General features: G+C 65.2%; 43 protein-coding genes (1 of these 43 running past the window's edge). 12 read left to right on the top strand and 31 right to left on the bottom strand.

Going from position 1 to position 57,671, the window contains the following annotated elements:
* The 7 genes from QX121_RS13865 to QX121_RS13835 form a co-directional block, all read right to left on the bottom strand.
* On the bottom strand, positions 1–87 hold the 5' portion of the coding sequence (locus tag QX121_RS13865) for a hypothetical protein (protein WP_315812218.1). It extends 183 nt beyond the left edge of the window; 87 of the gene's 270 nt are visible here — the first part of the coding sequence; the start codon lies at positions 85–87; its stop codon lies off the left edge, out of view.
* A complete protein-coding gene (locus QX121_RS13860) occupies positions 84–1,214 on the bottom strand; it encodes a PepSY-associated TM helix domain-containing protein (protein WP_315812338.1) in 1,131 nt (376 codons plus the stop codon). The genes QX121_RS13865 and QX121_RS13860 overlap by 4 nt, the downstream gene beginning before the upstream one ends.
* A 273-nt stretch (positions 1,215–1,487) precedes the next feature.
* Positions 1,488–2,939, bottom strand: a complete 1,452-nt coding sequence (locus tag QX121_RS13855) for an aldehyde dehydrogenase (RefSeq protein WP_315812217.1) — start codon at positions 2,937–2,939, stop codon at positions 1,488–1,490.
* Between the two features lie 9 nt (positions 2,940–2,948).
* Positions 2,949–3,698, bottom strand: a complete 750-nt coding sequence (locus tag QX121_RS13850; RefSeq protein WP_315812216.1) for an ABC transporter ATP-binding protein — start codon at positions 3,696–3,698, stop codon at positions 2,949–2,951.
* Positions 3,691–5,361, bottom strand: coding sequence for a branched-chain amino acid ABC transporter ATP-binding protein/permease (locus QX121_RS13845; protein WP_315812215.1), 1,671 nt, complete (start codon positions 5,359–5,361; stop codon positions 3,691–3,693). The genes QX121_RS13850 and QX121_RS13845 overlap by 8 nt, the downstream gene beginning before the upstream one ends.
* A complete protein-coding gene (locus QX121_RS13840) occupies positions 5,358–6,233 on the bottom strand; it encodes a branched-chain amino acid ABC transporter permease (protein ID WP_315812214.1) in 876 nt (291 codons plus the stop codon). The genes QX121_RS13845 and QX121_RS13840 overlap by 4 nt, the downstream gene beginning before the upstream one ends.
* Before the next feature lie 78 nt (positions 6,234–6,311).
* Complete coding sequence (locus QX121_RS13835) at positions 6,312–7,529, bottom strand: amino acid ABC transporter substrate-binding protein (RefSeq protein WP_315812213.1); 1,218 nt, start codon at positions 7,527–7,529, stop codon at positions 6,312–6,314.
* 162 nt (positions 7,530–7,691) lie between these two features.
* Between QX121_RS13835 and QX121_RS13830 the strand changes: the two genes are divergently transcribed.
* Together QX121_RS13830 and QX121_RS13825 are read left to right on the top strand one after the other, a co-directional pair.
* Positions 7,692–8,642, top strand: a complete 951-nt coding sequence (locus QX121_RS13830) for a helix-turn-helix domain-containing protein (RefSeq protein ID WP_315812212.1) — start codon at positions 7,692–7,694, stop codon at positions 8,640–8,642.
* 1,069 nt (positions 8,643–9,711) lie between these two features.
* Positions 9,712–12,777 (top strand): ATP-binding protein, encoded by a 3,066-nt coding sequence (locus QX121_RS13825; RefSeq protein ID WP_315812211.1) that lies wholly within the window; start codon positions 9,712–9,714, stop codon positions 12,775–12,777.
* Positions 12,778–12,785: 8 nt separating this feature from the next.
* Here the strand turns inward: QX121_RS13825 and QX121_RS13820 are convergent, their stop codons facing one another.
* From QX121_RS13820 to QX121_RS13810, 3 genes are all read right to left on the bottom strand, one after another.
* Positions 12,786–15,905 carry an NAD(P)-binding protein gene (locus QX121_RS13820; RefSeq protein ID WP_315812210.1) on the bottom strand — a complete coding sequence of 1,040 codons (3,120 nt, stop codon included), beginning with the start codon at positions 15,903–15,905 and terminating at the stop codon, positions 12,786–12,788.
* A 365-nt stretch (positions 15,906–16,270) separates the two neighbouring features.
* On the bottom strand, positions 16,271–17,650 hold the full coding sequence (locus tag QX121_RS13815) for an ATP-binding protein (RefSeq protein WP_315812209.1): 1,380 nt from the start codon (positions 17,648–17,650) through the stop codon (positions 16,271–16,273).
* Positions 17,650–18,372 (bottom strand): response regulator transcription factor, encoded by a 723-nt coding sequence (locus QX121_RS13810; RefSeq protein ID WP_315812208.1) that lies wholly within the window; start codon positions 18,370–18,372, stop codon positions 17,650–17,652. The genes QX121_RS13815 and QX121_RS13810 overlap by 1 nt, the downstream gene beginning before the upstream one ends.
* 414 nt (positions 18,373–18,786) lie before the next feature.
* Here QX121_RS13810 and QX121_RS13805 point away from each other — a divergent pair, with 414 nt between their 5' ends.
* A complete protein-coding gene (locus QX121_RS13805) occupies positions 18,787–21,078 on the top strand; it encodes a polysaccharide biosynthesis tyrosine autokinase (protein WP_315739500.1) in 2,292 nt (763 codons plus the stop codon).
* Positions 21,079–21,130: 52 nt separating this feature from the next.
* On the opposite strand, the gene QX121_RS13800 is transcribed toward QX121_RS13805, so the two are convergent.
* The 3 genes from QX121_RS13800 to QX121_RS13790 all read right to left on the bottom strand — a co-directional run bounded on the left by QX121_RS13800 (position 21,131) and on the right by QX121_RS13790 (position 23,823).
* Positions 21,131–21,391: a hypothetical protein gene (locus tag QX121_RS13800; RefSeq protein ID WP_315739498.1), complete on the bottom strand. Its 261-nt coding sequence runs from the start codon at positions 21,389–21,391 to the stop codon at positions 21,131–21,133.
* Positions 21,392–21,510: 119 nt separating this feature from the next.
* Positions 21,511–22,545, bottom strand: a complete 1,035-nt coding sequence (opgC, locus tag QX121_RS13795) for an OpgC domain-containing protein (protein ID WP_315812207.1) — start codon at positions 22,543–22,545, stop codon at positions 21,511–21,513.
* Between the two features lie 168 nt (positions 22,546–22,713).
* On the bottom strand, positions 22,714–23,823 hold the full coding sequence (locus QX121_RS13790) for a WecB/TagA/CpsF family glycosyltransferase (protein ID WP_315739495.1): 1,110 nt from the start codon (positions 23,821–23,823) through the stop codon (positions 22,714–22,716).
* 397 nt (positions 23,824–24,220) lie between these two features.
* On the opposite strand from QX121_RS13790, the gene QX121_RS13785 reads away from it, so the two are divergent.
* Positions 24,221–25,615 carry an O-antigen ligase family protein gene (locus QX121_RS13785; RefSeq protein ID WP_315812206.1) on the top strand — a complete coding sequence of 465 codons (1,395 nt, stop codon included), beginning with the start codon at positions 24,221–24,223 and terminating at the stop codon, positions 25,613–25,615.
* A 29-nt stretch (positions 25,616–25,644) separates the two neighbouring features.
* On the opposite strand, the gene QX121_RS13780 is transcribed toward QX121_RS13785, so the two are convergent.
* Positions 25,645–27,696: a glycosyl hydrolase family 28-related protein gene (locus QX121_RS13780; protein WP_315812205.1), complete on the bottom strand. Its 2,052-nt coding sequence runs from the start codon at positions 27,694–27,696 to the stop codon at positions 25,645–25,647.
* A 182-nt stretch (positions 27,697–27,878) separates the two neighbouring features.
* Between QX121_RS13780 and QX121_RS13775 the strand changes: the two genes are divergently transcribed.
* The 3 genes from QX121_RS13775 (at position 27,879) to QX121_RS13765 (ending at position 31,223) form a co-directional block, all read left to right on the top strand.
* On the top strand, positions 27,879–28,829 hold the full coding sequence (locus tag QX121_RS13775) for a glycosyltransferase (protein WP_315777008.1): 951 nt from the start codon (positions 27,879–27,881) through the stop codon (positions 28,827–28,829).
* Positions 28,830–29,008: 179 nt separating this feature from the next.
* On the top strand, positions 29,009–30,178 hold the full coding sequence (locus QX121_RS13770; RefSeq protein ID WP_315812204.1) for an acyltransferase: 1,170 nt from the start codon (positions 29,009–29,011) through the stop codon (positions 30,176–30,178).
* Positions 30,179–30,446: 268 nt separating this feature from the next.
* Positions 30,447–31,223: an SDR family NAD(P)-dependent oxidoreductase gene (locus tag QX121_RS13765; RefSeq protein WP_315797556.1), complete on the top strand. Its 777-nt coding sequence runs from the start codon at positions 30,447–30,449 to the stop codon at positions 31,221–31,223.
* A 38-nt stretch (positions 31,224–31,261) separates the two neighbouring features.
* Here QX121_RS13765 and asnB read toward each other — a convergent pair whose 3' ends face one another.
* From asnB to QX121_RS13710, 11 genes are all read right to left on the bottom strand, one after another.
* Positions 31,262–33,202 (bottom strand): asparagine synthase (glutamine-hydrolyzing), encoded by a 1,941-nt coding sequence (gene asnB / locus QX121_RS13760; protein ID WP_315812203.1) that lies wholly within the window; start codon positions 33,200–33,202, stop codon positions 31,262–31,264.
* A gap of 49 nt (positions 33,203–33,251) precedes the next feature.
* Positions 33,252–34,283, bottom strand: a complete 1,032-nt coding sequence (locus QX121_RS13755; protein ID WP_315812202.1) for an NAD(P)-dependent oxidoreductase — start codon at positions 34,281–34,283, stop codon at positions 33,252–33,254.
* Complete coding sequence (locus QX121_RS13750) at positions 34,280–35,338, bottom strand: Gfo/Idh/MocA family oxidoreductase (protein WP_315739485.1); 1,059 nt, start codon at positions 35,336–35,338, stop codon at positions 34,280–34,282. The genes QX121_RS13755 and QX121_RS13750 overlap by 4 nt, the downstream gene beginning before the upstream one ends.
* Positions 35,338–36,639 (bottom strand): glycosyltransferase family 4 protein, encoded by a 1,302-nt coding sequence (locus QX121_RS13745; protein WP_315812201.1) that lies wholly within the window; start codon positions 36,637–36,639, stop codon positions 35,338–35,340. The genes QX121_RS13750 and QX121_RS13745 overlap by 1 nt, the downstream gene beginning before the upstream one ends.
* Positions 36,640–36,778: 139 nt before the next feature.
* Positions 36,779–38,278 (bottom strand): lipopolysaccharide biosynthesis protein, encoded by a 1,500-nt coding sequence (locus QX121_RS13740; protein WP_315739483.1) that lies wholly within the window; start codon positions 38,276–38,278, stop codon positions 36,779–36,781.
* 186 nt (positions 38,279–38,464) lie between these two features.
* Positions 38,465–39,622 (bottom strand): glycosyltransferase, encoded by a 1,158-nt coding sequence (locus QX121_RS13735; protein WP_315739482.1) that lies wholly within the window; start codon positions 39,620–39,622, stop codon positions 38,465–38,467.
* A complete protein-coding gene (locus QX121_RS13730; protein ID WP_315739481.1) occupies positions 39,619–40,986 on the bottom strand; it encodes a DUF4910 domain-containing protein in 1,368 nt (455 codons plus the stop codon). Before QX121_RS13730 ends, QX121_RS13735 begins: the two co-directional genes overlap by 4 nt.
* A gap of 24 nt (positions 40,987–41,010) precedes the next feature.
* Positions 41,011–41,979, bottom strand: coding sequence for a phytanoyl-CoA dioxygenase family protein (locus QX121_RS13725; RefSeq protein ID WP_315739479.1), 969 nt, complete (start codon positions 41,977–41,979; stop codon positions 41,011–41,013).
* Between the two features lie 103 nt (positions 41,980–42,082).
* Complete coding sequence (locus QX121_RS13720; RefSeq protein WP_315739478.1) at positions 42,083–42,625, bottom strand: dTDP-4-dehydrorhamnose 3,5-epimerase; 543 nt, start codon at positions 42,623–42,625, stop codon at positions 42,083–42,085.
* Between the two features lie 41 nt (positions 42,626–42,666).
* Positions 42,667–43,929, bottom strand: coding sequence for a class I SAM-dependent methyltransferase (locus QX121_RS13715; protein WP_315812200.1), 1,263 nt, complete (start codon positions 43,927–43,929; stop codon positions 42,667–42,669).
* 52 nt (positions 43,930–43,981) lie between these two features.
* Positions 43,982–45,019: an SDR family oxidoreductase gene (locus tag QX121_RS13710; RefSeq protein ID WP_315739475.1), complete on the bottom strand. Its 1,038-nt coding sequence runs from the start codon at positions 45,017–45,019 to the stop codon at positions 43,982–43,984.
* Positions 45,020–45,399: 380 nt separating this feature from the next.
* Here QX121_RS13710 and QX121_RS13705 point away from each other — a divergent pair, with 380 nt between their 5' ends.
* Positions 45,400–46,500 (top strand): hypothetical protein, encoded by a 1,101-nt coding sequence (locus tag QX121_RS13705; protein ID WP_315812199.1) that lies wholly within the window; start codon positions 45,400–45,402, stop codon positions 46,498–46,500.
* A 122-nt stretch (positions 46,501–46,622) separates the two neighbouring features.
* Here QX121_RS13705 and QX121_RS13700 read toward each other — a convergent pair whose 3' ends face one another.
* Together QX121_RS13700 and QX121_RS13695 are read right to left on the bottom strand one after the other, a co-directional pair.
* Positions 46,623–47,276, bottom strand: a complete 654-nt coding sequence (locus QX121_RS13700; protein WP_315739471.1) for a PIG-L deacetylase family protein — start codon at positions 47,274–47,276, stop codon at positions 46,623–46,625.
* The gene (locus tag QX121_RS13695) at positions 47,273–48,070 is read right to left on the bottom strand and encodes a glucose-1-phosphate cytidylyltransferase (RefSeq protein ID WP_315739470.1); all 798 of its coding nucleotides are present in this window, start codon (positions 48,068–48,070) and stop codon (positions 47,273–47,275) included. Before QX121_RS13695 ends, QX121_RS13700 begins: the two co-directional genes overlap by 4 nt.
* A 483-nt stretch (positions 48,071–48,553) precedes the next feature.
* On the opposite strand from QX121_RS13695, the gene QX121_RS13690 reads away from it, so the two are divergent.
* Entirely contained in the window at positions 48,554–50,026 is a 1,473-nt protein-coding gene (locus QX121_RS13690) for an undecaprenyl-phosphate glucose phosphotransferase (protein WP_315758304.1), read from the top strand.
* Positions 50,027–50,247: 221 nt separating this feature from the next.
* On the opposite strand, the gene QX121_RS13685 is transcribed toward QX121_RS13690, so the two are convergent.
* From QX121_RS13685 to QX121_RS13675, 3 genes are all read right to left on the bottom strand, one after another.
* On the bottom strand, positions 50,248–50,631 hold the full coding sequence (locus QX121_RS13685; protein ID WP_315739468.1) for an H-NS histone family protein: 384 nt from the start codon (positions 50,629–50,631) through the stop codon (positions 50,248–50,250).
* A 923-nt stretch (positions 50,632–51,554) separates the two neighbouring features.
* On the bottom strand, positions 51,555–52,013 hold the full coding sequence (locus tag QX121_RS13680; protein WP_315797546.1) for a hypothetical protein: 459 nt from the start codon (positions 52,011–52,013) through the stop codon (positions 51,555–51,557).
* Positions 52,014–52,418: 405 nt separating this feature from the next.
* The gene (locus QX121_RS13675; RefSeq protein ID WP_409997705.1) at positions 52,419–52,688 is read right to left on the bottom strand and encodes a hypothetical protein; all 270 of its coding nucleotides are present in this window, start codon (positions 52,686–52,688) and stop codon (positions 52,419–52,421) included.
* Between the two features lie 404 nt (positions 52,689–53,092).
* Between QX121_RS13675 and QX121_RS13670 the strand changes: the two genes are divergently transcribed.
* The 3 genes from QX121_RS13670 (at position 53,093) to QX121_RS13660 (ending at position 56,877) form a co-directional block, all read left to right on the top strand.
* Positions 53,093–54,460 (top strand): polysaccharide biosynthesis/export family protein, encoded by a 1,368-nt coding sequence (locus QX121_RS13670; RefSeq protein WP_315739716.1) that lies wholly within the window; start codon positions 53,093–53,095, stop codon positions 54,458–54,460.
* Between the two features lie 242 nt (positions 54,461–54,702).
* Positions 54,703–55,005: a hypothetical protein gene (locus QX121_RS13665; RefSeq protein WP_315812198.1), complete on the top strand. Its 303-nt coding sequence runs from the start codon at positions 54,703–54,705 to the stop codon at positions 55,003–55,005.
* A 117-nt stretch (positions 55,006–55,122) separates the two neighbouring features.
* The gene (locus QX121_RS13660) at positions 55,123–56,877 is read left to right on the top strand and encodes a sterol desaturase family protein (protein WP_315812197.1); all 1,755 of its coding nucleotides are present in this window, start codon (positions 55,123–55,125) and stop codon (positions 56,875–56,877) included.
* Positions 56,878–56,941: 64 nt separating this feature from the next.
* Here the strand turns inward: QX121_RS13660 and QX121_RS13655 are convergent, their stop codons facing one another.
* Positions 56,942–57,361: a DOPA 4,5-dioxygenase family protein gene (locus tag QX121_RS13655; RefSeq protein ID WP_315812196.1), complete on the bottom strand. Its 420-nt coding sequence runs from the start codon at positions 57,359–57,361 to the stop codon at positions 56,942–56,944.
* Positions 57,362–57,671: the final 310 nt, after the last annotated feature.

Below are 57,671 nucleotides of genomic sequence, written 5' to 3'. Positions count from 1 at the left end.
GATCAGCAGCGGCGCACGAAACACCTGCCAGGTCGAGAGTTGCGCGACGCGGGCAGATGGCGTCGCCGATGCGGCCGAGGAGCTCATGGCGACACCACCGCAGGCGCTGCCGACCTAACGACGCCGGACACCTTCCTGCGGAAGCCCCAGCGCTTGGCGGCCCACAGATAGAGTCCGCTGCACAGCACGATGATCGTGATGACATCGAGAACGGCCCAGATGATCTTCAGCGGCAGTCCGCCGTAATCACCGAAGTGCAGCGGCCGCGACACCTGCAGCGCGGTGAGATACCAGGCGAGCTCGGGCGCGACCATCTTGCTGCTGTCCTGGGCATCGACCAGGACCGGCTTGAACATGCGCGCAGTGAACGGCGTGCGGCCCTTGGTCCAGATCATCAGATGCTGCGGGCTGCCGAACCGCGTCGTCGTCGGCAGTGTGATGGACGTCACCAGCCGGTCCGGAAACGCGGTGCGGACGGCGCCAACGGCGGCCTCGATCGATTTTGCTTCCGCCAGCGGCTTGCCCCGATAGGGCGCGAGCAGCGCCGGCATGGTCTTCGCGCGCCAGAGATCGAACAGCGGCACGGCAAGCGTGTTGATGGTGCCGGTCAAGCCGACCGCGAGCGCCCAGCTCACCGTGACGATGCCGAGCAGATTGTGCAGGTCGAGCCATTTCAGCCGAGCCGAGCGATCCCGCACGGTGCCGAACTGCAGTCGCCGCATGAACGGCCAGTAGACGACGACGCCCGAGACGATGGAGGCCGCGAACACCAGTCCCATCAGTCCGAGAAAGAGCTCGCCCGGCAGGCCGGTGAACATGTCGCGGTGGATGCGCAGGATCACGTCCATGACGTCCTGATGCGGCGCCTCCTCGCCGAGAACGACGCCGGTCCGCGCATCCACGGTGAGGCGATGAAACTGCCCGGGCACCGGAATGGCGGTCGGCGACATCGCGACCACGATCAGCGGCTCCGCCTGCTTCAGGCTCACGAACAGCGCATGCTGCTCCGGCAATTGCTGCTTGGCCGCCGCGATCAGGCGGTCGAGCGGCAGCAGCGGCGTGTCGGCCGGCATCGCCGGCGCGGCGATCTCGTCCTCGAAGAGATGATCGATCTCGTCATGGAAGATCAGCGGAAGCCCGGTCAGGCACAGCATCAGCAGAAAGATCATGCTGATCAGCGACGTCCACGTGTGAACCTGAACCCACAGCCGCATGCGCTCGAACCCACCCTTCTTCATCGACGTTGCACGTGATGATCCGAACGTCCGGCAAGAGAAGGGCCGCAGCAAACTGAATCGATCTAAAACCGTTGGAATTTCTTTAAAGTAGCGCGCCTGTCTGCCGCAACCAGCGGAGCTACAACGTGAATTTCGATCGCGCCTCGCACCATCGACACATATCGAAAAGCTGCCGCGCATGGCCGCGCGGAACGCAACCGGCTCTGGCTGCATCCGACGATGCGCCAGGGCCGGGCCGCAAACGCCGTCTCAGAATGGATAGTGCCGTTCGCCGGTCTGCACCGTGATCCAGCGCAGCTCGGTGAACTCGTCGATCGCGGCCTTGCCGCCGAAGCGGCCATAGCCGGAGGCCTTGACGCCGCCGAACGGCATCTGCGGCTCGTCATGCACCGTCGGCGCGTTGACGTGGCAGATGCCGGACTCGATGCGCTTGGCGACGCCGATCGCGCGGGCGATGTCGCGGCCGAACACCGCCGACGACAGACCATATTCGGTGTCGTTGGCGACGCGCACGGCCTCGTCGACGCCGCTGACGCGCACGATCGTCACCACCGGGCCAAAGCTCTCCTCGCCATAGATGCGCATCGCCGGCGTGACGTGATCGACGATGGTCGCGGGCATGATCGTGCCGCTGCCGCGGCCGCCGGCGGCCAACACGGCGCCCTTGGCCACCGCGTCCTCGATCAGGCCGCCGACACGGTCGCAGGCGGCGGCGCTGACCAGCGAGCCCAGCACCACATCGCCCTTGCGCGGATCGCCGTAAGGCAGGCTGTTGGCCTTGGCGGCGAACTTTGCGACGAATTCATCCGCCACCTTGTCGTCGACCACGATGCGCTCGGTCGACATGCAGATCTGGCCCTGGTTCATGAAGGCGCCGAACGCGGCGGCATTCACCGCGGCGTCGAGATCGGCATCGTCGAGAATGACCAGCGGCGCCTTGCCGCCGAGCTCGAGCAGCGCGCGCTTCAGATGCCTGGCACAGGCGATGGCGATGAGACGGCCGACGCGGGTCGAGCCGGTGAAGTTGACGCGCCGGATCGCGGGATGGGCGATCAGCGCCTCGACCACCGCCTGCGCATCCTCGGGCGCATTGGTGACGACGTTGACGACGCCGTCGCCGAGACCGCCTTCGGCCAGACACGCGCCGATCAGCCGGTGCACGCCCGGGCTCATCTCCGAGGCCTTCAGCACCACGGTGTTGCCGCAGGCGAGCGGCATCGCCACCGAGCGGACACCGAGGATGACCGGCGCATTCCACGGGGCGATGCCGAGCACGACGCCGACCGGCTGGCGATGCGCCAGCGCAATGTTGTCGGGCACGTCGGTCGGGATCACCTCGCCCGCGATCTGCGTCGTCATCGCCGCGGCCTCGCGCAGCATGCCCTCGGCGAGATGCACGTTGAAGCCGGCCCAGCCCGCCGTGGCGCCGGTCTCGGCCATCATCAGCGCGATGAACTCCGGGGCGTTGCGCGCCAGCGCATCCGCAGCCGCATTGAGCCGCTTGCGGCGCTCGCCCGGGCCGAGCCGGGACCACGCCGGAAATGCCGCCGCGGCGGCATCGGCGGCGCGCAGCGCGTCATCGATCGACGCCGCCGCAACGATGGTTGCGATCTCGCCGCTGATCGGATTGAGCCGCTGGAAGGTGCGCTGGTTGGTGGCGGACTGGTCCTTGCCGCCAATCAGGAGATTGATCGCGTTCATGGGGCGCTCCTAGGTCGATCGGGTTGTTACGGTTGCGGAAGCCGGCGCGCGCGACTGGCCGAGATAGGCGCGCTGGATGTCGGGATTGTTCTTCATCTCGGACGCCGGCCCCCGGCCGGCGTTGCGCCCCTGCTCGATCAGGTAGACGCGGTCGGCGATGTCGAGGCTGGCGCGCGCGTTCTGCTCGACCATCAGGATGCCGACGCCATCGCCGCGGATCGTCCTCAGCGCGCGGAACACCTCGCGGCTCAAGAGCGGCGACAGGCCGAGCGACGGCTCGTCGAGCAGCAGCAAATCGGGCCGCGACATCAGTGCGCGGCCGATCGCGACCATCTGCTGCTCGCCGCCACTCATGGTGCGCACCGCCTGCCCCATGCGCTCGGTGAGGCGCGGAAACAACGCGAGCACGTGCGCGAGCCGCGCGGCCTCGCCGTCGCGGGCGCGCGAAGGATAAGCGCCGAGCTGGAGGTTCTCGGCGACGGTGAGATCGCCGAACACGCCGCGGCCTTCCGGGACCAGCGCGATGCCGCGCTCGACGATCAGATGCGGCGCGAGCGAGCCGATGTCCGTCCCGCCGAGCCGGATCACGGCTCCGGGCGACGGCTGGATCAGTCCCGCGATCGCCTTCAGCAGCGTCGACTTGCCGGCGCCATTGGCGCCGAGGATGGCGACGATCTCGCCGCGCGCGACCTCGAGCGCGACATCGGTGAGCGCCTGGTGCTTGCCATAGGCGTGCGACAGCCGCTTGATCTCAAGCATCGGGCTCTCCGAGATAGGCTGTGATCACCGCGGGATCGGCGAGCACCTCGTCCGGCGTGCCGCGCGCGATCACGACGCCCGCGCTCATAACCACGCAGCGGTCGCACAGCGCGCGGATCGCATCCATCACATGCTCGACCATCACGATGGTGATGCCGCGGTCGCGCAGCGAGGCGATCAGCTCGATGCCGGTCTCCAGCTCGGTCGGATTGAGCCCAGCCAGCCATTCGTCGAGCAGCACAAGACGCGGATGCAGCGCCAGCGCGCGGGCCAACTCCAGCCGCTTCTGGTCGATGTAAGTGAGGTCGCCCGCCGGCATCTCCGCCATGCCATCGAGGCCGACCAGGGCGAGCAGCTCATGGATCGATTCTGCGGCCGCACCGGTCTGGCGCGTGCGGAACAACGCCGCCGCCGCGACATTCTCGGCGACCGTCAGGTCCGGCATCACCCGCACCAACTGGAAGGTGCGGGCGACGCCAAGCCGCGCAATCCGGTGTGCCGCAAGACCGCTGATGACGATGCCACCGAAGCGAATCGTGCCGGCCGAGGGCACGAGCGCGCCCGAGAGCATGTTGAGCAGCGTCGTCTTGCCGGAGCCGTTGGGACCGATCACGCCGAGGATCTCGCCCGCGCGGACGTCAAGGCCCACGCTGTCGACGGCGCGCAGGCCGCCGAAGGATTTGCCGACGGCCTCCGCAACGAGCAGCGGCCGACCGTCCTGCTCGGGCTTCGCGGGCACGACCCGGCGCTCCCGCCGCCAGGTGCTGTCGACGAGGCCGATCACACCGCGCGGCAGCGCCATCACGATGCCGATGAAGATGAGGCCGAGCACGATGCTGAAATGATTGGGCAGCGCCGCGGTCAGCACCTCGAACAGCAGCACCAGCGGGATGACGCCGAGCACCGGGCCGATCAGCGATCCTGCGCCGCCGAGCAGCGCCATGATCACGACCTGGAACGAGATCATCGGGTTGAACGCGATCGCCGGATCGATATAGGTCCAGCGCGGTGCCATGATTGCGCCGGTCACCGACATGAACACCGCGCTGAGGATGAAGACTCCGAGCTTCACCGCGGTCGCATCGATGCCGGAATGGCGCGCGGCGGTCTCGTCGGCGCCGATCGCGCGCAGCGCGAGGCCATAGCGCGAGCGCGTCAGCAGAAAGCCGGCGAGGAAGACCAGCGCCGTCAGCGCGCAGAGCTGCCAGTACAGCATCTCCTGGGTGATGTCGCTGAACAGATAGCGGCCAACGGATTTGTGGATGTTGACCTCGTACCAGATCACGAGCTGGCGGATCAGCTCGGCGAGGCCGAACGAGAAGATGATGAAGTAGATGCCGGACAGCCGCAGCGTCGACAGGCCGGTGATGGCCGCGACGACAGCGCCGACACCCCCAGCGGTCATCAGTTGCAGCGGCCAGCTCAGCGTCTCGCCCGTCACCGCCGCCGTATAGGCGCCGATGCCGAAGAACGCAGCCGTCGCCAGCGAGACGTAGCGGGTCGGTCCGGAGAACATTGCCCAGGCGGTTGCCAGCACGGTGAAATAGAGAATGCTGATGCCGAGCGCGAGATAGTAGCCGTTGGCGTAGAGCGGCAGCGCAACTGCCGCGGCAACGCCGACGAGCCCGATGCACCAGGCGAGAATCTTGCCGGGGCTGATCACGACGCCGCCTTTCCGAACAGCCCGGTCGGCCGGATCAGCAGCACGGCGAGAAACATCGCAAACGTCGCCGCCAAGGTCAGCCCGGGATCGACCAGCCGCGCCACCGCGGTCTCGACGACGCCGAGCAGTAGCCCTGCGGCCAGCGCGCCCATGACGTTGCCGACGCCGCCCATGATCACCACCACCAGCGCCTTCATCGTGAACACGACGCCCATCGAGGCATTGAAGGTGAGGAACATGCTGACCAGCACGCCGCCGGCCGCAACCAGTCCACCGCCGAACGCAAACGCCAAGCCTGCGAGCCAAGCGACATCGATGCCGACCAGCCGCGCGGCATTGGCATCGACCGCGACGGCACGCACGGCTGTGCCGATCCTTGTCCGCGTCAGCGCGAGATAGACGCCGGTGCCGATCAGCGCGGCGAAGCCGAGCGCGACCAGCCGGTTCACCGCGAGCGTCGAGCCGAGCACCGTCACGGGAATGGAGAGATAGCTATAGCTGTAATACTGCCCGCCGAAGGCCACCAGCATGACGCCCTGGATCACGAACAGCACGCCGAAGGTGACGAGGATGCTGTCAACCTCTTGCGCGCCGGCGTCCTTGCCGCGGCGGATCAGGCGCTGCAGCAACAGCCTGTAGAGCAGCCAGTTCAGCAGTCCCGCGGCGGGCATCGCGAGCAGCAGCGCCAACAGCGGGCTCAGTTGCAGGCCAGAATAGAGCGACAGCGTACCGAAGGCGGCCGCCACCAGCGACTCGCCATAGGACAGGTTCATGATGCGCGCCACGCCATATTGCAGCGTGAGCCCGAGCGCGATCAGTGCATACATGCCCCCCAGCACGAGGCCGGGCAGCAGGATGTCGAACATCAGCATGTGACGGGCGCCTCTTGCGCGAGGCCCGCGGACGCGCGCCGGATCGCGCGCGCCCTCGAGCTCACGACATCGTTTCGGCTATTTCCATTCAGGCTTCGGCACGACCGCCGCGCGTGCACCAGGCAGCGAGGCCGGCGCCAGCGCATAGAACTCGCCGTTCTGCCACTGACCGACGCTCCAGACCTCCTGCAGCAGGCCGTCCTTCAGCTTCACCTTGCCGATGATGGTGTCGAAGGTCCCTTCGCGGATCTCCTTGGCGACAGCGGCGCGATCGACCTTGCCGACCTTCTCCACGGCCTGCTGCAGAACCTGCAGGCTCGCATAGGTAATCGGGCTCGCCCAGCGGTCCGGCTCCTGCCCGGTCGCCGCCTTGTGACGGGCGAGATAGTCCTTCAGCGGTACGGCGTCGGCGTTCCAGCCGCCGATGCCCATGACGCCGTCGCTGCCCGCGCCGAACTTGGCCTTGAACAGGGGAAACGCTGTGCCGACGCCGACGTAGAAGATCTTCGGATTGTACTTGAGCAGCTGCGCCTGCTCGGTCAGCCCGATCGTATCCGGCGGATAGCTGAAGGCGATGAAGGCGTCCGCGTTTGTCGCGATCGCATCCTTGAGCAGCGGCTGCAGATCCTGCGACCCCATCGGATAGGTCTTGTCATAGGCCACCGTCAGCCCGGCCTTCTTGAAGGCCTCGCGCCCCGCCGCAGCGAGCTCGATACCGAACTGGTCGGCGACGCTGACCATCGCGACGGTGCCGCCGATCTTGTCCTCGCTCTTGAGCTTGCCGAGCAGCTCGGCGAGCGCATTGGAAATCTGCGCCGAGGTGCCGAGCCAGAAGGTGGCATTGGCCCAGCGCTTGGCGAGCTCCGGCGCCTTGTCGGTCACCGACGTCACCGCGAGATGCGGATAGCCGAGCCGGTTGAGAGTCGGACCGACCGCGAGGTTGAGACCGGTGCCCCAGGGCGACAGGATGAAGTCGACCTTGTCCTGATTGGCGAGGCGTTCGATCGCCTTCACCGCTTCTTCCGACGAGCTGCGGTCGTCATATTCGACGATCTCGACCGGCAGGCGCTTGTCGCCGAGCTTGATGCCGCCGGCCGCGTTCACGTCCTTCACCCAGAGCTGATAGTTGGGCAGCGTGGTGATGCCGGCGCCGCCGGCATAGGGGCCGGTCTTCGAGATCGCATAGCCGATGCGGATCTTGTCCTGCGACTGTGCCTGGGCGGCCGATACGGCAAAGCCGGCTGCGATCGCCGCCCCCGCGATCCGCAACACCTGACGACGGTTGGTCGAAGTCATCTGTCTGTCCTCCTCCCATGTTCACGCGCGCGGACCGCGCGGGTGAATCGGTGACGTTCCTCTGCCCCGGCGTCGTCCGCGGTTTTTTGTTTGCGGTCGTCGGGACTTGACGAGGGAAACACCGCAGGCTTGGGTGGCGCAATGGACAGTTCCGGTAAAAGAGTGCACTTTTCTGGGGCGGCGACTGCGCGTAATGCCGCGCCTCGGACGCTGCCGCCGACGGCCCGTGGCACCCCGGCAGCGCTCGGGGCCGAAGTCATTCCCTCGCATTTCGAGGCACGGCGCTGGGCCCTGCGCTCGGATGCCGCGCGGCCGTTCGTCCACCTGCTCTGCCTGACCGCCGGAACGGCCTCGGTACGCTTCGCCGAAGACGACATCCAGATCTGGGCCGGTGCGGCGCTGGTCTGGGTGCCGGCGGGAGGGGCCGAGCATCTCGACGTCGCGGCCGGTTCCGCCGGCCATCTCCTGCGGCTGCGCTCCGGGCTCTGGCACCGCCACCTGCCCTCCTCGGCCGAGCCCGCCTATCTCGACCTCGCAGGCACGGAGGCCGTCCTGGCCTTCTCCGTCACGACCGAGTTCGCCGCGGTCATCGCGCGCTCGATGGCGGCGATCGCAGCCGAGATCGAAAATCCCTCACGGCGCGGCGCGGCCTCGATCATCTCGTCGGAGCTGACCCTGTGCGTGCTGCGCTTCTGGCGGCTCTTTGCCGACGAGAGCGCCGGCGAGGCGCAAGGCTCCAGCGCCGAGATCCTGAGCCGCTTTCGCCGGCTCGTCGAGGAACGCTTTCATCAGCAACTGCGGGTCGCCGACTACGCTGCGCTGCTCGGCGTGACGCCGGATCGCCTGCACGCGCTGTGTACCCGCATGCTGCAGCGGTCACCGAGCGCGCTGATTCAGCAACGCGTCATTCAGGAGGCGGCGACCCGGCTCGAAACCACCACCGCGACGATCAAGCAGATCGCCTTCGCGCTCGGCTTCAAGGACAGCGCCTATTTCAACCGCTTCTTCGTCAGGCACACCGGTCAATCACCGGGCGCGTGGCGCAAAGGTGTTTCGTCGCAGCGGACCAAAGGCCAGTCACGGGCCATCCTCAACTTCGCCGACTGGCCGTGACAGAGCGGCGCAGCCAGGCGCCTCGGTCACCCTCTTCGTCATTTCAGGACGACGCGTCAGCGTCGGACCAGCAAATCTCAGGCTCGGACGGGCGGCGCAACCGCTGGATGCTCAATGCGCCGAGAAACGCATTTCCGCTGCGCGATCAAGCTGATTTGGCCTGTCCAGTCCCCGCGCCGAAAATATTCTACTTTCGTTTTTCCGGAAATCATGGTTCTATCCCCCCATCCCGTCTCGAGCTGAGGGGCGTATCGCGGTCGTCACGACATGCGAGGCGGGGAGCGGTGGGCGTGGTGGATTGCAGCGCGGGTTGCTCGCGCCGACGAACAATCCGCCACGCACGGTCAAGTCGCTCGGTCCTGATATCCCGATGCTGATATCAACTCACGTCGAGGCTTTGCTTCGCGTGGGGATGGTGGCCAGAAAGCCCGGCGCACCAGGGAGAAAGCGAAGCAGCCGTTCAACCATCGCGCAGGGAGGGCCGGATTTCCGGCTGACCTGTGGTACCTGCCGCCTGCATTTTTTTCGCAGGCGGGCCACGGGCCTCAGTCGAGGTCCGGCCTTCCCTGCGCCCTCACGCTTTCCCGGGGGCCTCACGATGCATCACCCGGACGGGGCATCCGCCGCGGGATCGCGAGATCATGCGCGACTCTCTCCGCAGGAGAGGCGACCTGTTGTGCCCACATCGAAGGCAAATCGTCGCAGCCTTGAACGGTCCCGCCAGCATCGAGGACTCCCGAGGGAGCCGTCCGACATCGTTCCCGCTCCCCGGAGCGATCGCGAGTATTGCGGCACCGTTGCTACCTTGCCACGAATGCGCTATGAGTTGGACATGATCAGCCGGTCCTGGTCGCGCTCAAAATGCCAGTACCGCAAACCGATGCATCGCGCTCGGCGCGCGACGTCGGTCGATACGGACGCCGTGACCGCGCCCGCATCGCCAGCTCCGCGCTTCGCGCTCATTCGCATTCCGTAGCCGTGTCCGGGAGCCCGAACGCAGATGGATTGTGAAACCTGTGGTCGCCCCAATCCACCGGGCTCGGACGTATGCGGCGGGTGTGGCGGGGTATTGCGGCAGCCGTCATCCGATACGACGACGAACTCGCGCCTGCTCGGCATGCATCGCGCCGAGCGGCGGCAGGTCACGGCGCTGATCTGCGATCTCGTCGGCTCCGTCTCGCTCACCGTCAGGCTCGATCCGGAGGATATGACCAGCGTCATCGACGCCTTCCTGACGACCTGCGAAAACGTCATCGGCCGCCATGGCGGCGCCATCACGCAATATGCCGGCGACGGCGTGCTCGCGTATTTCGGCTATCCGCGTGCCGGGGAAGATGATGCGGCCACCGCGATCCGCGCCGCCATCGCCCTGCGCGACGCCGTCGGCCGGCTCGAGGCGCCGCACGGACAGGCGCTGCGTCTGCGCATCGGCATCGCAACCGGCCTCGTCGTGGTCAGCGACCTGCTGCCCCGCGCCGACGGCCGCCCGGTCGACATCGTCGGCGAGACGCCGAATCTCGCGGCGCGGCTGCAATCGATCGCCGCCCCCGACAGCATCGTCGTGGCCCGGACGACCGAGCGCATCGCGCGCGGCATGTTCGACTTCCGCGATCTCGGCACGTTCGCGCTGAAGGGATTCGCCGCACCGGTCGAGGCGTTCGAGGTGCTGGAGGAAGCCGCCGTCGCGAGCCGTTTCCACGCCCGCATTCGCGGCGAAAGCTCCCCTCTGGTCGGACGCGACCAGGAGCTGGCGCGTCTGTTCGATTGCTGGGCGGCGGCGCGGTTCGGCAGCGGACAGGTGGTGCTGCTCCATGGCGAGCCGGGCATCGGCAAGTCGCGGCTGGTCGAGGAGCTGCGCCGGCGCGTGGCCGACGTCTCCCAACTGCAGATGATCTGGTACTGCAGCCCCACCCGCTGTGACAGCGTGCTGTATCCGATCTCGGAACAGCTCGCGCTCATCGCCGGCTTCGACCGCTCCGACGGCGCTGCGACGCGTCGCGACAAGCTCGATCGCTTCATGAACGAGCACGGCGTCGGCGACGCCACGGCGCGCGCCGTGCTCGCCGATGTCCTGGGCGTCGCTCCCGAGCCGGACGGTCCCCTGCAGACGATGACCGTCGAGAAGCGCTCGGAGGTCACGCGGGAGACGCTGCTCCGGCTGATCGACCTGATGGTGCCGACCGGGCCCGCGCTGCTGGTGCTGGAAGACGCGCATTGGAGCGACACGACCACGCTGGAGCTGCTCGATCGGGCGATCCGGCGCGCCGGACAACGCCGCTGGCTGATCGTGGTCACGGCGCGGCTCGAATATGAGCCGCCCTGGGCCGCGAGCCCGCAGGTCACGCGGCTCCAGCTCGGACGATTGAGTCACGGCGACGCCGAGCGGATCTGCGCCCATGTGGCCGCTTCGGCCGCGCTGCCCGCGACGACGCTGCACCAGATCGTGAGCCGCGGCGAGGGCATCCCGCTGTTCCTGGAAGAGCTCGCGAAGTACGTCATCGAAGCCTCGGCGGCGCCGGCTTGGGACGGTCATGCGAGCGTGGCCATCCCCGCCTCGGTGCAGGATTCCCTTGTGGCGCGGCTCGACCGATTGGGACCGGCGCGACGGATCGCCAATCTCGGCGCCGCCATCGGCCGCCGCTTCAGCTACGATCTGTTGTCGGCCATCGTGGCGGAGCCCGAAGCCAGGCTCGGCGAGAGCCTGGATCAGCTCGTCAAGTCCGGCCTCGTGGAGAGCAGCGGCGCGCCGCCCGACAGCCTCTACACGTTCAAGCACGCGCTGATCCGCGACGCCGCCTACGAGTCCCTGCTCCGGCGCGAACGCCAGACATTGCACGGCCGGATCGCGGCCGTGCTGCGCGATCGCTTTCCCGAGACGCGGGACACCGAGCCGGAGTTGCTGGCCTACCATTTCACCGAGAGTGGCGCGATCGCCGAGGCCATCCCATTATGGGCGGCCGCGGGTCGGCGTGCCGCCTCGCGCGCCGCGCATGTCGAAGCGGCACGACATCTGCAAACGGCGCTCGACCTGCTGCGTCATCAATCCGCCGAGGGCGAGCGCGCCGGACTGGAGCTCGAGCTCCTGATCGGGCTTGCCGTCAGCCTCGCCGCCTCGCGCGGCTACACCGTGCCCGAGGTCGGCAAGGCGCTTTCCGAGGCAAGGGCGATCTGCGACGCGCTCGGCAACACCGCCGGCCTGTTCGCCGTGCTGCGCGGCATCTGCAGTTTCCTGATCATCGCGGGCGATCTCGACGGTGCCGAGGAGATGGCGCATCTGTGCCTGGGGATCGGCGAACAGACCGGCCTCCCCGAGCACCGGATCGAGAGCGGCATTGCCTTGGGCTACATTCTCTTCGCCAGAGGCGACCTCCCCGCCGCGCGCCGGCTGCTGGCCGCCGCGGTGCAGCTCTATCAGGTGTCGGACGGCGCGCGGCTGCCGCAACTGTCCTCGCAGGATCCGCTGGTCGCCGGCCAGGCCTCGCTGCTGCAGGTGCTGCATGCGATGGGAGACGATGCCGGCGCGGCCGCGATCGCCAGCGATCTCATCGCGCATGCGCGCCGGCTCGGACGCCCGTTCGACCTCGCCTGGGCGCTGTCGTGGCTCGCCTTCTATCAGCTCGCACGCGGCGACTATGAGGATGTCCTCCTCGCGACCGAGGAGGCCCTGAGCATCTGCCGCGACCATGGCTATCCGCTCTATCAGCTGGTGGCGGGCAGCCTGGAGGCGCACGCCCGCGGCCATCTCGGCAAGAATCCAGACGAGGCGCTCGCGGCTGCGTGCGAGGCACTGCCGGCGTTCCAGACGCTCGGCATGATGCATTTCTCCTGCTTCTATCTCGGCGAGGTCGCCGGCCTGCAACTGATCGTCGGCAAGACGGCCGAGGCGATGCAGACGATCGACGCGGCGATCGACGCCGCGCGGCGCTATGGCGACGGCTATTTCCTGTCGCCGCTGCATCGGCGGCGCGCCGAGATCCTGGCCGCCCTGCCCGACACCGCACCGGGGCAGGTGACGGCCGCGCTACGCGAGGCCGTCACGGTCGCCGAGGCGCAAGGCGCGTCGGCGTTCCTGCGCCGGGCAGCGGCGCGGCTCGCCGCCATCGACGATGACGCGCCGAGGCGACAATCGGCGTGACGAGCTGCTCAGGCCATGGGGCTGGCCATGGCGACGGTGAAATCGATCTCGGCCCAGATGCGCGTGGTCGCGGTCAGCACGAGCTTGCCGTCGACGGGCGTGCCGAGCCCGAGGTCGCGAATGAACGGCAGGCTGTCGAGAGCGCTCATCTCGATCGACCAGTTGCCCGACTGCAATTGCCAGCTGCGCAGCCCCGTCAGGTCGAGCGCGCCGTTCAACAGCGTCTTGTAGCTCGCCGCGGTGAGGCTGTCCGCCGACCGCGCCTGCTTGAGATAGAACACGGGGATCGGCAGGCCCCAGACGCCGCCCAGGAACGACGCCATGCCCGGCCCGCTCGTGAGCTGCTTCATTCGCTCTTGGTCGGCCCCGGCACAGAGCTGCTGGAACGCATCCGCCGGAGAGGCCGCTGCCGTCGGGAGCGATCCCGCCGTGCCTTCGATTCGGATGATGCGCTGCTGGGAGGCGTGGGCCTCCGGCCCGTAGCTGGCAATCGCCAGCCCCGAGACGTCGAACGGATCGTTCGATGGTGCGCTGGCGGGCTGGGCGATGGTCGCGTGATATTTGGGAAAGCCCCAGAGCTCCTGCCCCGCAACCACCGACCAGGCATTGTCGACGAACAGATAGGCCGGCACGAAACCGATCGATTTCGGCAGCAAAGCGCCGCGCTCATAGCTGCCGACCAGGAGCCACAGCCCGATATCGGTCTCGGACATCGTGCCCTGCTCCGCGAAGGGCGGCGTGGCGGCCTGGCTCTTGCGCACCTGGATGACGTTGACGAAGGCCATGTCCAGCATCACGCGGAACTGGTCGCGGCCGGCGACGCGGTTGAAGGAGCGGTCGAGAAATCGCTGGCAGGCGCCGAGGTCGGCCGGCACGGCGAAGCCGTAGAAGGTCGAGTCGTTGCAGAGGTAGGGAGCCGGCGGAAGCGTGATCCATCCGGCGTAGTTGACGTAGGCGTTGGTGATGTAGGGTTCGGGACTGGTCGAGACGATCGGAATGTAGACGCCCGACAGCGCCGAGGCGGCGGCAAGGCCAGACATCGCCGCGACCTCCACGCACCCGGCGTTGATCTCGGGCACGCGGGTCCAGTCGCCGGCGAGGAAGAGATTGTCGTAGCCGGACTTGCCGGGCTCCATCCGATGCCGCAGCGTGCCCGGCAGGCTCAGCACGTAGCGCTCGCTCGGATTGATGTTGGCGCGCCAGAACTGAAAGTCGAGCCGCGCCGATCCGCTGATGTCGCTCGGCGCATGCAGGAGATCCCAGCGGAACGTGCTGCCGCTGCCGATGTTGGTCCACAGCGTATCGAGCCACGAGGTCATCCAGTCGTTGGATGCGCCCTTCACATAATCAGCAGCCAGCTCTTCATTGTTCGGCGCGCTCTCGTCGCTCATGATGGCGCAATAATAGGCGACCGAGCGCGGCCCCGGCGCCGGCCAGTCCTCGGCCGGCAGCAATTGCGACATGTCGGAATAGGTGTCGAGCGGCGGCTTGCAGGTGGTGACGATCGGCCCCATCGTCTCGAGCGACGGCCCAGGCGCCACGTAGGGACCGCCGAGATCTGCGACCGCGCAGTCGAGCCAGAGCTGCAGCGCCATGGTGCGCACGGTTGGGAGATTGTCGACCATGTCGGCCCAGGCCGGTTTCTGCTGCACCAGAGACTGGCAGATCTCATTGAGCGCGCCGACCGAGATGCCGAGGACCACCTTGTCGAAATCCTCGCCGAGCTGCAGGCTGAGCCGCGCCGCCGGGGGCGGCTGTGGCGGGTTGGGAGGACCATAAGCGTTCTCGAACTTGTAGCCTTTCAGCGCGTAGTACTCGCCGTTCTCGATCTCCTTCCATTTGGGCTCGGACGGCCAGCACCAGTAATCCTTCACCAGGACCAGGGGATCATATTTGCCATCGACGAACTCGACTTGCTTGTCGATGTGGATGGTCGCGATGTTGCTGCCGTCCTCGGTCGGCTCGAGACTCGTGACCTTGTGAAAGAACTTGAAGTTCACGCCGCGCCGTGCCAGCACCTGGTAGATCGGCGTGCAGATCGTATCCCCCATGCCAACGACGGATTTATAGAAGAACGCGCCCTTGTAAGTGAAGAACAGCCGCAGCAGTCCCTGAACGGCCGAGCAGGCCGACACCTGCTGCTGCGACGGCTCGCGGGAGCCGTTACGAAAGGCGAAGATGTATTCATAGAGGGCGGTCACGATGGCATTGTTGGCGGCCTCTTCATCCTGCTGCGCCAGAAAGCTGCGGAATTCGTACCGGTCGAGAACCTCCAGGCCGTCCGTCAGGCAGTCGTTCTCGATGATGCCGAGCAGCATGCAGATGCCGAGATTGGTGAGGATCAACAGCCGCCGCAGGCCTTCCTCGAGGCCGTCGATCGTCTGGTGCTGCTTGACGATGCCGCGGAACGCATGGAGCAGCGCCGCCATGTCGCCCTGGGCATCTCGGCGGATCGCTTCGACGTCACTGTGCAGCTTCTCGCCGACGCGGTGGGCCAGCAGCAGCAGCGGATGGCCCTTGCCATCAGGCGCAACGGCCGCCAGCCGGGCCCGCCGCTCGGCGGGCATAGCGGCGATCACCTTCGCCAGCTCGGCATTCTGGTCGCCCGGCCAGTCGTCGAGGTAGTAGTTCAGGTTGAAGATGATGCTCGCGATGGTCCGCAGCAGCAGGGTCGAGAGCGGCGGCACGATGTTGTCGGCGGGTGCCCACAGGCTGTCCCGGCCAGGATAGACCGATTCATCGACATCCGGCTGGAACCAGAACGGCCAGGGCAACCATTGGCCGTCAATGTCCTCGGCGTAGAAGATCTCGTTCTGCCGCTTGAACGCATCATCGATCGTCCTGATCGGATCGCTCGGCGGCGCATCGAGTGCCTTCAGCGCTGCACGCAGGATGGTGAAGGCATTCTCGTAGAAGCCGGCCCAGATATGCAGCCCGTGCTCCTCGATGCGCTGGCCCTGCTTGGCGTTGCGTCCGCTGGCAGTCTTGCCCCCGAGGCGCCAACCGAGCTGATACAGGGTGACCTCGTAGCGCTCGCCGCGCGGATCGATCTCGCTCAAGGCAAAGGCTGCGCTCAACGCGCCGATGCCGCCGCCCAATATCGCCACGCGGGTCTTTCTTGCTGCCATGTCGATGATCCTGCCCTGACCTCGGACGTTCGTGCCCGGGCGAGCCGGTACGACGTCGTCCATCGGCGCACGGGTCCGCGGTCCGCGCGGCCCGTGCGGTTGAATGACATTCGGTACTATGGGTTTACAAAATCGGCGCCGCGCCCAGTTCAATCCGCGTGGCGATGCAATGAGGATGCATCGAATACCTATCACAATCTCCACGCGATCATCAAGCGGCGCAAGGCGCATCGTCGACCTCACGTGAGGCGACGACGGAGGCCATGGCATCCTTCCCGCCCGCTACGTCGTCATCCTCAACTTTTACGAGAATAACGACGGATTGCCACCACTCAAAGACAGCGCCCCGATCACGCCGCCGTCGATCACGCCGGATCGGAATGCACGTCGCCGGGTCCGTCGAGAAACAGCGGCAGCCGCACGACGATGCGGGCGCCGCGCGGCGCGTCGGTGATCTCGATGCTGCCGCGATGGGCCTCCACCAGCGTCCGCACCACCGCCAGCCCGAGCCCGGCTCCGCCGGTGCCGCGATTGCGCGACGTGTCCAGGCGCGTGAACGGCTCCAGCATGGCCTTGCGCTGGTCGCGGGGAATCCCAGGCCCCTCGTCATCGACCGTCAGCACGGCGTGCTCCGGCTGGCGTTGCAGCGAGACGTGCGCCGCCTCGCCATATTTGAGCGCGTTGTCGATGATGTTGGCGACGATACGGCGCAGCGCGATGCGATCGCCCAGCATCAGCAGCTCGCGCCCGTCGCCTGCATTGTCGAAGCGCACCCGCGCCCGATGCGCGCGGCGATCCTCAACCTCGGCGCGCACCAGCTCGTCGAAGGCAACGAGCTCTTGCGGCAGCTCGCCGGCACCCGCCCTGCTCGCGAGCAGCGCGTCGTCGAGCAGACGGATCATGTCGGAGATATCGACCACGGCGCGCTGCCGCTCGGCGTCATCCGGAATCAGGTCGGCACGCAGCCGCAGCCGCGTGGCAAAGGTGCGAACGTCGTGAGCAATGCCGCCGACCAGCGCCATGCGCGCCTGCATCAGATCGGCGAGCCGGTCCTGCAGTCGTCCGAACGCCGTGACCACGGCGCGAACCTCTGGCGCATTGCGGCGGACGTCGGGCAACGGTACCGCCGCCCCGCCGGGGTCGACCCGGTCGACGGCGGCCGCAAGGCGCACCAGCGGCCGCGTCTCACGCTGCATGATCAGGAGCGCGAACAGCGCGACCACCGTTCCGAACAGGCCTGCGCCGAAGCCGATCGGCAGCCCCTGTTGGGTCAGCACCAGCGACGAGCGCGAGTCCACGACGAGAACATCGCCGCCGTTCAGGCCAATGCGAAACTCCAGGGCATTCTGCGGCGCCCGCGCGAGCCGGGGCAACCACCGGCCCTCCGGCTCGGGCACGGAGGTGATGGTCAGCGGGCGCGCACCCAGCGCGCGGGCATAGGCGTCGCGCAATCCGGACCGGACCGGCGCGGGCTCTGTCCGAGGAGGCCGGACCGCCGCGTCGGCCCCGACCAGCCGGACCTCGAAGCGGTCGGAGGACACGGCATCGACGACCCGGCCCCGCTCCGTCCCGGGCGTTCGTTCGATCAGCTCGGCGAGCGCGGCCAGCCGCGTCGGCGGCGGCGTCGCGCCTTCGAGCTCGGCGGTACGGGCGCGGTAGAACCGCGCCAAGGTGACGATCCAGATCGCCAGCAGGCCGATGATGACGATGAGGCCGATACGCATCGCAAGCGTCAGCCGCATCATCACGCCACCGGCCTCACCGTCGCCGTGAACAGGTATCCGCCGTTGCGGACGGTGGTGATCAGGTTCGTTCCCGGGCTTGCGGCATCGAGCTTGCGCCGCAGCCGCGAGATCAGCATGTCGACGGTGCGATCGAACGGGTCGGCGGAGCGGCCGCGCGTCCAGTCCAGGATCTGGTCGCGGCTCAACACCCGCCGTGGCCGCTGCACGAAGCAGGCGAGCAGGTCGAATTCCGCCGAGGTCAGCTGGATCGGCGCGGCCTGCGCATCCACGATCTCGATGCTGCGGGCATCGACATCGACCACGAACCGGTCGAAACCGAAACGCCGGCTCGCGTCACGCGGTGGGCTCGCCTGGGAGCGCCGCAGCAGCGCGCGAACGCGGGCCAGAAGCTCGCGCGGTCCGAAAGGCTTGACCATGTAATCATCGGCGCCGAGCTCCAGCCCGACCACGCGATCGATCTCGTCGCTCTTGGCCGACAGCATCAGGATGGGAATGTCGTCGCTCTGCCGCAGCCGGCGGCAGATCGAAAGCCCGTCCTCTCCCGGCAGCATCAGGTCGAGAATGATGAGATCAGGCCGCAGCCTTCGCAGCACGGCATTCATCGCCGGCGCCGTGGCGGCGACCTCGATCTCGAACCCTTCCCGGCGCATGAAATCGCTGACCAGCCGGCTGATCTCCGGGTCGTCCTCCACCATCAAAAGCGTGGCCGCAGGCATGCTCATCGCCAGGACTGATGCCCAAAACCCGCGGCTTGGCAATGGGCCGGGAGTGACTGTTACAAGCCGTTACGCGGCAGCCAAATACCGGGATGCGGACGACCAGGACGCCGCCATCCGGCCGGCCGAGAAGGCCCCCGCAGGCGCAAGGCACGCCCTCCACGCAGGCGACATTTAATTTTGCAGAGCCACTTGCTGAGCAAAATCAGATTTAATATAAATTAAATCGCGCGGCACTCCAATATCATTTAATGGTTATAAAACAAGATCCTCGTTCTCGCAGGCAACCGGGCGGCTCCGACGTCCGAAGCGCAACTGAAAAGCCTCACAAAAATGCTGCACAATCCTAACGCGAGCACGGTTGCCTCCCCCTCTCCACAGGAGCAAGGTTGGGAACGTAGCGGACCCGGACCGTTCGACATGGCGCTGGGATTCCTGCGCCGGCACTATCTGGTGATCGCGATCACCACCGTGCTTTCGCTCGTGGCCAGCTTCGCCCTGCTGAAAATCCTACCGCCCACCTACTCGGCGGACGTCAAGATCATGCTCGGCACCTCGAAAGCCGCAGTTGTGCAGCCGCAACCGCCGGTTCAGGACGAGCCGCCGCTCGACATGGAATCGCAGATCGAGATCCTTAAATCGAAGTCGATCGCGACAGCGGTCATCGACAAGCTCAACCTGGCGGACGATCCCGACTTCAACGGCAAAGCCAGCCCGCTGCATGGTGCGGTTGATGCGGTTCGCCGCCTCGTGAGTTCGGCGCCGCAGCCGAACGGGCCCTCGATGGACGATCTCCTCGACGAATTCCAGCGCAGGATGAACGCCTTCAGAATTGGCACGAGCACGGTCGTCGAGGTCGATTTCAGCGCCAGCGACCCCAATCGGGCGGCGATGATCGCCAACGCCATCGTCAAGGAATATTTCGATCAGCAGTTGAAGGCGGAGGCGAACGAGCACCGCACAATCACCGCCTGGCTTCACGACCGCCTGCAAGATCTCGGCAACGACGCGACCGCCGCCGAACGCTCCGTGAACGAGCTGAAAAGCCGGTACAACATCGTCTCGGCCGACGGCAGGTTCATGGACCAGCAGCAGGTCACCGAGCTCACCAACCGTCTGGTGGCGGTGCGCACGCGTACCGCCTCGCTGATGACCCGGCTCAATCGGTTCGACGACATGCTCGCGACGAGCAATGCCGATATGACGATCGACCGCGTAGCCGCGGTCTCCGACTTCTCCCCGGCAGAGCTCAGCGGCAACGTCAATCCGCCCGACGGTCTCTCCTTGAGCAATTCGAACAGCACGCTCATCATCAACAGCTTGCGTCAGCAATATCTCGATAGCGCCAAGCGCGAGTACGAGTATTCCGCCAAATATGGCAAGGATCATATCGCGGTCGTCAATATTCGCGCGACGATGAAGAGCATCCGCCAGGCCATCGTCGACGAGGTGCGGCGCCTTGCCGACGTCGCCAAGCACGATTACGAGGAGTCCAAGCAGCAGCAGCAGGAGATCGAGAAGCAGCTGGCGCAGGCCGTTGTCCGGTCGCAGGATACCAGGGCGGCCGAGCTCAGCCTCCGCGAGCTGGAGACCAGCGCCAAGAGCTATCGTTCCCTCTACGACACCTTCCTTCAGCGCTACATGGGCTCAGTCCAGCAGGGCTCCTTCCCGATTGCGAAGGCGCGGGTGATCTCAACGGCCACGCCGCCGAAGAAGAAGATCAAGCCGAAGTCCATCGTGCTGATGGCGATCGGCCTGTTCGGCGGCCTGGCGCTCGGCGGCGGCCTGGGCCTGCTCGCAGAGGTCAAGGACCGCAGCTTTCGGACGACCGACCAGGTCGAGGATCGCCTGCGCCTGCCCTGCCTCTCAGTCGTCCCTCTGCTCAAACGAGGCGAAGTCGACAGGTTCACCAAGAAGGCGACGGTCAACGCCGTTGCCAAGGCCGACCCCGACAAGGCCGAACCCGACAGCAGCCAGCGCATGGTCTCGAGAGGCCCCGGGACCTGTTGGGCCGCATCCGCCATGCCCACCTCGCGCTTTGCCGAATCCATCCGCTCGTTGAAAGTCGCCATCGACCAGGATCCGAGCCGGACGTCGCGGAAGGTCTTCGGACTGACGTCCGCCCTGCCCAACGAAGGCAAGTCGATCATCGCCGCGTCGCTGGCTCAGCTCATCGCAAATTCAGGCAAGCGGGTGATCGTGGTCGATTGCGACCTCAGGAATCCGTCGCTTTCCGCCATGCTGGCCCCCGATGCCGGCACCGGGATCGCCGACATCGTCCTGGGAGGATGCCAGCTCGCAGACGCAGTCTGGACCGACCCGGTGACGCGCCTGGATTTTCTGCCGGGAATGGGCGCCGCACAGCGCGACACCAGCGATATCCTCGGCAACGAGCAGATGCGCAAGCTGTTCGAGCAGCTGCGGGCATCCTATGACTACGTCATCGTCGATCTTCCGCCGCTCGCGCCCGTTGTCGACGCGCGCGCCATCTCCGCGCTGCTCGACAGCTTCGTCCTCGTCGTGGAATGGGGACGCACGCCGGCCGAGGTGGTCGAGCACGCGCTGAACACAGCTCCCAACGTCTACGATGCCCTGTTCGGCGTCGTGCTCAACAAGACGAACATGAAGGCGCTGAAGCGCTACGCCAATCACTTCGGCGACTACTACAACCATAAATATTACGCTCGTTACGGGAGCGTGATGGCCGAGTAGGTCTGTCAGCGCGCGCCATCGAATGAGCCGGTGACAGAGAAGAGATCGGCCGTCAGCGCTGGTGCTCGGGGCGAATGGAGGGATGGGCGATGCCGGCACGCTCCAGAGCGCTGCGGACATAGACGCCTGAGAGATAGCCCACCTGGACTGCAATCAGACCGGCGCCGGCATACAGCGCGGCCGACAGCCCGCTGACGATCGAAGCCGCGATAGACTCCATGAAGACGATCGCGGCGAGCGCCAGCAGCGTGCGAACCGTGAACATCGTCCCGGCAACGACCCCGGCTGCAAAATGAAGCGTTATCACCCACATCAGTTCATGCCTCCTCGGGCGTCTCGAGAGGCTAGCGGCCAATGGTTAGCGATGAGCTAAGCCGCCCGGGAGGATTCGAGCAAGCGCACTGGAGCAACACTTCCAGGCGAAAGACGCCGCTACGGCCCGCTGAGCGGGTGCAGCACTGTCTGGCGGTTCTGCCAGCGTGCCCGGTAGAGCCAAAGCACCGCGGTCACCAGGACCACATCGAACAGGCCCATCATTGTCTGGCCGTAGACCTGCGGGTGAACGCCGCCCAGGAGGAGCGCGAGTTTGACCGCTTGCCGCACCACCTCCGACCCCAGGAACGCGATCAGCGAGTTCTGGCCGACGTTGAGGATGAGCGCGACCGCCGGCGATCGCCGGGTGCGCGCGAACACCGCCCACAACATCGCCAACAGCAGCGGCAATGTCCAAAGCAGGTTGAGGAGCTTGTCGAACCGATAGGGGTATTTTTCGCCATTGCTGGGAAAGCCGAGTCCGTAGTCGAGCAGCAGCCCGAAGATGAAGATCCCCGCCAGCGCCGTGTAGAACGCGGGTCCGATCAAGCGGTTGGACCGATGGAGATCTCCGAGCCAGATGCCAATCATGAAGAACATCTGCGCCTGGAGCAAGAACAGCAACAGAATGACGGCTGGATTCTCGAACTCGGTTGCCGTGGTCGTATTGCTGAACCAGGTGCAGGCCACGAAGATCGCAGCCGACAACGCGAGCACCAGGAGCCTGCGGCGCTTGAACACCAGCAGGATCAACGGAAGCAGCAGGAACATCAACCCGTAGAATTTGAGGATCGTGATGCAGGTCGGCTCGGACTGGAACGTCAGAACGTCGAAAATCGCCTGCCCCACCGGCTCTCGTTTCTTCCCCAGGACAGCCATGCCCATCGCGACCGGCACCGAGATGACGAAATAGGCGGCGAGCACCTTCAACCCGCGGACAACGAGCTCTCCGTGTCTCTCCTTGTGCAGATAAACGTACCCGACCATGAACCCCGAGATCACGACGAACAGTTCGGCGAAGGGGTTGAATTTCGTGAACAGATCGACGGAGTCCGGAAAGACGTTGGCTGTGTGATGATAGAATACGAACAGCATCGCGCAGCTTCGATAGAAGTCGATCAGAAGCTCGCGTCCTTTTGGACTTGCAGCGCTCAACGCTCAATCTCCGAACACGAGTCACTCCATGGGCGGCGATCAGCCGAGGGGCGCTGGTCGGACTCACGGCTCAGGCAATCCTTCGCAACGCCGGCGAGCGCCGCGGCGGCGATCATCGAACCACCGATTGCGGGAGCTGTGATGCGATCGGTGACGAGCCTCCCCCTGTCATTGCCGGTCCAGTCCGCCGAAGCGGAAGATGCGGGCCATCAGCGGCGAAACGCCCACGAACGTCGCTATGCAGCCATGGGCTTCCAGTTGCTTCCTCAGCATCAGCAGCAATCCGAGGAAGCGCGCATCGATGGCGCAGACGTTCGAGAAATCGAGCGTGACCGGCTTGCGGGACGCAGCAGCGGCACGGAAAACCGGGATGGCCCTGTCCACGTGGCGCGCGTCGGCGGGCCCCGACAGGCTGAGCGTGACCGCTCGCGCTCCATAGTCCTGCGTGATGGTCAGCGCCTCACCCCGCTCATGCGTGCGCCGCATCCACCAGGTCCAGACCACGAACGGCAGCACGTGGGTGAGCATGAGGCCGAGCATCGCCGTCCCATCGTTCCAGTAGCGACGCCAGAGATAGGGCTCCTCCTTGATGCGCCACAGCCACTCGAAGCCTGATCGACGCAGGATTGCAGGTGCACGCTTCACCGTCCCGGCCTGGAAGTTGAGCGCGGCACCGAGGTGGGCGCGGACCGGAATCTCGAGACGCTCATGATTGCGCTGCAACCATGATTGTCCCTTCACGCTGCTCAGAGAGGCAACCAGGAAGTCGGCCCCACTGGCATTGATCTCGTCGATGATGTGATCCCGGCTCAACTCCTCGGCCGACAAGTAGCCGGGGTTCGACCAGCCGACGCACTGCAATCCCGCCGACTGGCCGTTCAGCGTCCGGGCGGCCCGTTCGGCGGCTCCCTCCGGGCCGCCGAAAAGAAAGAGCTTCAGCGCGTTCGCTGCTCCGGCCTCCGACTTCAGCGCGTCGAAGATGTCCGCGCCGGCCGTCCGGCTCTTGATCGGAATCCCAAGCAGCCGGGCGATCCAGACCACCGGCATGCCGTCCACCGTACAGAGATCGCTCAGGATCAGCGACTCCCTGAAGCTCCTGTTCGACTGGCTGGCGACCAGGAAGTTGAGATTGGGAGTCGAGATGAGAAGCCGCGTTCTGCGTCGGGCAGCGTCGCGGATGCGGCGCAGCACGCCGCGCATGCCGATGGCATCGACCGGTATCCCGAGGACGCAATAGACGTCGCGCGCGAGGTCGTCGGGAACTGCGGGGTCGGACATGGCTGCAGCATCGGCCTCCGGCCGACCGCGACCCGTCCCGGAGCGCCCTACGCGATAGAGGGCGGATCCCAGCTCCTGCAATTCATGCGTGGTCAGCATCAGCCGCTCTCCCTCAATCTGCCCCGCCGCACGAAGATGCCGGGTTGCGGACCCCGGCCGCACCTCCCTGACGGAGGCGGGTGACCAAAATATCACTATTTAATTTTAAATCACACGACGCATTTAATACGATTTATTTGTGAATACCAGAGCAGATTTGCGGCGCAGTCGCAGCAATGTCCCCCCGGCACACAACGAGGCGCTTTTATTTAATTGCATCTCTGGATAATATCGCTCGACAATATTCCTGGCGGCTGCCGGCCCGGCCGCCCCGTTCGAATGTCTGAGCCAGATTGTGATGCCGAGAATTTCAGCGACGACGTCGATGTCGGCCGGGCCGCGGGCCTCTGCGGGGACGTTCGACGTCTGCGCGCTGATACCGGTGCTGGCCTTCGCCTACTCGTCCCTCATTCAGCCGCTGATCTATTTCAGCTTCCCACCGTCGGCCGGGCTCCAGGGCCTGCTCGAGAGCCGGATTGAGAACCGGGTCTTCTGGCCGGTCCTCGCAGCCGTCGCCATCGTCGTTGCGATACAACGCCTGGCCCGCGGCGACCGGCTTGCCCTTCCGCCCAACATCATCGCTCTCTGCGCTTACTTCGGATTGGCAGGCGCCAGCATCGGATGGGCATTCAAACCCGAGTTCGCCTTCGTCCGCTTCCTCCAGGAAGCGATGGTTCTGACCGCCGTCGTGCTGCCCGCCTTGTTGTCGAACCCGAACGCCAACATCATGCGCGGAGTGTTCCTCTGCTTCGCGGTCGGCGTGATCCTCAACATACTGTTGCTTCCCGGCGGCTATGCGACCTACGCGCTATACGGCAATACGCTGGTCGACATCGGCTACCAGGGCTATTTCTCAGGAAAGAACCTGCTCGGCGAGTTTGCCGCCATTGCGTTCCTGCTCTCGGTTCACGAGTTGCTCTATCCCGGAACCCGCCGCGCGCTCGGGATCGTCGTTGCCGTCGCTGCCATCGCCCTGATCTTCTTCTCGAGCTCGAAGACTGCGCTCGGTCTCGCTCTGGTCGCTCCCGTCATGGCCATCCTGACGCTCGCGATCGCGAGAACGCTGCGGCTTGCGCCGATTCTGATTCTCACCGCGATGATCCTTGGCTACTTCATGTTCGGCGAGCTCGCGGGCTTCACGACCGGCCGCATCGCCTATCTGCTGACGGGCGATTCCAGCTTCACCGGCCGGACGACCATATGGGCCTTTTCGGAGATGGAGATCGCGAAGAGGCCGCTCCTGGGATGGGGCTATCAGAGCTTCTGGCTGGTCGGGGCAGACGCACCGAGCATCACCGAGGCACCTGGCTGGGTGAAGGCCATGCCGAACTCCCACAACGGCTATTATGATGCGATGCTCGAGCTGGGCTATGTGGGTCTTGCCTTTCTCCTCGTCTTTCTGGCGGCCACCGTTCACGTCATCGGCCGCGTGGCGCGCTACGACTACAAGCGAGCGTGGATCCTGCTGTCCGTCGCCTTGTTCGTAATGTTGTATGATTTTCTCGAGACCTTGTGGCTGCGCGCTTTCGACGTGTCCTGGGTCGTGTTCGTGCTCGTCACGGTCGAGGCCGCGCGATACTGGCGGAGGTCGCAACAGAGCATGCCCGCCTCTCCTCAGCCCGTGAGCAGGCGACCGGCTCGTTGGAGCCGCACACGACCGGCATGGCGGCCGCGACTCGGTGTCCGCACCTGACGGAAACCCGTTGGAGCCTCACGCCAGCTCTATTGCGTTGTTCCCGGCGTCGCCGCGAACGGCGTGCCCGCATCGAATCTCGCTTTGGCCGGCAACGTATGCAGCTTCGTATCGCCGGTCGGATCCACCCAGGGCCACGGATGATTGCCGAAAAAGCCCGGCTTGGCGCTCAGATACAGCGACGCCGGGAGCGGCTGCGCCGCGAGGCCGTCGGTCCAGACCACCTTGCTGGTGAGATAGTCGAAATTGCCACCGCGGATCACCGTGGCCAGCGTCTTCGGGTCTGGCGCCATGGTCCATCGCTCCGGATCGTAACCAAGCATCCAGACGTTGCCGACACCGCCCTGCCCCCAAACCGCCGTGCCGGCCTGCATCGAAGGATCGTCGTAGGTCCAACCGCTCATGCGTCCCGGCCGACCCAGCACGTTGCCGGCGAACGAATCCCACCACGAGCCATATGCGAGACCCACGGCTCGAATGCCTGAACGATCGACGAAGCGCTGGCGTTGCCCCGTGAGATGGTTGCGGAAAAAGGTCAGATAGATCGCGTTGCCATGGGTGTAGTCGCTGTCGGCATTGTGGGACAGATTGCCTTCGAACAGGACGTGATGGGCGCCGGCCATGTGCGATGCGTTGATGCCGACCTCGACCCAGCCGGGGTTGTCGAAATCGAACGAGTCGTCGACATAGTTATAGCCGACGACGCTGCCGGCGCCGGACGACCGGAACACCATGTTCTTGCAGACGTCGACGAGGATGTTGTTCTCGATCAGGACCTCCGAGGAGCCCGCCGCCAGGCTGATCGCGTATCCGGCGCCGCCCGGCTGCGGCCACGAGCCGGTATGAATGTAGGAATCGCGGAGCTCGACCCGGAACGAATTATTGATCGCCACGCCCTCGCCGAGCCACTGCGTCACCTCGACGGATCTGGCCCAGGAGTAAGCGGCGGCTTCGAACCGCAACGCGCCGTCCGCTCCACCTACGATGCTCAGATCCTCGACGCCCACATTGGCAACGTGGATGTCGCGATGATTGGCGGCGTGGCGACCGCTGTTCGGGTCGGTGCTGTAGGGCGTGAGCTGCGCCTGGTGATCCCTGCGATAGCTGATCGTGAGCGGCGAGGTGAATGTCACCGTGCTCCCGGTCACCGAGGCGATCTCCTTGATCTCGGCGGTCGCCCGGTCGGCGCGGGCGAACCACGACATCGGCTTCGGCAAGACGCCGGGGGCCTGGTCATAGGGGCCTCCCGCATTCGCGCCGGCATTGTCATCGCCCGGCTGAACCGGATCGTGCATGTTCCAGGCGACGCGATCGCCTTGCCAGACCTTCGCTCCCGCCGGAAAACCGGCAGGCGTCGCCTGCCACGATGCGCCTGAGACTTCGTCGAGCAGGACGAAATCGCCCGGCTTCATATTCGCGGCGCTGGCGAGGGTGACGGTCGACGTTCCCTGTTCGCCGTCGGCCAGCAGGTTCTGCGACGCGCTGCTGTCGGGGCCATTGTTCCAGCGCGAAGGTCCGACGATGATGACAGGCTTGGGATCATAACTGTACGAGCTCGGGTCGACCGGCGTGAGGATTCCCTTCGTGCCGGCAATCACGGCCGACGTTCGTGCGCGTGCGCCGTTGGTTTTCACCAGCCTGGTCGCACCTGCGCCCGCGCCGCGCAGCGTGACCGGGCGACTGATCAAGAGCGGCTCGTTGACGATGAACGTACCGGGGTTGAGCATCACGACCCGGCCGGCGGGCGCAGCGTTCAAGGCGGCCTGGATCGCGCCGCTGTCATCTCTCCCGCTCGGAGACAGCGTGCGATAAATGATGGTGCGGCTCGGAATACCGCCGGCTGACATCAACCCCGGATTCCAGGCGGCCAGGCGCTCCGCCGGCAGGAGACTGCCGGCCAATGCCGGCCGGGTGGACGCGGCCGGCTCGGCGGCCTCGGCAGCGCCGCTGAGGATCAGCAGGGCAAGCGCGGCCGTGCAAAGCGCCCGGATGCCCACGGCATCGATCCGGCGCGACACCCGTGCAGACGACCGGGACGGAGCCTGAGTGCAACCGGGGATCACGAGGCGGACGCTATCCATGGGACCTTCTCGCAGGACCGACCACACATTGAAAGGGCGCGCCGACTAAAAACACCATGACTTTGACACGCGCCATGACATAATATTAAATCACGATTTAATTTATTGAAAGGCGACCGGTGGCTCCCCTGCTCGCAGCAGGTTTGCATCGGTCCTTCCGTCTTCCGCAAGGGATTTGATTCGTGACGCCATCGCGCCGCTACCTGCTCGTCTCGCCCTGCCGGGATGAGGGCCAGTACCTCCGCCGGACTCTCGACAGCGTCGCTGCGCAATCGGTGCCGCCGGCGCTATGGATCGTGGTGGACGACGGATCGACCGACGACACCCCCGCCATTCTCGAGGAGTACGCCCAGCGCCTGCCCTATCTGCGCGTGATCCGCCGCGCCGATCGCGGCGGACGCAAGGTCGGTCCTGGCGTGATCGAGGCGTTCTATTCCGGCCTGGAGACGGTGCGGCTGGAGGATTTCGACTATCTCTGCAAGCTCGACATGGACCTCGATCTGCCCGAGCGCTACTTCGAGCTGCTGATGGAGCGAATGGAGAGCGATCCGCGGGTCGGGACCACCTCAGGCAAGCCGTGGTTCGTCCACCCGCAGACCGGCGCCCTGGAGCCTGAGGTCTGCGGCGACGAGATGTCGGTCGGGATGACCAAGTTCTACCGCGTCGCCTGCTTCCAGGAGATCGGCGGCTTCGTGCGCCAGGTCATGTGGGACGGTATCGACTGCCACCGCTGCCGCATGCTCGGCTGGATCGCCGAGAGCATCGACACCGAAGCACTGCGCTTCATCCATCTGCGGCCGCAGGGCGCCAGTCACAAGGGCATCTGGACTGGACGCCTGCGGAAGGGCTTCGGCCAGTACTTCATGGGAACGTCGCCGCTGTACCAGTTCGCGGTGGCGGTCTATCACCTGCCGGCCTATCCGGCCTTGATCGGCAGCACAGCGATGCTGTGGGGCTATTTCCGGAGCTGGCTGGCGGGCCTGCCGCGCTACGACGATCTCGAGTTCCGGCGCTTCCTCCGCGCCTATCAGCACGCCTGCCTGCGCCTGGGCAAGCGCGCCGCGACGGCCCGGATCGATGCGGAGCGGGCTCAGCTCTGGCGGGCCAGCCACGCCGCAGCCGATACGCGATGACGCTCGGCGGACAGATCGCCGCGGTACTGACGCGAGAATTGCGAAGCTAGGTGTTTCTCCGACTCCATTTGGACAGCATGGCCAACATTCTCGAGTTCAGCCGCCTTCGTGATGCTTCCGCCGTGCCGCCGATGACGTCTGTCGACGGCGGTGGGACCGCGCCGATAGCGTCACACGGGATGAACGCTCATGGCAGCGCATCCCTGCTCATTCCATCACTCGACGGCATCCGCGCGCTGTCGGTGCTGATCGTGGTCCTGGGCCATTCCGGACTTCAGGCCATGGTACCCGGCGGCTTCGGCGTGACCATCTTCTTCTTCCTGAGCGGCTTCCTGATCTCCACGCTCATGCTCGCCGAGCATGAGCGCACCGGCGCGCTCGACGTTCCCAGCTTCTATGCGCGGCGCGTGTTCCGGCTGATGCCGCCTTTGCTGCTGTCCTTGGCGATCGCTTACGGTCTCACCGCCGCGGGCCTGCTGGACGGCGGAATGACCGCCAAGGGGCTGGCGGCCCAGGTCCTGTATTTCGCCAACTACTACGGCCTGTTCTTCGATCCAGGCAATACGGTTCCCGACGGCACCGGCATTCTGTGGTCCCTGGCGGTCGAAGAGCACTTCTACATCGTCTATCCCCTGCTGATGACCCTGCTGCTCGGATCGGTGCTGCGGCCGTGCACCATCGGCGCGCTGCTCGGGCTCGTCTGTCTCGGCGTCCTCGCCTGGCGCATCCATCTGGTGCACGCCCCGGAATTCTTCTCCGACCGCACCTATTACGCCTCGGACACCCGCATCGACTCGATCGCCTATGGCTGCATTCTGGCGCTGGTCATGACCCCGGTGCGGCAGCGCTCTTCCTCAGGACGGATGTCGGTGGCTCAATGGGCGCTGCTCGCCGGCGCCGCGGCGGCGCTGCTGGTCTCCCTGATCTACCGTGATCCGGTGTTCCGGGAGACCGCCCGCTACAGCCTTCAGGGACTGGCGCTGATGCCGCTGTTCTACTTCGCGGTCCGCTTCGCCGACGCGCCGCTGTTTCGTCATCTCAATCACGCCTGGGTGATGACGCTCGGCACCTATTCCTACGCGATCTATCTGATCCACAACGTCGTGATCCGAACGATCGACAAGAACTTGCCCGCCATCGCCGCCAAACCCTACATCCTGTTTCCGCTCGCGCTCCTGATCTCAGTCCTCTACGCGGCGGCCATCGAGCGCTTCATCGAGCCGTATTTCAGGCAGCTCCGGCACAAGTGCAGGCCGGTGCCTGCCGTAGGCCGAGCGCAGGATACATCTGGCGCAGACTGGCCGCTTGGCGACCGTCTCGTCGAGAGTCCGACGACACGCGCATCCTGAGCGCATCCCTCGTCAACGCTCACCGGCTGCTGCAGCCGGCACCAAGAGCGCGTACCGGGCACGGGCGCCCTTATGAACCGATCGGTGCACCCACCCGAACAAATGCGGCAAATTGTGCAATTCAATTTATTTAATCGCGCATTTAATACTCGACCCGAGCCAACGAATACTTTCGGGGGACGGGTGGATGCGGATCGCGAGCGCAGTTGCACGACGAATTCGACGAAATACGCTCGGTCCCCTGCCGGACGATCCGGCGCTGAGACCGTTGAGGTCACCGCTCCAGATCGATCTGTCGGGCAAGGTCGCGATGGTCACGGGAGCGGCCGGAGAACTCGGCCGTCCGATCGCCCGGACGCTGGCGGCCTGTGGTGCCAAGGTCGCCATCCACTATCTGACGGCACGCGCTGCTGCCGAACGACTCTGCGATGAGCTGAACGAGCTTCAGCCGCAGCACGCGTGTACGATGTCGGGTGACGTTGCCGTGCTTGAAGATGTCCAGGCGATGCGCCGCATCGCCGAGAGCACGCTCGGCCCCGTCGACATCGTCGTGAACAATGCAGTGACATGGTTCGACGAACGTCCCGTCGTCGAGCAGACACCCGACCAGTTCGACAAGGTGTTTCGCTCCTCGGTCCTGCAGGCCTGGGCCACCGCGCGGGTGTTTTCCGGCCCCATGATCGAGCGAAAATGGGGACGCCTGATCTCCCTGGGCACGGAGATGACGAGCCTGGCTCTGCCCAACCGAGCGCCCTACACGGCAGCCAAATGCGCCACGGACGGCATGCTGCGGTCCCTGGCGCGGGAGCTCGGACCGCATGGCATCACGGTCAATCAGGTCGCCCCGGGCTGGGTCATCTCCGACAAGGACCGTCGTGACCGTGACGAGGTGCAGCCGCTCTACGAGCGGTCCGTGCCGCTCGGACGGCGCGGCTACGATCAGGACGTCGCCAACATGATCGCGTTTCTGGCCTCGGACCTCGCAAGCTTCGTGACCGGCGTTCGCGTGCCGGTGTGCGGCGGAAGCGTCATGCCGGAGGCCTGAGCACGCGCATCTGGCGCCGGCTCTTCTGATGTCGGACGTCAGCGGAAGACGCGGTGACGGTGGCACCAGCGCACGAACACATAGATCGACCATACGCGCGACCAATAGATCCCCGGATCGCCATCGAGGAAGGCGCGCCAGAGGCGCTCCACGGCCGTGGGGTCCAGCCCCACCGGCGCAACGGCCTGCGGATCCCGCAGGGTCCGGTCCATTGCATCCTGCAGGCCGCGCCGGATCCAGCGATCGAGCGGCAGCACGAACCCGCTCTTCGGCCGGTCGAACAGCGACGGATCGAGGCCACGCAGGCCGATCCGCCTGAGCATCGCCTTGCTTCGCAGCGGCTGATAGCGCGTCGCATCGGGCAGCCGGTCGACGCTTTCGAACAGCACCTGATCGACCAGCGGCACCCGCTGCTCCAGCGAGGCCGCCATGCTCGCCACGTCATTGTCGCGCAGCAGGCGCTCGCCCAGAAACAGGCGCTGCTCCATGACGCTGATCGCCGACAGCGGGGCGCGTGCGCGGGTCTCCGCGGTGATCTTCGCTCTCATCGCGGCCGGCAGCCCGTCGCTCAGCGTATCGATGAGGTCCGGCGCGAGCAGCTCGCGCTGAAAACCGGGCAGGAACAGCGCATAGGCCATCTGGTAGAGCGCCAGAAGATCATCGCCGCGTCGAACCATCTCCGGGAGCTTGGCCCAGCGCGTCTGCGGCGCGACCGTCCCGCCCGAGGGTGACAGCATATTGGCAGCCAGCTTCGCCGCAGCAACCTTCAGGCCGGCCGGCACCCAGGCCGTACGCTTCGACCATTGCTGCAGGACCGGCAGGTCGCGAAACGACGTATAGCCGCCGAACAACTCGTCGCCGCCGGTCCCCGACAGTGCGACCGTGAAGCCTGCGCCGCGGATGGCATGCGACATGTAGTAGGAGTTCAGGCCGTCGAAGGTCGGCTGGTCCAGGCTGTCGAGCGCCGCTTCGAGGTTGTCGACGAAGTGCTGCTCGGTCAGCACCACCTCGTGATGCTCGGTCCCGATCGCGGCGGCGATCTGCCGCGCGATCGGCCCCTCGTTCAGCTCCTGCTCCTCGAACGCCAGCGTGAAGGTGTGGATCCGGCTCTTGGCCGCACGCTGCGCCAGATTGGCCATGACCGAGGAATCGACGCCGCCCGAGAGAAACACCGCAAGCGGCACGTCGCTGGCGAGATGCAGCCTCAGCCCCTCCTCCAGGATCGCGGCAAGCTGATCCTCATCCATCGTCGGGTCCGGGGCGCGCTCGGGGATCGACCAGAAATCCTCGTCGCGGACGGTGTTGCCGACACCGTCGAACGCGGTGAGATGGCCGGGAGACAGCAGCTCGACCCCCTTGACCGCCGTGCCGGGGCCGACCACGAAGCCGTTCCAGACACCGCTGGCGACGGCCTGCGGATCGAGCTGGGGCCTGCCCAGAAGACCGGACGCCAGGAGAGCGCGCAGCTCGGATGCGAAGGCCACCGACCAGCCCGCATCGGGCTTCGACGCGCGGGCGACGTACAGCGGCTTGATGCCGAGGGGATCGCGCGCCAGCAGCAGCCGGCGCTCCTTCGGGTCCCAGCAGGCGAATGCAAACATGCCGCGCAACCAGGCCACCGCCTTTGGCCCATGCAGGCCGAGCGCGCGCAGCATCACCGCGGTATCGCCCGTCGAGCTGAACTGCTGGCCGTCGTTGACCAGACGCTGCCGCAGATCGGCAAAATTATAGATCTCGCCGTTGAAGACGATGACGTGCCCGGTGACCGGATCGATCATCGGCTGCACACCGGCGGGCGACAGATCGAGGATTGCGAGCCGGCGGTGCGCCAGCAGCGCGCCCCAGCCACGCTCGTCCGCGGCCGAGGCCCAAATTCCCCCGGCATCCGGACCGCGATGGAGCATGGCGTCGTTCATCCGCTGCAGCGCTGCGCGGTTGTCGTCGTCCACCCGTCCGATGATCCCAGCGATGCCACACATCAGAACAATCCGCTTGAGACGCGCGACGTCAAAATGGCGGACGCGGCCCTCAAATGGAAGCAGCCGTTCCAGACGACCAGGACGCCGGCGCTGCCGCCGAAGCCGGCAACGGACCATAGGTCCGCGCCAGACATTGTTCGTAGTCGAGCGGCGGCGTCCAGCCGAGCGTGTCCCTCAGCTTGCGATTGTCGAAGCGCAGCGGCTTGAGCATCGCGTCGAATTTCTTGGGCGTCAGGATCGCCGGCACTTTGGTCGCCCGCCTGAACACGGTCGCAAACGCCAGCCGTACGGTGCTGCTGGCGAGCCAATGCGGGATGGGCAACCGGAGGCCGCGCTCGCCGGTGCCGCGCATGTAGTCTGACAGATAAGTCCAGACCCGCTCGCCGGGACCGTCGACGACGTTCAGCGTCTGGCCGATCGCCCGCGGATCTGCGGCGGCCAGCGCGAAGACATCGGCGCAGTTCTCGACGTGGGTCATGGGGATGCGGGTCAGCGGCCCGATCACGACGTGGTGGCGCCCGATCTGCTGGCCGAGCGCCGCAAGATAGCCGTGACCGCGTCCCCAGATAAAGCCGGGACGTAGGACGGTGAGGTCCCAGCCGTGCTTCTCGACGTAACGGCGTGTCACCCGCTCCTGCCACCATTTGGCGACGGTGTAGCCGCCGCGGGTGTAGACATCAGGTGTCTGCTGGAGCGGTGCGCTTTCGTCGAGGATATCGCGCGTCGCCGTGTAGTCGTAGACCGAGAAGCTGCTGCACAGCACGAGCCGGCGGCAGGCGCTGCCCGCCATCGCCTCGAGCAGCCGCTCGGTGCCGCCTACCGTGCCGGCGAATTGCGCATCCTCGCCGCCGGCGACCACGGCCGCCAGATGGATCAGCACATCCACATTCTCGAACGCGCGAACAAGGTCGCGCGAGGTGCGCAGGTCGGCCCTGACGATGTCGACCGACGACGGCCAGCCCAGCGCGTCAACGCGCGTCGCCGGACGCACCACGGCGCGAACCTCAATGCCGCGGGCCAGCAGCGCATCGACGACATGCCGGCCGAGAAACCCGTTGGCGCCAGTGACCAGGGCTTTCATATCGCCAGCTTCCTCATGTCCGCCTGCTCCGTCGGCTTCATCGCTTCGACCATCCGATTGACGGCCAGGACGTCCTCCATCGTGATCGGCAAGGCCGTTCCCGAGCCTAGCGCCTGATAGGTGCGTGCCAGGCACTCCCACAGCCCCTCATAGGCCCCTGGGCCCTTGAACTTGCGCAGCAGGGTCGACAGCGCCGCGCGGCGGATGTCGCGGCCCTCCTCCAGTCCGCTGAAGAATGGGCGCAGCGGCTTCGGCACGTTGCGGGGGCCGTCGAACGTCAGCCGCGTCTCGAACAGATTAGCGGTCGCCTGCATCCGCTCGCCATAGACCCGCAGCCAGAACGCGTCGGGCTGAGCGCTCGCGCTGAAGCCGAGCGTCGCCGTGCCACGCTCGGCCTCGACGACGCTGCGAAACTCGTCGAACGGCAGCGGCGACGGCTTGCGCTTGCTCCAGACGGTATGCGCGTTGCGATGCGGGCCGACGAATGCATGTGACAGCGAGGCGAGATGCGGCAGGAAGTCGGCGATCGCACCGCCCGCAAGGCTGAGCGCCGGATGCGGCGAGTTCGGATCGGCAAAACCGTCGGGACCGAGGATGTCGAGGCATATCTGCACGTCGACATGGGTGACGGCGCCGAACTCGCCGGTCTCGATGCGACGCAGGATCTCCTGCGGTGCCCGGTTGAAGACGTAGTTGTAGTCCTCGACGACATGGCGGCCGGTCTGCTTGGCGCGCAACGTCAGGGTCTGCAGCTCGTCGAATGTCGAGGTCGCGGGCTTCTCCACGATCACATGCGCGCCGGCCTCGAGCGCATCCATCGCCAGCCGAAAATGTGAGGTCGGCGGCGTCGTCACATGCACCACATCGGGCCGGACGGTCTGCAGCATCGCACGATGATCGGTGAACCAGGACGGGATGGCGTAACGCTCGGCTGCGGCCTCCGCCGTCGCCGGCGACAGATCACAGATGCCGGCCAGTTGAACGCCCGGCAAACTGTTGAGACAGGCCAGATGCTGGCGGGCGATCTGCCCTGCCCCGATGAGCGCGGCCTTCATCACGATCTTGTCTCCAGGATCTCGCAGTAGAAGTCTTCAAGCGCCTGCGCCGCCGCGCTCCAGGCATATTTCTCGACCGCCACCTGCCGCGCCGCGCCGCCGATCCGCGCCGCGAGATCGGGCTCGGCCAGCAACCGATCGACCGCATCCGCAAAGGCGTCGGGCTCGTCTGCGATGAGGATGTCGCGCCCGGGCATGGCCTCGATGCCCTCGGCACCCAGGCTGGTCGAGACGATCGCCTTGCCCATCGCCATGGCCTCGACGATCTTCAGCCGCGTGCCGCCACCGAGCCGCAGCGGGACGATCACCGCCGCGGCCGCGGCGAGGTGCGGCCGCAGGTCCGGCACGAAGCCGGTCAGCTCGATCCGCGGCCCGGCCAGCGCCGTCAATGCCGGCGGCGGCCGTCCGCCGATGATCTTGCAGCGCGCATCCGGGTGCCGGGCGGCGATACGAGGCCAGATGTCGTGTACGAAATGCGTGACCGCATCGATGTTCGGCACCGTCGACAGCAGGCCGAAATAGACCAGCGTCCGGCCGTCGGGCGCGGGGTCGGTGCTGCGCGGCTGATAGAAGTCGATATCGGCGGCGTTGGGAATGACCGCCGTGCGGGCGTTCGGAACGTCGTCATGCAGACGCTTCTCGTCGTCCGCGCTGCAGAGATAAACGCCATCGGCTTCGCGATAGGCCGCGATCTCCTCGCGGCGCAGCTTGCGCCAGTTCGCACCGGCGTAGAGCCGGCGGCCCAGGCTCGCGCCCGTGGCGGCGAACTGCCGCGCCAGGTCATAGGCGATCTCATGCGAGTCCACGATCAGCCGCGGCGGCGTCGCGCCGGCCGGCGCCTGACGGAACATGCAGTGGCCGAGATAGGGAAATTCGAGATTGACGATGTCGAACGGTGTCGTCCGCAGCACCCGATCCAGCGCCCGCTGCAGCTCCGGCAGGGCCACGCGCAGCCGATCGAAACTACGCAACGAGACCAGCGAGCGCAGCTGCAGCAGCCGCTTCGCCAGACCGTCACGGCCGTAGGGGTTCGGCACCAGCACCACGTCGCGGCAATAGGCCTGCATGGCCCGCCGACACTCGTCGATGTCGAAGGCGTCATCGACCAGCGTCACCGCCGTGAGGTCGTGGCGGCGCGCGAGCTGGGTCATCAGCCCGTGCATGCGCGCCTGTGCCCCGAACCGCGGCGGGCTCGCCGGCATGTGCGAGACGCTGAGGATGCTGAGCCGCCGTCGGTCGGCGAAACCGGCTGCGGACCATTCGGGTTCGCGCTGCGCCGATGGCGCAGGATCCGCCTCCATCACATCCAAGTCCGGGTGGTTGTCGCTGGCCATGACCATTTAAAGCATTTAAATCACGGGGTGTTTTATATGGGGTATTCAATGATTGCGATAGTTAATCGCGACGTGCGGTGCTGTCCGAGCCTCCTTTCGCTCCCTCTCAGCGCTTGCCGGCGAAATCCTGCACGATCGTACCTGCGATCCTGAGCGGCTCGCGGACCCGAAACACGCCGACGACGATCGCGAGATAGAGACAGCCGCAGAAGCACCCGGACAGGAACATGCGCAGGAGGACGGGATAGGCCCCTAGAAGCGCGGCTTGCAGCCACCAGCCGGCAGCTGCAGTCGCGACGGCGCCGATGGTCTGCGGTCCGACGGCCCGGATCACGACCTCCGCACCGATGCCGATCGGACGTCCGGCGTACATGACCGACGGCAGGGCGATCAGCGAGTATCCGACCACGACGCCCCAGGCCACGCCGACCGGCCCAAATGGCAGCCCCACCAGCACCGCAACGACCTGCGCGACGAGCGAGATGATCCCCCAGGTCTGCCACCGGTCCGCCCGTCCGAGCGACAGATGCAGCCAGCCCTGCGAGCCCTCGACGACGTGCGAAATGCCGCGCAGCGCGATGATGCTGAGCAGCGCTCCCGCAGCCTGCCACTTCTGCCCGAGCAGGACGACGGTCAGGTCCTCGGCGGTGACGGAGAGGATCGCCGCCGCCGGCATCACGAAGAAGGCCAGGATCGAGAGCGCCGCCTCGTACTTCTGCCGCAGCGCGACCGGATTGGTCTGCAGCTTGCTGAGCGCCGAGCTTCCCACCGCATGCGTCTGATTGAGCGCCGCATAGATCGAGTTGTCGTACAGGTTCATCGCATTCTGGTAGTACCCGACCTGATCGGGCCGGTAGAGCAGACCGAGCGCGATCCGGTCCACCGCCCGTGACAACGTATAGGCCACGGTGAATCCGACCACGTGGAGGCCAAAACGCACCATCGATCGCACCTCGGCGTCGAACACCGGCGCGCTGGGCCGCCAACGGCATGCCGACCACGCGGCGACCACGACGCAGATCGATGTCACGACGGGGCGAATGACCAGCGCCCAATAGCCGTAGCCCTCGAACGCCATGGCGACGGCGGCAACCGTCCCCGCCAGCGTGCCGAACAGCTGGATCCGACCGATGCGGCCGAATTGCAACGTGCGCCGGAGCAGCGCCATGTGCTGATTGGTCAGCCCGGACAGCACGAAGGTGATCGCGACGCAGAGCGCGATCGGCTCCAGTCTCGGATCACCGTAGACCCAGGCAATCAGCGGACTGGATGCAGCGACGACGATCGCCACCGCCGCGCCGATGCCGGTGCTGACCCAGAACAGGCCGCTGACCTGGGCCGGTGTGATCCTGCTGCGCTGGGCGGTGGCGTCGAGCAGGCCGAAGTCGATGAGGAGCGGCGCGAAGCTCGTCAGCACGGTGATGATGGCGACGAGCCCGAAATCCTCCGGCGCGAGCAGCCGGGCCAGCACGATGGCCGCTCCGATCTGGAGCACGGCATTGCCGTATTGGATGACGATGGAAATCAGGCCGCCGCGCAACGCGCGGCGTCCGAGATCGTTCGACTCCCGATGTTCCTCGAAATAGGCGGCGACGGCTTCCGACATCTTCGTTCAATCGCTTTCAAACATTGCAACCAACTTTCCTATTCCCAGTCACGGCCAAACAGATCCGTACAGGGCAATGAAACATCCGATCGTCGAAATGCAGCCGGTATAAAATCGTCTGCAGCCGAAACATGGGCCGCCGGGGCGCGATGACGCCACTTTGTGGCGGAGAGAAGGATTGAAACATCACTGCGCCAACAATGCCGGCTCGCGATCTAATTCATGCTCGCGCGCCACCCCCGGACCGGCCGCCATCTCGGCCAGCCTCTTCAGCCGATCCTTGCGTGCAGCGACGCCCGGCATCGGTTGCAGACCCGTGGCCTCCAGGATCGTCTCCCACCGATACACCCAGTCGTGCCGCATCAAGGTCTGGGCCATGCCGCTTCGCCGCATCCGGTCCTGCCGGACCGGGTCACCGTCCAGCTCCCTGATGACCCGGTCGATGTCGGGCGACGTGTGCGGCACGTCGACCATCGCCTCGGGCCAGTCGAACAACCGCGGAAAGAGTTCGTTGTCGGGACGCTCACCGAGCATGATGGCTCCCGATGCCGCGCCCTCGAAATACCGGTAGCCGAACTCGACCTGCCGCCCGGTCTCCTGCGGCTCGTCGAACTTGCCGGGATTGACCAGAAAATACCTGCTCCTCTTGGCGAGGTTTGCCATCTGGGCCCGGTGTTCCCGGAGGTCGATGGCCTGGCTGCCGCCGATCGTGTCGTGGAGATAGAACAGGCCGCTGTCCCGCGCCATCGCGAGCAACGTTTGGTGCGTGACGCGGGAGCGGCGCCCCATGCTGAAGACGTCGATGACCCTTTCGGGGGGATCGGGATAGGGACAAAAGCGGATCGCGTCGATGGCGAGCGGGAGATGCACGCAAGCCTGGCCGATCTCCTCGCTGAGCGGCTGCACCGTACTGATCTGGAACGGCATCACGACGTCGAACTTGGCGAGTATCTTCAGGAAATGCCGGTGCTTGGCGATCTCCTTCACCCATAGCTCGTCCAGCAGACACACCGAGGTCCTGGACGCACCTCTCAGATCCTCGATCGCATCGAACATGATCAGGTCCTGCGGGAATCCACAGATCGCGAACAGAACGTCGTATTGCTGCCGCGGCTGGATCCGCGCGATCCCAGGATTCAACAGCACGGGCGCGTGGTAGCCCAGCCGGGTGGCGAAGCTCGCCCGTCTGCGCGACGGATCGAGCTCGGGCGCGAACAGCTCGGCGGAATCGACCTCGCAGATGATGTCCTCGAACTCGACGTGGGGGCCGCGATTGAGCGCCTTACCGAAGATGTTTCGGAGTGAAAAGACGGCGATGCGGGGCTTGCCCGGTTGCGAACTCATGACGCCTCACTCTGGTCTTGTCGGCTCACATGCTCCGGTGCTGACGGAGAGGGCGATGACGTTACGATAACGAGGCCGGCGTCCAGCGCGATCCGTGCGGCGGCCTCGATTCGCGCGAACGGAACGTCGGCCCGGACTGCCATGTCGAGCAGGCTGTGCCTGCCATCCGCCAGATTGAGGACCCAGAGGAGGTCCATCTGCGTCGCGCCACCTGCCTCGCGCTGACCGGCAATCGCGCGATACAGACCACGCCGTCCCAGTTGCGGCTCCCCTCGCCCATCGACGCGCTCGTAGATGCAGTCACGATCGAGCAGATCCAGCACCTCCTCGATGACGGCGTAGGATTGGTCGAGACAGTCCGGCTTGACGAAATTCAGATTGTCGGCCGAGGTGTGATATTCGGGGAATGTGCCGTGCACGCCGCGCATCAGGCACCCGACCGGTAGATCGAATCCCGGTGAGCAGAACTGCCGCTCGTCATATCCATAGGGACTGAATGGCAGAATCTCGTGAGGATGCCCTGATTGCTTCAGGACATGCGCGACGACGCGATCGATGGTCGCGCCCCGCCGGCTTTGCTTGTAGTGAAATCCACTGGGGTCGCCGAGACAGGTGAGGACGAGGCCGTGTTCGACACGGTCGAGATCCCGCTCGTTGCGATCGAGCCATGCAAGCGCGCCGATCGTTGCCGGCAGGAATAGAAATCGGTACCCGAGCCGGCGGGGCCGTTGCGCTTGCCGCATCGCCAGCGCCGTCATGACGGCAATCCCTGAGAGATTGTCGTTGGCGAGGCTCGGATGGCAGACGTGGCAGGTGATCAGGACTTCCTTGTCCGTCTGTCCGGGGACGAAGAATTCGCCGTAGGTCAACGATCCCTGCAAGAGCTCGCTGTCGATCTCGACGTGGTAGCTGTCGTCCGTCATCTCCCGCCAGAGACGATCCGGCAGGCAAAACCCCCAATCGTCGGCATAATAGCCGGTCCGGTATGGAATGAGATCAGGCTGCTCCGGCAAGGTATGAACGTGCTTCGCAAGCTCAGCGCGGCTGAGCACCGCCTGGACCGGCCTGCTGTAGCCCATCACATGCAGATTGCTGTCGGCGAAGTCGACGAGACGGCGACCGGACAGGGTCGAGATCGTCGCGCGACGAATGTTCCACTCCGCCGGCACATGCCAGTCGAGGACGGGCGTTCCGGACGGCACCTCGTGAATCACGAGGTCGACATAGCGTGAGACGATCTCGAGCGTCTGACGGACCCCAGCTCCCGTGAGGCTACGGTTGATTGGAAACAGCTCCGTAATCAGATCATGGAGATCGATCGCCGGCGCCCGCGGCCCAATCGATGATGTGAGGATGTCCAGCATGACCTGCGAACCTTGCATCATCCGTCAGGCCGATGCCTGCGCGGCATCGGCTGCGAGACCGCCTGTCGCCAGCGGCACGATCGTCGGCTGATAGATCAGATGATCGCGGGGCGCCTCGACCTGATCATACGGCGCGACGACCTCCTCAGGCAGCCGCGCGAGATCGGTCACCCGCAGGAAATCGCGCAGGTTCGTGCCCGTCGACTCCGAGTCGACGTTGACGGCGCCGCGCCTGCCGCTGACGTCGGCAAAATGCACGGTACGGAAATCGATGCTGAACCGCGTCACGCCCGAGGTATTCGGCACCGACGAATGCAGATGCGATCCGGAGAAGATCGTGACACCGCCGCTCGGCGCGATCACCCGGATCTGCGGATCCAGTGCAATCTCCTGCTCCGGCTTCGGCTGCACCCGTGTATCGGTCTTGATGTGCTGCGCCGCCGATGCCCGCGAGGTCCGGTTCCACTCGTAATAGTTATAGTTTCTGGAGCCGTTCTTGATCGCTTCGTCGAAATAGCGCGGGTGGAATGCAAGGCCGTTGTCTGGCGCGATGTCATACACCGGCAGCCACCAGTTGAGCTGGCACGGCGGCGCCGAGTACCAGGTGTCGCGATGAGGGTGGAATGCGAATGCGATCCCGGTGGTGAGATAGTCATCGCTCGTTGCCGACCGCAGCCGCGGCACGTCGAAATAGGTCAGCTCGGGATCGCAGCCAAGCTCGCGGAGCGCTCCCTGCACCAGCTCCTTCGACCGGGCGTGATGAATGAAGAATGGCTTCAGCCTGACGAGAATCTCGACGTAGCGCTCGACAGGAAGCTCGAATTGCGCCGTCCGCGGATCGTAAGGATGAAACGCCTCCTCGATCAGCTCCCTGGCAAACGCGACCAGCGCATCGAGCGAGGGCGTCGGCGAGTACAGGAACAGCGCACCCTCGTACAGTTTCTGGCGCCGCTCGTGATCGGGCATGATGGCATCAACGAAAATGTTCGTCATTCCGTGATCCTCCTCGACAAATAGTCAGAACCTTCGAGGCGATCGGGCCGCTCCGGGGCCGCCAGATTCCTCCCCCAAGACACCGAGCTGCCGTCATGCTGCTTCACCACAGCTCCCGCTCAGCAAGCGAGGGCCAGGCGGCATCCTTGGCCGACAACACCGTCACCGGCTGCGGCCATCGGATGCCGATCATCGGATCGTCGTGCCGAAAACCGTCCGAGAGCTCCTCGACATAGTCCTCACCCATCAGATACTCGACCGTCACGTCGTCGGTCAGCGTCTGGAAGCCATGGGCAAAGCCCGCGGGGACGTAGAGCATCCGCGCCGTCGAGGGACCGAGCTCACAGGCATAGACCTCGCCGCGCGTCGCAGAATCCGGTCTGATGTCGACGATGACGTCATGGATCAAGCCGGCGCTGCAGCGGACGATCTTGGCGTCGGGCTTCGGCGCGCGCTGGAAATGCATGCCGCGGACGGTGCCGCGGAGACGGGTCACCGAGCTGTTGCCCTGCACCGGGATAAACGCGACGCCCTGCTCCGCAAAGGTCTTCGCGCACCAAGTCCGCGTGAAGCTGCCGCGCTCGTCGGAGCGAACGGTAAGCTCGATCAGCCGCGCATCCGACCGTCCCAGCTGGACAAACCTCATGGCTCAAAACTCTTCGCCCAATCGTGCGGCAATGCCCTGCTCTACTCCTCGATGGTCGCCTTGGGGACCGGCACGATGAACCGGCCGCCCCAGTCGCGGATGGCCGCCATCTGCGCCTTGATCTCGCTCTTGATGTTCCACGGCAGGATCAGGACGTAGTCGGGCTTGGCTTCGAAGATCGCTTCCGGCGGCAGGATCGGAATGCGAACGCCCGGCATGTAGCGGCCCTGCTTGGACGGGGCGCGATCGACCGTGAAGTCGAGGAAATCGGTGCGGATCCCGCAATAATTGAGCAGCGTCACGCCCTTCGCCGGGGCACCGTAGCCGACGATCTTCTTGTTGTCGCGCTTCAGTGCCGTCAGCAGCTCGAGCAGAGCCCGCTTCGTCTCTTTGACCTGCTCGTTCCAGGCCATGTAGATCGCGTCGTCATGCAACCCATAGGCCCGCTCTCGTGCCAGGACGTCGGCGACGTTCGGGCTCTCCGCATGAGCGGCGCCCTCGTGACAGACGAAGAACCTGATCGAGCCGCCATGCGTTTCCGGGAGCTCGACGTCGAAAACGCGCAAGCCCGCCCGTGCGAAGATGCGCAGGCCCGCGATCAGCGACAGATAGGAGAAATGCTCGTGATAGATGGTGTCGAACTGATGCCGCTGCATCAGGGTCAGCAGGTGCTGGACCTCGAAGGTCGCGACGCCCTCCGGCGCCAGCAGAATTTTGACGCCACCGACGAAGTCATTGATATCAGGAACGTGCGCGAGCACGTTGTTGGCCGTGAGGAGATCGGCCGACCAGCCCTCCTCCCGGAGGCGGGTCGCATAGTTGCGGCCAAAGAACTCGATGCGGGTCTCGATGCCCTTGGTACGTGCAGCCAGCGCAACGCTTTCGCAGGGTTCGACGCCAAGGCAGGCGATCCCCTTCTGGAGGGAGTATTGCAGCAGATACCCGTCATTCGACGCGATCTCGACATGCCGCGAGGCCGGACCGAGCTTGAAGCGATCGGCCATGGCTTCGACGTAGCGCTGCGCGTGCTGGAGCCATGAGGTGGAGTGCGAGGAGAAATAGGCATAGTCGGCGCGGAAGATCTCGGACGCGGCCAGGAGGTCGCGTGTCTGCGCCAGACGGCACTCGCGGCAGACGAAGGTCTCCAGCGGATAGAACGGCTCCGCGCGCATGTAGTTGGCCGGATCGATGTAGTCGTTCGCGACCGGCGAGGCGCCGAGGTCGATCAGCTTGAGGGTCAGGTCGTCGCCGCAGTGCCGGCACTTGGGCGCGACGCCGACGGCGGTGGGAAGGGTCAGTTCCATGATGTCTCCGTCACTGTCTTTGCCGGCCGAGGCGACCGTCTGCCCGGCGCAATCACGTCCATTGCAGCCTGTCGTTGATCCTGGCTGTCTCCATGTGGTCCTGTAGGACCTTGAGACGGATCAGATCGGACGAGCGAAACTCGGCATCCTTGAACTGCATTCTCTTGAGACCCTCGACCAGGTTCTGGATCGACTGGTCCAGGGTGACCTGCGGTTGATGATCGGGTGCGAGGGAGCGGTACAGGCCGAAATCGACCTTGTAGGAGCGGCTGTCCACGGGCGCGGAGGTGTTGATCGATACGCTGGTCCCGGGCACTCGCGCAGCCACCGCATTGGCGAGATCCTTGACCTGGTAGTTGCGGTCGTCGGAGCCGGCATTGATGGTGAGGAAGCGGCCGCCCGTCGCCGCCGGCCGGTCAATCGCCCAGTCGATCGCCCGCGCCATGTCGGCGACGTCGATCAGAGGGCGCCAGGGGGTGCCGTCGGAGAGCACGCTGATCTGGCGACGGGTGAGCGCGCAGGCCACGAAATCGTTGAGGACGAGGTCGAGCCGCAGCCGATCCGACATGCCGCAGGCCGTCGCAAAGCGCAGACAGGTGATGGTCATGCCGGTGTCGATGGCTGCGAGTTCCTGCTCCGATCCGATCTTCGACTTGGCGTAGGCCGTGATGGGATTGAGCGGATCGCTCTCCTTGCGCGGCGGTCCGTCGGCGATGCCGTAGACGCTGCAGCTCGACGCGAACACGAAATTCTTCACACCAGCCGCCGCAGCCCTCCTGGCGAGCGATACGGTGGCGTTCTGGTTGACGTCGAGCGTCACCTCCTGGAAGCGATTGCCCATCGGATCGTTGGAGATCGCCGCCAGCTGGACCACGGCGTCATAGCCACGGAGGTCGAGCGACATGTCGCGGACGTCGCCATGGATCTGCTCGTCGAGACATCGCTCCGGAACAACCGGCGCTCCGGTCAGGCAGTGCGCGAAATAGGCGTTGTCGAAGCCGTGTAGCGTCGCATCCGGGCGCTGCGCCCGCAGATGCCGCGCGACGACCGGACCCACATAGCCCATGTTTCCGGTGATCAGTACCTTCAAAATCGCACCCTCTATGTCACCAACCAAAACGAGAATTTAAATCACCCTCCAATAGATTATAATTTAATTTTCTAGCCAGCGTCCAGTGAATCCGTCAGCAAGCGACGTCGCCAGCCGTTTTCTCCGGCGCGGCACATAAAACTCCGTGAAAACCCGTGTATTTACCCCGATCCGCCTGATGTCGCGACCATCCGGCCGGCGGGACATCAGGCGCCCTCTTGATTTAATTAATTGCCTCAAATTAAATAACGCCACAAAAGGGACAAATGTTGACCGCAGATCTCGGCAGCTTTAATTCGATCACTGGCAAATGAGGCGTCCCGCGCGGGATGCCCCGCCCGCCTCGATGACGCATTGATTTAAGCATTGAAAGACAGAGCATGACACTATCCGCCGGCGACTGGGTCGAAGTGCGCAGCAAGGAAGAGATCCTGGCCACTCTCGACGCAAACGGGCGCCTGGAAGGGCTGCCGTTCATGCCGCAGATGTTCAAATGGTGCGGTCAACGCTTCCAGGTCTACAAGCGCGCCCACAAGACCTGCGACACGGTCACCGGATACAACACCGGAGAATGGCTCGGCCGGCGCCTTCCCAACGCGGTGCATCTGGAGCACCGCTGTGACGGCGAGGCTTATGGCGGCTGCCAGGCGGCCTGCCTGATCTTCTGGAAGGAGGCGTGGCTCACCCCGGTGGATGCGGCCAAACCCGCGCCGGCCGGCCCGCACGATGCGGCTGCGCTTCAGCCGTCCGGCGGATGCACGGTGCGCGCGGTGTGGGATGCGACGAAGTCGCCGGACCAACAGCCGGGAAAAGGCCCGCGCTACGCCTGCCAGGCCACCGAGCTGCCGACCTACACCCAGCCGCTCAAATGGTGGGACGCCCGGCAATACGCCGAGGACGTCGCGTCCGGCAATGTCTCGCTCGCGAAGATGTTGAAGGGCTTTCTCTACTTCGCCTATGTCGGCGCCACCATGGCGCGCCGTCCGCGCCTCGGCCGGCCCGCGCGCTGGGTCTACGACCGCGTCCAGTCGCTGTGGGGCGGCGTCCCGTTTCCGCGCAAGCGCGGAGATCTCCTGACAGACAAGGACGCGCCGATCGCCGATCTCGGGCTGCAGCCCGGCGATCTCGTCCGCGTCCGCCCGCACAAGGACATCCTGGCCACCATCGACAAGCAGACCAACAACCGCGGCATGGGCTTCGACGCCGAGATGGTGCCCTATTGCGGAAAGGTGTTCCGGGTGCGAACGCGCGTCGAGAAGTTCATCGACGAGCGCACCGGCTACATCCGGCGGATGAAGACACCGGCCGTCATTCTCGACGGCGTCTATTGCCAGTCGCGCTACAGCGAGAACCGATTGTTCTGCCCGCGCGGCATCTATGCGTGGTGGCGCGAGGTCTGGCTGGAGAAGGTGCCGGCCACCGCAATCGAGCGTCCGCCGGCAGAGGAGATCGTCGAACGTCCCCGACGGGCGGCCGGCTGACTGCCGGCCGCAGCCACGCATCGCGGCCAAGCGCCGATCATCTCCTCGCAGATCGGACATTGCCGATCGGACATTGATGCGTCCGCCGCGAGGACCTCACGGCGAACGGATTCGGCCGCCGTTCACCCCAAGGACAGCTTGCGCACGACGAATGCCTCGGCATAGCGCTCGGCGGCGCGGCATTCCATGCCCCGCAGTCGCGCCAGTCCCATGAACGTTTCCGGGTCGAACCATTGCTTGGAGCGCTGGCTGCCGAAATGCGCCATCAGCAGCGCGACCTTCCGCTTCATGATCCGCTCGGAGACGGGCATGTAGACATTTGGCCGTCCGAGATCGCCGTCCCATTTCGGAATCTCGTACTCCAGCACGAGATGATCGCGGAACGTGTTCCAGACCAGGCGGTTGACCTGCCGATGATCCTGATGGGCGTCGTCGCGGCGGTGAGCGAGAATGACGTCCGGGTTGATCCGGCCCTTGAGCTGCTCGAACCAGGCCTTGATCTCCTCCCCCTGCTCGGGGAAGAAGCCGTCGCGGAACTGCATGATCTCGAGATTGCGGCCGGCGGCTTCGGCAAGGAAGTCGTCGGCAGACGCCCGCGCCTCGACGCCGCGCTCGCCATTGCCGCTGAGCACGCACCAATGAACATCCAGGCGGACGCCCTGGTCGAGCCAGGACAGCAGCGTGCCTCCGGCCCCGATCTCGATGTCGTCGGAGTGCGCGCCGAGACACAGGACCGACAGCCGGTCGCCGCGACCGGCGAGCTGCAGGGCCCTCATCCGTTCACCACCGCCGGAAGGTTGGCGCCGAGCTGCCAGGGCGTGTCGCCGCGCTCGATCATCTCCTCGAGCACCTGGCGGTCACGGAGCGTGTCCATGGCGCGCCAGAACCCTTCGTAGCGATAGGCCATCAGCTCGCCGCGGTCGATCAGCCGCTTGAACGGCTGCACGACGAGCTCATCACCCTCGTCGATATAGTCGAATATCTCCTTGCGGAAGATGAAGTAGCCGCCGTTGATCCAGATGTTGGAATCGTTGCTCGCTGCCATGCGGCCCACGGTGCCGTCGGCGTCGAATTCGGCGAGGTGAAAGCTGATCGGCGGGTGGATGGCGATGAAGCAGCCGATCTTCCCGCTGCGCTTGAAACGATCGATCATCTCCGGCAGCGGCGCGTCCGTCAGGCCGTCGCTGTAGTTGGCGAGAAAGATCTCCTCGCCCTCGACCATGTGCCGGACCGCCCGCAGTCGCTGGCCGATGTTGCGCCAGATGCCGGTGTCGACCAACGAAACCCGCCAATCCGGGGGGCGATCGCCCAGCAGCTCGACCTTCTTGCCGAACTGCGAGATCGTGCAGTCGGTGGTGGACGCCTGATTGTAGTTCAGGAAATAGTCCTTCACCACATTGGCCTTGTAGCCCAGGCACAGAACGAAATCCCGGTGCCCGTACTGGCTGTAATACTGCATGACGTGCCAGAGGATCGGCTGGTGGCCGATCGGAATCATCGGCTTCGGAATGCTCTCGGAATATTCCCGGATCCGCGTCCCGAGCCCTCCACAGAACAATACGACCTTCATGGCGCGACGTCCTTCGGGTTCTCAATCTTTGAAATGAGCATCATAATCTTCCAATCTCGCCGGCCGGCCTCGAAGACAGCTCGCCGCGCCCTCGCTTCGCCCTCCCGGCTGCACGAGGAAAACCTCCCCCTGCATTCGGTCGGCTGCGGACGCGTCACCCGCGTCGCGGGCGCCCGGCACCGGATTAATAATCCAATTATATCTCTTTTTAAATGCCATTCTTGGCCGCCCGCATTGAAATATCCGTTTCACGAACATTAAATCGTCACGCGGGCATTGCCAGGACCGACTTGGAGGGGGCGAGCGGCCTCGTTTCCGTCCTCCAGAACCGGCATTCCGGCGTCACCGGCCTCGCCGCGGTATCGGGAGATGTCCGACGGCGCGAATAAATCCCAATGGCAGTTTTTAATTGTTTAAATTAAATGCCAAAACATATAATGACGGCTAATCGCTATTTAACCGAGTTTCGAACACCGACATCCCATGCATTACGTGGATCAGCCCAAGACTCTCGATCGAAATGGCATGCCGGCCGTCCTCTTGGAACGACAATTCCAAGGGCGGAAATGGCCCGTCCACTACGACTCGGTGGAGCCCTTCGCGATCGCGGCGGACATTGCAACGATTACCATGTCGAGCGTCCTGTCCGGGTTTCTGTATCATCTGCAGGATCCGGCGGGAGCCAACGACGTCAGTAAATCGCTCGGATTGGCGATCCTCGTGTCGGCGCTGTTCGTCTCGCTGATGAAGATCCGCGGGATGTACCGGCCGGCCGAGCTCCTGATCCTGCCGCGCCAGATCCGCGCGGCCTGCCTGACCTGGGTCACGGCGTTCCTCGTGCTGGCCGGCGCGCTGTTCGCGCTCAAGATCGGGAGCGAATTCTCGCGCGGCACCAGCATCGTATTCGCGATGTTCGGGCTCGCGGCGCTGATCCTGCATCGCCGCACCACCGCATATCTGCTGGCAAAGGGGCTGGCGGAGAGACGATTTTCCGGCCGAAACATCGTTCTGATCACCGATGAAGCAAGCAAGGACAACGCCGGGCTGACCCAGGTGCTCACCGACACCGGCTTTCGCGTCCAGCGACACTTCCTGCTTCCTGAGCCCGACGCGGATCCGGATCAGCGGCAGCGGATCGTTTCGAGCGTGATCGATTATGTGCGCGGCTCCGATATCGAAGAGATCGTCGTTGGCGCCAATCCCGAACCCTGGTCCGATCTGCGAACGCTCGGCGCGGAGCTGAGAGTCCTGCCGTTTCCAGTGAGTTTCGTGCCGGTCGGAACGGCTTCGGACATCTTCAAGCGGCCGTGCCGCGAACTCGGCAATGCGGTCTGCATCGAGCTGCAGCGCGGCCTGCTGAGCCCGCTCGAACACGCCACCAAGCGGCTCATGGACGTCATGCTGGCGGGCATCGCGCTGGCATTGATGTCGCCGCTGCTCCTGCTGGTGGCGATCGCCATCAAGCTCGACTCGGCCGGGCCGGTGCTGTTCCGGCAGCAACGCTGCGGATTCAACGGCCGATCTTTTCAGATCTACAAGTTTCGCACGATGTCCGTTCTCGAGGACGGGCCTTCGATCGTCCAGGCCCAGATCGGCGACAGCCGGTTCACCCGGCTCGGGACCTGGCTGCGCCGGACCAGCATCGATGAGCTGCCGCAGTTGCTCAACGTCCTGGACGGCAGCATGTCCCTGGTCGGCCCCCGCCCCCACGCATTGGCGCACGACAACGAATTCGACAAGCTCGTGCGCAACTACGCGTTCCGTCGCCGTGTCAAGCCCGGACTGACCGGCTGGGCGCAGGTGCATGGCTGCCGCGGCCCCACGCCCACGCGTGCGTCGATCGAACAGCGCGTCGAATTCGACCTCTGGTACATCGACAATTGGAGCCTGTCGCTCGACGTCGCGATCCTGCTGAGGACGCCGATCGAGCTGATCCGCGGCAACAATGCCTATTAGGCGCATTCGCAACAGATGATGATCGCGAGCCAATCGGCGGAGCCGTGCGGGGCAGATCGGACGGGCCCACTTCGGTCAGGTCTTGATCGGCGGATCGCGACGTTGCGGCGTCAAACCGCTCACATGTCGTTCGTGGATGCTGAGAGGGCGAATCAGGCCCAGTATCGACGCGCAGCGTCGCTCAACTATCGGCTCGGCGAGCTTGATTGAAGCTACCCCGATCAGGCGCGCTGACGGCGACTTTTCGAAGCGCCAGCCCCATTGATCGCAAATTCCTCGATCCGATGCCCGGTCTTGATCGCCGCCACCAGCCAACGCGGCTGCTTGCCTCGGCCGGACCAGGTCTCGGAGGTCTGTGGGTTGCGATACTTCGGCAGGACCCGGGGATATTTCCGCCGCGCCTTGCCGCTGGTGGTGTAGGACTGCCCACCCTCGCTGCCGGCGCCTTCGATGGCACCGCGGCTGCGGTTGAGAACCGCCAGACGACGTTCGAGTTCGCGCTTCTCCGACGTGATCCTCACAGCGAGGATCTGACTGATCTGCTCATGGAGAGACCAGAGGTCATCGAAAGACATCGCCTCGAAATCGATCTTCTTGGTGGACATGCAGCGACCTTTGTCTGTGATCTCTATCCTGCCGAATTAACGTCATATAATTCGGTATTTCGTTCCGCAAGTGGCTCACGCTCGGAAAAACTGAATATTTGAGTTTATACCAATCCGGCTAGACCTAATGGTTGTAACTCAAACAATTATCAACCCGCAACCCCCTTTTCCGAAATTATGTCGCACCGCCCCCAGATTGTGGCAACATTCGTCTGCACGCTGGAAGAAGTCGCCGAATCAACACGATTTGCAACGGATTCGCTGCTTATTGAGGCAAGATCGCGTCAAAGTGACGTAGGTTTGATGATCAAACGGTGCCGAATTCGGTCGCTGAACATTTTCACCGCGCCATGTTTTTCAAAGCTGCCGCGAGGGCTTACAACCTATTTGGGCGAGCACCCCGATAACCCGGATCGAGATATTTTTGCATGCGCACAAAATGTCGCGAGCTGGTTTAATTGAGCCCGCATCGTGAACATGCCGCAAAGCCGCCGACATCGATTCGGCGAATCAAGCGCCTTCGCCAAACACGGGATCCTTCAGGCGCGCTCATGCGAATCAGACTCAAACACGTCGCGCCGACGGCATCCGGGGTCGCGCGGCGTGAGACAGGCACACCACCGGCAGCGGAAACTGACTGCCGCGCGATCGGCTGTGGCGTGGAGGACGGCTGCGATCACCCGGCGGCCCGATCCTCCGCCCACCGGTGACATGGGTTCCGGCCGGCACCGTCTCGGGGCGCCGTCTTTGCGCGATACGACGGCTGAAGAACGCCCGGATGACGTCCGGCCGTCGCTGCCAGCGACAGCAGCACTGGGCGATCTGATGCGCCGTCGGGGTCGATGCTGAGCGGCCGTCGCCTCGCGCCGGCAACCGGCGCGACCATGACGGCCGGCCGCCGCGCCGATCAATTTCCGATGCGATTATTTCTGCTGCCTGGTCCGACCCGGCACCGCCGGCTGGGGCGCGATCAAATGAGCCGTCCCGCGGCGGCGCCGCGTGGCCATCGGGCGACGCCTGGGAGCCGCGGACTTCTTCGCGCGCTTGCCCAGGCTGCTGCTGATGGATTGGATCTCCTCGAGCAGGGCATCACAAAGCTCGATCTGAGACCGCAGCGCGGATTGCGGCGAACGGCCCGACGATGGCCGGCCGAAACGTGATTTCGCAAGGCGCATCTTATTCAGCGATTTCAGGACAGCATTCAGAGCGCCACCGCCGCCATCCGTCTCAATATCCTCGATCAACGCGGTACCAAGCTCGTCACACAAGGACGGACCCCACTCATTGGCGAGTTTTGAGGGATTTTTCTCGAGTTCCGGCAAACCGTCATCGCGACGATGCACGGATTCGATTTTAGAAATTAAATTAACCACTCGCGACAAGTTAATTTACCATCTGACAGCAAGACATTAAATACTTCTGGCACTCGCTACGGTTTGCAGTAAAATGCTACCGCATTGCCAGAAAGGACTTATTAAGCACCTTTGGTCCGGTACAATTGAAGCTTTAGTTTGTTCAGTCTACCGTTTTATGTCTCCGACCGCGCGGAATCGTCTGGACACGATTAATTTAATTTCAGATCACGTAAAAAACACGGTGCGGAACTGCCCATTTAATCGTCCGCGCGATGATCGACACTCCCGAACACGGCTGGGGCGGGCGCCAGCCGTCGAAACGAGCACGGCCCGCATCAGCCATCGCGGCCGCCATCTTGCGCCAAGCTTGACCATGAAGCGGCCGAGCGGAGCGTCCAGCGCCCTTCGGAGACGCCGAGGAAGGGGCCGGGGTTACCACACCATGGGCCGTTCCGGCGCTCCGCACACCAGCGCGCGGCGGTACAGCACGCCCCGGGGCGTCTGGACGGCGACACGCCGAATGCACCCGGGATGAATCGCGAGATTGTAATGAAACGGAGTGGCCTCGAATGCCCCGTGCAGCCGGCAGAGTCTGCTGAGATCCGGCCCGCACTCCGTCAGCGGATAGAGGCCGCGCGCGGACGCGGGATCGGATAGGCCCGTGAAGGCGATCGCGAAAGCAGCTGCGGCGATCCTGATCACGTTCGACAATTGCGTGCTCCGTTGCAAAGAGCCTCAAGGGCTGGCGCAGCAGCATAGACTTGATCGGCGGCCTTGGACAGCCGGCCGCCCGCTTGCGGTCCCGGCGCCCCGTCCGACGGCCTTGGCTCACCGACTCGTTGCGCGGCCTGCGATGTCGTCGCCCCCTGCCTGAGCGAAGCGACTCAGGCTAACCGTTGCGCAACGGCTTTGTGCTTAAAATTGCTGGGCTCCTGTTAGGTCGAACGGATCATCCGTCCACCATGGACCTCCGGCGGAGTTGACAGCTCGTTGCGGTAATATGGTAAGGTCAGACTGTGACCTAATTGGCACGGCCGGGCAAAAGCGGACCAACCCGCCCGGCGGTGCGCTTTCGTCCAGTATGGCCGCCGGGTAGGTTGAAATATGTGGGACGTTCTCCCTTCTTGGTGGAGGGAGCAGCGTGGGGAAACGTATTTTTGCTGTATTCGGGGATGGGTTTGAAGGCCTTGATCAATCCGCGCGGGTCGACCGGCGGCGGGGGGTCTCCTGTGCGCAACAGCGCAGTGGACCCGAGCGGCTTTCATAGCCTTTGCCGTGGCTCGCGCGCGCTCCTAACTCTGGTGATCTTGGCGCTTCTGCCAGCCTGTTCCTTGCTCCCCGGAACAGGACCGACCAGCGACGCAGTGAACGACAATGCCACGGCCAGCGTGCGGTCGAACACGGCGCTTCCCTATGCGCTGGTCGACATCAGCCCCGAGACGATCGGCTTCCTGTCGCAGCCCAACATGGTCACGTTCCAGGGCGTGTTTCCGGACAAGCGGCCGAAGCCGGTGCAGGTCGCCGGCATCGGCGACGTGCTGAACGTTTCCATTTTCGAAGCCGCCCCAGGCGGACTGTTCACGCCGCCCACGGCCGCCGGCGCCCGCCCGGGCAACTTCGTGGATCTGCCGGCGCAGGCGGTAGACCAGCAAGGCAATATCCGCGTTCCCTATGCGGGCGAGATCGCCGCCGCCGGCCGGACTCTGCCGCAGATCGAGCAGGACATCGTCTTCCGGCTGCAGAAGCGCGCCCTCGAGCCGCAGGTCGTCGTCAGCCTGAACCAGCAGCATTCCAGCGTGGTCAGCGTGCTCGGCGACGTCAATACGCCGGGCGTGCTGGCCCTCAACAGCGTGGGCGAACGCCTGCTGGCGGTGATTGCACGTGCGGGCGGCCCGAAGCACGAGGCCATCGAAAGCTACGTGACCCTGCAGCGGGACGGCAAACGTGTGCGCGTGCTGCTCAGCCGCGTGGTGCAGGATCCGCGCGAGAACATCTTCATCCGCCCGAACGACGTCGTCTACATCACGCGGGAATCCCCCACCTTCACGGCCCTCGGCGCCCTCAATCAGAACGTCTTCGGCTTCAATTCCGAGATTTCGTTCGATACGGAGACGCTGACGCTGGCCCAGGCGATCGGCAAGGCGGGCGGCCTGAACGATCAGCAATCGGATCCAGCCGAGGTCTTCCTCTATCGCTACGAGGAACGCCCGCTGCTGCAGAAGCTCGGCATCGATACCAGCCGCTTCATCTACGACCGCATTCCGACCATCTACCACGTCAACCTGCGCGACCCCTCCGGCATGCTGCTGGCCTCGGGCTTCCAGATGCGCAGCAAGGACGTGATGTACGTCGCCAACGCCAAGGTCGTCGATTACTACAAGCTGCTGACTCTGATCAACAACACGGCGACAACCACGTCCAACACGGCCACGGCGGTGATCAACGTCAACACGGCGACGAAGACCAGGTGGTGAAGCACACCGACGGGCCGGTAGTGGCCTGAACAGGCGCCGGAACGTCGAGGGTGCGGCTGGACCAGAGCCCGCCGCGCCGCTCGATGTTGCGGTATCGGACGGCGATCGCGTGACAAGCCGTTACAATCCGGCCAATCACCGCGACCAAACGACACCGGCGGTGCATCCGCCCGCGACATCCAACGCACAGTATCCCTCTGCAGGCGACGCGATCGCCGGCGCGAACGAATTGGGAGACTGACGTGAAGACATCCATCGCGACCTTTTTGCTCGTGGCAGTCCTTTCGGCGGCAGCCGCGGTCGACGCGAATGCCTGGACCCGCAGCGGCTCGGTCGCCGGACCGCGCGGCACCACCTCATCTGGCGGCTCCGGCAGCTGCTCCGGCGGCGCCTGCGCCTGGCAGGGTGGCGGCACAGGTCCCGCCGGCCGCAGCTGGTCGCGCTCCGGCTCCGCGAGCTGCAGTGACGGCAGCTGCACCCGGCAGGGCCAGGGCACGGGACCGCGCGGCAACTCCTACAGTTACAGCCGCACCGTCACGCGCTGAACGGACGCCGTAGCGTTGCTGCTCGCGGCCTCCCTGAAGCATCGATGTCGCCGGTCCGCCTGCCTCTCCGGGGCGGACCGGCGCGCCGCCTCCATTCGATGAGGTCGGATGCGCGCCATGCCCATCTTCTCTTCCCTACCGCCGTCGACGCGCATGATCGTGCTGCTGACGGCGCTCGGCTTCATGACGCTGGAATATGGGCTCGGCCGGCTCGCAGGCCGCAAGACTCACGACCTGCGCGAGACCGCAGCCTCGTTCGCCATCGCGATCGGACAGCATCTGATCCGCGCAATGGTCGCGCTCGTCGCGGCCTTTCCCTTCACCATCGCCTATCGCCACAGGATCTTCGATTTCGACACGAGCCGGCCGCTCGCCCTGCTCGCATTGTTTCTCGCCAGCGAGTTCGTCTACTACTGGCACCATCGCGCCTCGCATCGGGTTCGCTGGCTGTGGGCCACGCATGCCGTGCACCACTCTTCGACGCATCTGAACCTGACCGCCGCCATTCGTCTCGGCTGGACGAGCGAGATCTCCGGTCATTTCCTGTTCTATCTGCCGCTGGCGCTGCTCGGCTTCCATCCGCTCGCCATCATCGGCATGCTCGGCGTCAATCTGCTCTACCAGTTCTTCATCCATACCGAGCTCGCGCCGCATCTCGGTCCACTCGAATATGTGCTGAACACGCCGCGACATCACCGCGTCCACCACGCTGCCAACGAGTCCTGTCTCGATCGCAACTATGGCGGCGTGCTCATCATTTTCGACCGGCTGTTCGGTAGCTTCGCCGAGGCCCCGGCCGGCGAAACCTTGCGCTACGGCCTCGTCGGCGTTGCGCCGAGCTTCAATCCGTTGCGGATCGCATTTGGCGAATGGATTGCGATCGCTCGCGGCAGCCCGGAGCTGGGCGATGCGGCTGCGCGTGCTGGCTGCTGCGCCCGGACAGAAGCTCCACCGCGGGGAGTCACCCGACAGCCGAGAAGGATGCTCATGACGTCACATCTCCGATCGTTCATGGCCGCCATGGCAGCGGCTCTGTTCGTCTCGACCACGGCGGTCGCCGCGGAGCGCGGCATCACCATCGACACAAGCGATGGTCCGCGTCATGCGATGGTGATGACCACGGGCAAGACGCCGCAGCCGACGGTGATCGTGCTCCATGGCGCGCTCGGCAGCGGCGCCGGCGCCGCGCGCACGACCGGTTTTGCCGAAGCCGCGAGAGCTCATGGCTTCGCCGCGGTCTTTCCCGATGGCCTCGACCGGCAATGGAACGACGGCCGCTCCGGCGGTCCCGATGATGTCGGCTTCATCCGCGCCTTGGTGCGGCACCTCGTCGCCGACGGTACGGCCGCCCCCCGGCGCATCTATCTTGCCGGCATTTCGAATGGCGGCATGATGAGCTTCACCCTGGCCTGCAAGGCGCCGGAGCTGTTTGCCGGGATCGGCACGGTGATCGCCAACATGCCGGATGGCACCGCGCCCTGCGCCGCGCGGCCGGTGCCGGTGGTCATGATCAACGGCACGGCTGATCCGATGGTGCCCTATCGCGGCGGCGAGGTCGGGCTGCGCGGCGGGCGCGGCCGGGTGTGGAGCGCTGAAAAGACGGCGGAGTTCTTTGCGCGGCGCGACGGCTGCGGCGTGCGCCAGGCCGCGGCGCTGCCGCATCGGGATCTCGCCAGCGACACCTCCGTCACGCAACTCAGCTGGCGCGATTGCCAAGTGATCGGCGGCGTGTCGCTGTATCGCGTCGAAGGTGGCGGACATGCCCTGCCCGGCCGCCGCCCGCTGGCGCCGCGCCTGCTAGGCCCGGGCAATTTCGACATCGATGCCGCCGAGGTCATTCTCCGCGCGTTCGATCTCGCGCGCACGCTGTAGTCCGGCAAGTCCGCCCAGGCTCCGACCGTACGGAGACGGCGCGGCCACCAGTGCGCGCGCGAGCTCAGGCGGCGATCGTCGGCGTGGTGTTCGGCTCGCGCGGCAGCTCTGCCTCGCCGTGCGAGGGAAGATTCTCGCCGCGGATGCCGAGCGGCTGTCCGATCCACAACGCGTGCGCGGTGTGATCGGCCAACGGCTCCGTCGTATTCGGATGCACCAGCACGCTGAGGCGGCCATGATTGAGCATCAGCCATGGCACCAGCACTGGAAACACGTCGACCGCGAAGGCGACTTGATACATCGGCCGCTCGTGAGGCCCGACCAGCGCGTCATGCCAACGCCCGAGCGTCACAAGGAAGCGGTCGGCAATCCACTGCCGCAGCTGCGCGGCTTCGGCCCGAGTGACATCATCGAAATAGATGTGGGCATGAAAGCTCGCAATTGCGCTCAGGCGATACGGCTGCCCCGCCGAGGTCGTCTCCATCCGCGCCTCTCGATCATTTTCAATCGCGTTGGCCGCGCGGGCGAACCGATGCGGCATGGTCATCCTAGCATCGCTAGCCCGGCCTCAGTCGCGGCCCGAGTCACCGCCAGCGGACTCTGGCCTCGAGAGCTCGGCGGGGCTCGAGCTTCGACCTCGGCAGCATGTCGCCGCGCGAGCTGGCGCACCAAGACAAACGACAACGCCGCGCTGAGGTTTCAGCGCGGCGTTGTCGCTTGGGGAGTGAAGAGGGGATGTCCTTTGCAGGCCTGGCAGCGACCTACTCTCCCAGGGCTTGAGCCATAGTACCATT

The organism is Bradyrhizobium sp. SZCCHNR2028, assembly GCF_032380995.1.
Classification (GTDB): Bacteria; Pseudomonadota; Alphaproteobacteria; order Rhizobiales; family Xanthobacteraceae; genus Bradyrhizobium.
This window is presented reverse-complemented; position numbering and strand designations above follow the sequence as displayed.

Coding starts and splice junctions, on each gene's coding strand:
- QX121_RS13730 (WP_315739481.1), bottom strand. CDS start 40,986: ATGCTGGACATCCTCACATCATCGATTGGGCCGCGGGCGCCGGCGATC.
- QX121_RS13660 (WP_315812197.1), top strand. CDS start 55,123: ATGCCCATCTTCTCTTCCCTACCGCCGTCGACGCGCATGATCGTGCTG.
- QX121_RS13685 (WP_315739468.1), bottom strand. CDS start 50,631: ATGTCCACCAAGAAGATCGATTTCGAGGCGATGTCTTTCGATGACCTC.
- QX121_RS13755 (WP_315812202.1), bottom strand. CDS start 34,283: ATGAAAGCCCTGGTCACTGGCGCCAACGGGTTTCTCGGCCGGCATGTC.
- QX121_RS13750 (WP_315739485.1), bottom strand. CDS start 35,338: ATGAAGGCCGCGCTCATCGGGGCAGGGCAGATCGCCCGCCAGCATCTG.
- QX121_RS13745 (WP_315812201.1), bottom strand. CDS start 36,639: ATGGAGGCGGATCCTGCGCCATCGGCGCAGCGCGAACCCGAATGGTCC.
- QX121_RS13785 (WP_315812206.1), top strand. CDS start 24,221: ATGCCGAGAATTTCAGCGACGACGTCGATGTCGGCCGGGCCGCGGGCC.
- QX121_RS13740 (WP_315739483.1), bottom strand. CDS start 38,278: ATGTCGGAAGCCGTCGCCGCCTATTTCGAGGAACATCGGGAGTCGAAC.
- QX121_RS13790 (WP_315739495.1), bottom strand. CDS start 23,823: ATGTCCGACCCCGCAGTTCCCGACGACCTCGCGCGCGACGTCTATTGC.
- QX121_RS13735 (WP_315739482.1), bottom strand. CDS start 39,622: ATGAGTTCGCAACCGGGCAAGCCCCGCATCGCCGTCTTTTCACTCCGA.
- QX121_RS13715 (WP_315812200.1), bottom strand. CDS start 43,929: ATGGAACTGACCCTTCCCACCGCCGTCGGCGTCGCGCCCAAGTGCCGG.
- asnB (WP_315812203.1), bottom strand. CDS start 33,202: ATGTGTGGCATCGCTGGGATCATCGGACGGGTGGACGACGACAACCGC.
- QX121_RS13820 (WP_315812210.1), bottom strand. CDS start 15,905: ATGGCAGCAAGAAAGACCCGCGTGGCGATATTGGGCGGCGGCATCGGC.
- QX121_RS13695 (WP_315739470.1), bottom strand. CDS start 48,070: ATGAAGGTCGTATTGTTCTGTGGAGGGCTCGGGACGCGGATCCGGGAA.
- QX121_RS13725 (WP_315739479.1), bottom strand. CDS start 41,979: ATGACGAACATTTTCGTTGATGCCATCATGCCCGATCACGAGCGGCGC.
- QX121_RS13800 (WP_315739498.1), bottom strand. CDS start 21,391: ATGTGGGTGATAACGCTTCATTTTGCAGCCGGGGTCGTTGCCGGGACG.
- QX121_RS13840 (WP_315812214.1), bottom strand. CDS start 6,233: ATGCTGATGTTCGACATCCTGCTGCCCGGCCTCGTGCTGGGGGGCATG.
- QX121_RS13720 (WP_315739478.1), bottom strand. CDS start 42,625: ATGAGGTTTGTCCAGCTGGGACGGTCGGATGCGCGGCTGATCGAGCTT.
- QX121_RS13815 (WP_315812209.1), bottom strand. CDS start 17,650: ATGATGCGGCTGACGCTTGCGATGCGTATCGGCCTCATCGTCATCATC.
- QX121_RS13705 (WP_315812199.1), top strand. CDS start 45,400: ATGACACTATCCGCCGGCGACTGGGTCGAAGTGCGCAGCAAGGAAGAG.
- QX121_RS13690 (WP_315758304.1), top strand. CDS start 48,554: ATGCATTACGTGGATCAGCCCAAGACTCTCGATCGAAATGGCATGCCG.
- QX121_RS13850 (WP_315812216.1), bottom strand. CDS start 3,698: ATGCTTGAGATCAAGCGGCTGTCGCACGCCTATGGCAAGCACCAGGCG.
- QX121_RS13770 (WP_315812204.1), top strand. CDS start 29,009: ATGAACGCTCATGGCAGCGCATCCCTGCTCATTCCATCACTCGACGGC.
- QX121_RS13805 (WP_315739500.1), top strand. CDS start 18,787: ATGGCGCTGGGATTCCTGCGCCGGCACTATCTGGTGATCGCGATCACC.
- QX121_RS13860 (WP_315812338.1), bottom strand. CDS start 1,214: ATGCGGCTGTGGGTTCAGGTTCACACGTGGACGTCGCTGATCAGCATG.
- QX121_RS13835 (WP_315812213.1), bottom strand. CDS start 7,529: ATGACTTCGACCAACCGTCGTCAGGTGTTGCGGATCGCGGGGGCGGCG.
- QX121_RS13855 (WP_315812217.1), bottom strand. CDS start 2,939: ATGAACGCGATCAATCTCCTGATTGGCGGCAAGGACCAGTCCGCCACC.
- QX121_RS13700 (WP_315739471.1), bottom strand. CDS start 47,276: ATGAGGGCCCTGCAGCTCGCCGGTCGCGGCGACCGGCTGTCGGTCCTG.
- QX121_RS13810 (WP_315812208.1), bottom strand. CDS start 18,372: ATGAGCATGCCTGCGGCCACGCTTTTGATGGTGGAGGACGACCCGGAG.
- QX121_RS13780 (WP_315812205.1), bottom strand. CDS start 27,696: ATGGATAGCGTCCGCCTCGTGATCCCCGGTTGCACTCAGGCTCCGTCC.
- QX121_RS13655 (WP_315812196.1), bottom strand. CDS start 57,361: ATGGAGACGACCTCGGCGGGGCAGCCGTATCGCCTGAGCGCAATTGCG.